This is a genomic window from Azospirillum halopraeferens DSM 3675 (assembly GCF_000429625.1).
Classification (GTDB): domain Bacteria; phylum Pseudomonadota; class Alphaproteobacteria; order Azospirillales; family Azospirillaceae; genus Azospirillum; species Azospirillum halopraeferens.
In genome coordinates, this window is the sequence record NZ_KE386928.1 from 208205 (window position 1) to 264847 (window position 56643).

Below are 56643 nucleotides of genomic sequence, written 5' to 3' on the forward strand. Positions count from 1 at the left end.
TCGCGCCCCCCGCGAGATGGGCAGCCGGCAGCGCCGATGCAAACGGGAATGCGGGCGCGCTACTGGAACGGCACCTCGGCGAAGCTGCGCAGCTTGCGCGAATGCAGGCTTTCCAGGCCGTTCTCGCGCAGCAGTTCCATGGCCAGCACGCCGATCTTCAGATGCTGGTCCACCCGCTCGCGGTAGAAATGGTCGGCCATGCCGGGCAGCTTCAGCTCGCCGTGCAGGGGCTTGTCGGAGACGCACAGCAGCGTCCCGTAGGGCACGCGGAAGCGGAAGCCGTTGGCGGCGATGGTGGCGGATTCCATGTCCAGGGCGATGGCACGGCTCTGGCTGAAGCGTTGCAGCGGCTCGCGATGGTCGCGCAGTTCCCAGTTGCGGTTGTCGATGGTGGCGACGGTGCCGGTGCGCATGATGCTCTTCAGCGTGTAGCCCGACAGGCCGGTGACACGCTCCACCGCGGTTTCCAGGGCGCGCTGCACCTCGGCCAGCGCCGGCACCGGCACCCAGGTGGGCAGGTCGGCGTCCAGAACGTGGTCGTCGCGCACGTAGCCGTGCGCCAGCACATAGTCGCCGAGCCGCTGGGTGGACCGCAGGCCGGCGCAATGGCCCAGCATGATCCAGGCGTGCGGGCGCAGCACCGCGATATGGTCGGTGATCGTCTTGGCGTTGGACGGGCCGACGCCGATGTTGACCAGGGAGATGCCGTTTCCGTCGGGCCGCGTCAGGTGGTAGGCCGGCATCTGCGGCAGACGCAGCCGGCGGGTGATCGTCACGTCCTCCGGCCGGGCATCGGGATGGAGATTGGCGTTCAGGGTGACGATGTCCGACGGCTCGACGAAGCGGTCGTAGCGGCGGCGGTCGGCGGCGACGGCGGGGTCGTCGGACGGGGCCATGATCTCGTGCGCCAGCTTCACGAACTCGTCCACGTAGAACTGGTAGTTGGTGAACAGGACGAAATTCTGGAAATGCTCCGGCGACGTGGCCGTGTAGTGCTTCAGGCGATGCAGCGAAAAATCGACGCGCGGCGCGGTGAACAGGGCCAGCGGCCGCGGCTGGTCGGCCGCCGCCTCGTAGGTGCCGTTGACGATGGTGTCGTCCATGCGCGCCAGATCCGGCAGGTCGAACAGGTCGGGCAGGCGCATCAGCCGCTCGCGCGTCAGGTCCCCCTCGACGTGCAGGCCGCCGGGAAAGGCGAAATGGATGGGAATGGCCTCCCGGCTCACCCCCACCTCGATGGGCACCCCGTGGTTCTTCAGCAGCAGGGCAAACTGCTCACGGTAATAATTGTCGAACAGGTCCGGCCGCGCCAGCGTGGTGGTGTGCACCCCCGGCCCCTCGACGAAACCGTAGGACAGCCGTGTGTCCACCGCCGCGACCGTGTCCGTGGTCAGCGTCACGTAGGGATAGCCCGCGTGCACCCGCGCGTCCGGGTCCTTGCCGCGGGCGAAGGCGGTGAAGCGGTCGCGCAGCCAGGCTGCGTTGTGGTTCCAGATCGCCTGCACCTGCGCCAGCGCCGCGTCGGCGTCGTCGAAGGTGCCCACCGGGCCCGGAGGAAGTGGACCGGCGGGGACGGCGGCGAAGGGGTCGGTCATGACGGCTCCGGAACGGTTCGGCACTGCTGAACCAACACATGGCGCGCGCGGGGCGCCGCGGGAAGGAAAAGCTGTGCCGTCGACAGGGGGGAACCGCCATGCCTATACTATAGGTTGAATACATTCGTGGTGTGTGGCGACATGGCGGACGATGTCCCTGGCCGCTTGCAGCGGCTTGAAAACGGGCAAGACAGATTGCGGGCGGACGTAACGCACCCGGAGATCGGGCAGGGGGTGCTGCGCGCCGATGTCAACCGTCTCCGGCAGGGTCAGGACTCCCTGCTCACGGCGGTGGCCCGGCTGGAAGCCGGGCAGGACGCGTTGCGCGCCGACGTATCCGAGATCAAGGCGACGCTGTCGCAGCTCATTCCGATGATGGCGCGCATCGACCAGCGCCTGTTCGACACGCGGCGCCCGGCCGAGTTCCATGAACTGCGGGGCCGTGTGAAGGAGATGAGCCGCCGCCTGCCGACCACCCTCGGCTACACCCCGCCGGGGGGCAAGGGCGCAGCGTAGGGGCTGAACGGGCCCTTACCGGGTTTCCAGCCCCATCAGGGAGCGGGCGAACTGGTCGGCGTCGAAGGGGCGCAGGTCCTCCACGCCCTCACCCACGCCAATGGCGTGGACCGGCAGCCTGAACTTCTCCGCCAGCGCCACCAGCACGCCGCCGCGGGCCGAGCCGTCCAGCTTGGTCAGGATCAGGCCGCTGACGTTGACCATGTCGCGGAAGACCTCGACCTGGCTGTGGGCGTTCTGGCCGGTGGTGGCGTCCAGCGTCAGCAGGGTGGTGTGGGGGGCGCTCTCGTCCAGCTTCTTGATGACGCGCACCACCTTCTTCAGCTCTTCCATCAGGCCGGCCTTGTTCTGCAGCCGGCCGGCGGTGTCGATCAGCAGCACGTCGACGCCGTCGCGCCGGGCGCGCTCCAGGGCATCGAAGGCGAGACCGGCGGCGTCGGCCCCGGTGTCCCTGGCGACCACGGGGCAGCCCGTGCGTTCCCCCCAGATCCTGAGCTGGCTGACCGCGGCGGCGCGGAAGGTGTCGCCGGCGGCGAGCATGACGCTCTTGCCCTCGTCGCGGAACTGGCGGGCCAGCTTGCCGATGGTGGTCGTCTTGCCCGTGCCGTTGACGCCCACCACCAGGATGACGTGGGGCCGGTGCGCCGGGTCGATGGCGAGGGGCTGCGCCACGGGGGTGAGGATCTTCGCCACCTCGCCGGCCAGGGCCCGCTTCACCTCGTCGGGCGACACCTCCTTGCCGAAGCGGGTGCGCGCCAGTTCCGCCGTCATCTTCGCGGCCGTGACCGGCCCGAGATCGGCGGTGATCAGCAGCTCCTCCAGCTCCTCCAGCGCGTCGTCGTCCAGCTTGCGCTTGGTGAAGATGCCGGTGATGCCGTCGGTCAGCCGGGACGAGGACTTGGACAGCCCCTCCTTCAGGCGCGACAGCCAGCCCTTCTTTTTCGGCTCCTCCGCCGGGGCCGGCACGGCCGCGACGGGCGGCGGGGCTTCCACCTCCTCCGGCTCTTCCGGCACCTCGGCGACGGTCCGCTCCTCGGGCTCTTCCGGTGCGTCGGCGTGCACCTCCGGCGCGATCGGTTCGGGGGCGATCGGTTCGGGGGCGGCCGGTTCGGGGGCGGGCGGGGGAACCGATTCCGTCGGCTGCGTGTGCTCCTCGTCCCGGGGCTGCTCCTCGGGCTTCTTGCGGCCGAACCAGCGCAGGATCATGAGCGCTCCGAACTCCCTGTGGCGGTGTCGAGGGGGCGGCCGGTCAGCCGCTCGCCGTCGATGCCGGTGATGCGGGTGGGAACCAGCGTGCCGGGCGCGAAGGCCCGGTCCAGGCGGATCTCGGTGAAGTGTTCGGTGCGGCCCAGGGTGTCCTTCTCCACCAGCACCGTGGCGGTGCGGCCGACCGCCGCCGCGAGATGGCGCCGCACCGCGGCCGCTCCGGCGGCGCGCAGGCGGGCGGCGCGCTCCTTGCGGAAGGGCGCGTTGTCGTTGGGCATGCGGGCCGCCGGGGTGCCGGGGCGCGGGCTGTAGGGAAAGACGTGCAGCCAGGTCAGCCCGCAGTCCTCCACCAGGCGCAGCGTGTTGGTGAACATCGCCTCGTCCTCGGTGGGGAAGCCGGCGATCAGGTCGGCGCCGAACACCATGTCGGGCCGCGCCCGCCGCACCCGCTCGCAGAAGGCCACGGCGTCGGCGCGGGAGTGGCGGCGCTTCATGCGCTTCAGGATCAGGTCGTCGCCGGCCTGGAGCGACAGGTGCAGGTGCGGCATCAGCCGCGGCTCACTCTCGATCAGGCGCCAGAGGTCGTCGTCGATCTCGATGCAGTCCAGCGACGACAGGCGCAGGCGCGCCAGCTCCGGCACGCAGGCCAGCAGGCGGCGCACCATCTGCCCCAGCGTCGGCGTGCCCGGCAGGTCGGGGCCGTAGCTGGTGATGTCCACGCCCGACAGCACCACCTCGTTGTAGCCGGCGGCGACCAGCGCCTTCACCTGGTCCACCACCGCGCCCAGCGGGACCGAGCGCGACGGACCGCGGCCGTAGGGGATGATGCAGAAGGTGCAGCGGTGGTCGCAGCCCTGCTGCACCTGGACGAAGGCGCGCGCCCGATCCTCGAAGCCGCCGATCAGGTGGCCGGCGGTTTCCTTCACCGACATGATGTCGTTGACCAGAACCCTTTCGGCCGGCGGCAGGCCCCAGCTTTCGGGCTGCAGCTTCTCCCGGTTGCCCAGCACCTGGTCGACCTCGGTCATGGCGGCGTAGCGCGCCGGGTCGATCTGAGCGGCGCAGCCGGTGACCACGATGCGGGCGTCCGGGTTCTCCCGGCGCAGCTTGCGGATGGCCTGGCGCGCCTGCCGCTCCGCCTCGGAGGTGACGGCGCAGGTGTTGACGACGATCACGTTCCCCAGCCCGGCGTTGCGCGCGTGGCTGCGCATCACCTCCGACTCGTAGGTGTTGAGCCGGCAGCCGAAGGTGACGATCTCGGGATCGCAGGGGGGAGGGGGCATGGTGCTCACGCCGTCAACCCGGCGGCCAGGCGGCCGGTGAAGCTGACGGCGACCGGGCCGCTCATCAGAACACGGCCCGGGGCGGTCCATTCGATGGTCAGGGTGCCGCCGTCCAGCACCACGTCGGCCTTGCGGCCGGTCAGGCCGCGCCGCGCCGCCGCCACCAGGGTGGCGCAGGCGCCGGTGCCGCAGGCCCGCGTCACGCCGACCCCGCGCTCCCACACGCGCATGCGGATGTGCGAGGGGCCCAGCACGGTGGCGAACTCCACGTTCGTGCGCTCGGGGAACAGGGGGTGGTGCTCCAGGCCGGGGCCGATGCGCTCCACCTCCACCGACTCGGCGTCGGGCACGAAGAAGACGCAGTGCGGGTTGCCCATGTTCACCGCCACCGGGTCGGCGACGCCGTCCTGCGCGATGGGCAGGTGCAGGGTGTCGACGGCCCGGGCCAGCGGGATCTCCGCCCACTCCAGCCGCGCCGGTCCCATGTCCACGGTCACCGCCTCGGGTCCGGCGCGCCACGCCTCCAGGGGGCCGCACGCCGTCTCGAACCGCACGTGGTCGCCGCCGGTCTCCTCCATCAGCAGCCAGCCGACGCAGCGCGCGGCGTTGCCGCACGCCTCGACCTCGCCGCCGTCGGCGTTGCGGATGCGCATCAGCGCCGCCGCACCGGGGGTGCGCGGCGGTTCCACCACGATGAACTGGTCGCAGCCGACCCCGGTCTTGCGGTCGGCCATGGCCCGCACCGCCGCCACGGAGGGGGCGAAGGGCTCCGTCCGGGCATCGATCACGACGAAGTCGTTGCCGAGCCCGTGCATCTTCAGGAATTCGCGCGTCATGACCGCCGTTATATGGCGATGCACCGTAAGGAGTCCATGGCGGCGGCACACCCGCCGTTCACGCCTCGCGGAAGACCAGGAGCTTGGAGGCGGTAAAGTTGAAGAGCATGCCGGCCAGCGAGCCGACCGCCACCGCCAGGGCGGGATGGGCGGTGAACAGGGCGCCATAGGCGATGCAGCCGGCGTATGCCGCGTAGTTGACGACACCGCCCACCGAATTGGCGGCGATGAACTTCGCCCACTGGCGGTGCAGCGGGTCCCGCCGGGCCGTGCGGAAGGTGAAGGCGCGGTTCAGCGCCCAGGTGGCGGTGGCCGCGGCGAAGAAGGACGGCACCCGCGCCGCCAGGAACCCGGCGTCGCCGTAGGCATGCAGGGCGAGGCCGTGCAGCACCGCGTACAGCACCGCCACGTCGACCGCCAGGCCGATGACGCCGACGACCCCGAAGGCGCCGAACTGGCGCGCCAGCCGTCCGGCGCGGGCGTTCGACAGGCGGGCAAGCGGCCCGGTCATCGCACGGCCCCGGCGTGGGCCGGCTCCGGCTCCCGCTCCGGCGCCGCGGTGCCGGCCGCCGGCAGCGGCGGGCGTGCCGGCGGCGTGCCGGGGGCGGGAATGGTGAGGTAGCGCAGCCGCTTCAGCTCGCGCCGGCCATGGGTCACGGTGTCGAGGATCAGGCCGCAAACCAGGCTGAGCATGCCGGTCAGCGCCAGCCCGGTCGCCAGCACCGCGGTGGGCAGGCGCGGCACCATGCCCGTCTGCAGGTAGGTGGCGATCAGCGGGGCGACGAGGCCGAGGGCGACCAGCAGCAGCAGGCCGGCGATCGAGGCAAAGAAGGGCAGAGGGCGCTCCTCCTTCACCAGGATCAGGATGGTGCGCAGGATGCGGAAGCCGTCGCGGAAGGTGCGCAGCTTGCTGGCCGAGCCGGCGGGGCGGTCCTTGTAGGGGGTCTTCACCTCGGCGATGGGCATGCGCAGCTCCAGCGCGTGCACCGTCAGCTCGGTCTCCGTCTCGAACCCCGACGCCAGGGCCGGGAAGGTCTTGACGAAGCGGCGCGAGAACACCCGGTAGCCGGACAGCATGTCCTGGATGCGGTTGCCGAAGATGTGGGCGACGATGCCCGTCAGCACCTTGTTGCCGAAACGGTGGCCGGGCCGGTAGGCCGCCACGATGTCGGTGACGCGCGCGCCGTTGACCATGTCGAGCTGGTCCTCCCACAGGCGCTGCACCATCATCGGCGCCGAGGCGGCGTGGTAGGTGTCGTCGCCGTCCACCAGCACGTACACGTCCGCCTCGATGTCGGCGAACATGCGGCGCATGACGTTGCCCTTGCCCTGCAGCGGCTCGTGGCGGACCACGGCACCGGCGGCCCGCGCCACCTCCGCCGTCCGGTCGGCCGAATTGTTGTCGTAGACGTACACCGTGGCGTCGGGCAGCGCGGCGCGGAAATCGCGCACAACCTGGCCGATCGCAGCCTCCTCGTTGTAGCAGGGGACCAGGACCGCGATGACGGGCGGGGTGGCGGGAGTCACGGTGGTGGTGACGGTCATGGCTGGGAACGCACCCTATGCGGCAACGGACTGGATATGGCAGCTAGAACAGCACAAAGCCGGCCATTATTCCACCTCGTCGATCCGGTTTGGCCGGGGTGTGCCATCGTTCTGATTGTATTGAATGCTGGGAATATGGCATAGGTTGCGGCAACCGCAGGCTGCCTTCCGTTCCCGCGCTGTCGGGGGGAATGGCCGGGGACCGGCGGTGACTCGCTCGCAGTCTTCGAGGCTCCCGGATGACTATCGTCTACCGAACGTTGATGGCGGCCGTGCTGGCGCCGGTCGGTGGCGCCCTGCTGTTCCTATGTGTGGCTCTGCCGTTCAACATCGCCACCCATGAAGCCGACCTGGCGGCGGTGCGGGACGGGCTGCGGGCTGCCGATGCGCGCCGCGCCTTCCTGGCCGACCCGCGGAGCGCCGTGCTGGGGGTGCCGTTCGACCCGGTGCGCGGTAGCGACCAGTTCACCGATTGCATCGTGCTGCTGCAGGTCCTCTACCGCCACGAGGATCGGTTGAAGGATGCGGTCGATTCCCGCATGGGCGAGTTCACCCCGGTCCCCTGCGAGCGGGTGATGCAGGCGGTGGACGGCGCGGTGTCGCCGCCGGGATCCTACTTCCGCTACTGGATGGGATCGCGCTACCTGCTCCAGGCCTTTCTGCCGGCGATGACGGTGGAGGAGGTGAGGAACCTCTATAAAACCTTGTCCTATGGGGCGGTCGCGGTGCTGGTCCTGGCGGCGTTCCGGGTGTCGCGGCCGGTCGGCCTGGCCGTTCTCCCGGTCGGCGCCGCGTTGATCGTCGGGCTCGGCCTCGACGTGTTCGGCCAGCACCTCGGCCACGCTCCGACCTATTTCGTTCCGATGGCCCTGGCGGCGCTGATGTGCGCCGTTTCCGGCTGGTTCGTCGACGTGGGGCGCCGACTCGTCGCCGTCGCCGTGATCGCCGCGTCCGTTGCCTACTTCGACATTCTCAGCGGCGGCCTGCCCTTCATGCTGGCGCTGATGCTCTTCATCACGCACCTCTGCTACGGCAGCACCCTGTCGCCGCACGGGTCCGCCCGTGCCGGGAACCCGATCCTGTCCTTCGCCGCGGTCGGCGCGGTGTTCACCGCGACCGCGATCCTGGTGGTGGTCGCGAAACTGGCGGCCATGGCGACCATCGCCGGCATGCACGACCCATTCTCGGCCTTCCTCGCGTCGCTGTCGGACCGTATGGGGACCACGGTGCTCGACTTCACGGTGACGCGTGCGATGGTGTTCGAGAAGCTGTGGGAGTTCCGCGTGTTCGCCTTCTCCGGCAGCCCGTTGCGCGCCGACCTCGTCCTGGCGGCCGGTGCCGCCGCCTGGGGACTGGCGATCGCTGCCGCGCCTCTGTGCCGGTCCCGGCGGACGGTGGCGCTGGACGTGCTGCTGCTGTTGGCAGCGGCGGCAACGGTCCCGGCATGGTACATGGCGTTCGTGAACCACACCTTCATCCACACCTGGTTCATGGTCCGGGTCGGCACGCTTCCCGTTGCCATAGGCTTCTCCGCCCTGGTGGTGGTGGCGGTCGCGATGGTAAGGCAGAGGCGTGCGGCGGCAGCGTTGGGCTGGGTCGGGGAACCGGCGTGGCGGGGCTGATCCGCTTGCAGATTACGGGCGCCGATCATCGGCGCAGGTGCGCAAGGGGGGGATATGCGATCGCTGACCCGATGGATCCGTCGGCGCGATGAGGAGGCGCCTCTCTCGGCCGGGGCGGCTGCCGCGTCGGACGCGGCGGCGGAGCCTGCGGCGCAGAGCAAGGGCGAGGGTGAGGGCGAAGACGCCCGCACCGCCACACGCGCCACCCTGACCGACGAGTGGAAGCAGCGCCAGGCCAAGGTGGACTGGATGCATGCCCCGCAGATGGCGCCCTACGTCAACGGCCTGGTGTCCGGGCGCGCCATGGAGGACGGCGGCCATTGGTCGGCGTACGCGTGCAACCTTCATGTCCGGCCGCTGTACGAACGGCGGCGCGCGTCCGGCGCGGATGGGGGCACGGGCCTGTCGATGCTCGCCGTCGGCTGCGGCACCGCTCACATCGAGCGCAGCCTGGTCGAGGCGTTCCGCTGGCCGGTCAGCCGCCTGGTGGGGCTCGAGTACGACGATGCCCTGCGCGCCGCCGCGGCGGCCTCGTTCGCGGAACTGCCCGAAGTCGATGCGACGTTCCGCCACTTCGACTTCAACGGTGACAACAGCGCCGGCGAGCGGTTCGACATCGTCTTCTGTTGCCACGCCATCCACCACGCGACCGAGGTGGAGGGGCTTCTGCGCTTCATCAATGCCAGCCTGAAGGACGACGGACTGTTCATCGGCATCGAGTACTTCGGTCCGACGCGTTTCCAGATCGAGCACGACGTGCTGCCGATCATCGAGGAGCTGTTCGCCATGCTGCCGCCGGACCTTCGGCGCGACCTGGGCGATCCCGACGGCGCGGTGGCCGAGCGCTTCAGGCCCGCCACCATCGCCGAGGTCGCCGGCTTCGACCCCTCGGAATCGGTGCGCAGTTCCGACCTGCGTACGCTGCTGTTCGCCACCTTTCCGGTGCTCGACCTCAAGCCGATGGGGGGGACGATCCTGCGCTGGCTGCTGCAGAACCGTGCCGGCAACTTCCGGGACGACGACCCCAACCACGTGGCGATCATCCGCCTGCTCCAGTTCATCGAGCGCGAATTCATCGCCTTGCGGCGCATCCGCTCCGACGACTTGTTCTTCGTCGTCGGCAAGAGCGATCGCATCTAGTCCCGGGTTCGGTCAGTCATGACGTCGAACCCGGTTTCGGCCGCGACGGCGGCCGCGGCCCGATAGGGCTGAATTGCTCTATCCGGCGCCCCCGCTGCCGGAAACCCGCTCAACCCGGCACAGGTTCAGCGGCTCCCCGAGGTTGTTGGGGATGACGCGGCAGGCGTCGGGGTCGAGGCGCAGCCCCATCAGCGCCGCCGCGCGCGCGGCACCCGGCGTGTCGGGGATGGTGCTGAGCATCAGGAAGCGTCCCTCGTGCGCCGCCACCCGCCGCTGCACGATGCCGAGGTAGGCGTTGCCCACCGAATCCGGTTGCAGGAAGTTGGACTGGATGCGCACGAAGGGAATCTGCGGCGGGAACTCCGGGATGACGTGGGACGTCGCCCAGTAGCCGGCCATCAGCACCATGGTTTCATGGGGCGCCTCGACCGGCGGCACCTCCGCCTGCACCCAGGTGCGGCTCCACGGCACGCGGCCCCAATCGGCGGGCACCGCCGTCGCCTGCGCCGTCGCCAGCAGCAGCACCGCTAGGCCCAGCCGGGCGCCGCGCCGCAGCGGCAGCCACCCCGCCGCCAGCACGATGGCGAGGGGCGCCACCATCTCCAGCGGCACCAGATAGCGGTAGATGCAGAACATCCACACCCACAGCGCGTAGGCCGCCGCGACCGCCACCAGCAGGAAACGGGCCGCCGCGGGGTCGCCGACCGGGCGCGCCCGCCGGCCCGCCAGCCGGGCGATGCCGCCGGCCAGCACCGCCAGCGGCACCAGCACAAACAGGATCACCACCCGCAGGTCGAACCACGGCACCTCGCCCGCCGCCAGCGGTTCGGCGGTGAAGATGAAGGGGAACAGCAGCCGCTCCCGCAGGCCGTCGGGGAAGAAGGAGACGTTGCGGTACGCGTCGGGGGCGGCGAAGGGTGACAGGAACAGATGGTTCATGTGAGGGAACAGGGGGTTCCCGTAATCCTGCCAGAGGTGCGCCATCCAGAAGCCGGACACCGCCGCCACGCCCGCCAGCGCCCCGATCCCGAAGACGACCGCCAGCCACAGCCGCCGCCACGGCGACCCCGGCAGCACCGGGAAGGCGAGACACAGGCCCGTGGCGTAGATCGCCATGGGCATCTTCAGCCCCATGGCGGCCCCGGCGAGCATCCCGGCGGCGGCGGCGCGCCACGCCGCCGGGCGCGCCGGTCCGCGCGTCAGTCCGGGGATGTCGGCGAGCACGATCACCAGAGCCCCCAGCACGCCGAGGCTCAGCACGTTGTCATAGAAGGTGGTGCCGATCAGGCCGAGCGCGCCGCCGCCCAGGCCCGCCATGACGCCGACGATGGCGGCCAACCCGACCCGCCCCATGTCCGGCAGCGGGCGCAGCGCCGCCAGCGCCGCCGCGAAGGCGAGCGACAGGTTGATCCCCTGCACCGTGCCGAGCAGGAAGCCGACCACGGGCGCCGGCCAGGCCGAGGCGGCCAGGAAGAACGGAACGTCCAGCAGCGGGTTGTAGAAGGTCGGCATCTGCGCCGGCAGCAGATCGAAACCGATTCGTCCGGTCAGGAAGGCGTAGGCGTTGTACCAGTGGTAGTTCCGCAGGTCCCAGTTGGCGTCCATGCCGTAGCGCAGGGTCAGCGCCCCGTAGGCGAGCGGCGCCAGCCACAGGAACAGGCGGGCCAGGAACCGGGCGCGGCGGTCGGCGGTCGGCAGGATCATGGCGAGGCGGCCGGCGGTCGGAGGGGCGAGCGACGCATTTGTGTTAAGCCAGACGAGCGATGGCCGCAAGGCCGGCGCAGCGGCGAAGCCTGTGAAACCCTTCGCTTCCGCCGGGTGGAAACGCGGTGAAGCTGCCTCTGGCGTCGACGGCGCCAGTCTGCTATTCACCGGACTCCGACCGGCGCCTTTGCCGAAATTTCGCGCGCGACAGGTAATGCGATGGATAAATTCACCGTTCTCACGGGCGTGGCGGCTCCGCTGCCGATGATCAACGTCGACACCGACATGATCATCCCCAAGCAGTTCCTGAAGACCATCAAGCGGACCGGTCTGGGCAAGCATCTGTTCGACGAGATGCGCTACACCCCCGACGGTGGCGAGGTCGAGGGCTTCGTGCTCAACAAGCCCGCCTATCGCAACGCCAGGATCCTGGTTTCCGGCGACAATTTCGGCTGCGGCTCCTCGCGTGAGCATGCGCCGTGGGCGCTGCTGGATTTCGGCATCCGCTGCGTCATCGCGCCGAGCTTCGCCGACATCTTCTACAACAATTGCTTCAAGAACGGCATCCTGCCGATCAAGCTGCCCAAGGAGCAGGTGGATCTGCTGCTGGACGACGCCGGGCGCGGGTCCAACGCGGTCATCACCGTCGACCTGGAAAAGCAGGAGATCACCGGCCCCGACGGCGGCACGATCCGCTTCGACGTGGATCCGTTCCGCAAGCACTGCCTGCTCAACGGCCTGGACGACATCGGTCTGACCCTGCAGCAGGTGTCGGCCATCGATTCCTTCGAGGCCGGCCGGCGCACGCAGCAGCCCTGGCTGGCGCTCTGATCGCAACCCGATCGCCGCGGCGCCGGTGCGCCGCACCCTGACCAGTTCCCATTTGAGACCAAGAAAGCGGAGCCCTTAAAGATGGCCGCCCCCAAGAAGATCCTCTTCCTCCCCGGCGACGGTATCGGTCCCGAGGTCATGCGGCAGGTGCGCCGCATCATCGACTGGATGGACCGCCGCCGCGGCGTGCCCTTCGATGTGACCGAAGGGCTGGTCGGCGGTGCGGCCATCGACGCCCACGGCGTGCCCCTGGCGGACGAGACGCTGGCCGAGGCCAAGGCGGCCGACGCGGTGCTGCTGGGCGCCGTCGGCGGCCCGAAGTGGGACAACGTCGCCTTCGAGATCCGGCCCGAGGCCGGCCTGCTGGCCCTGCGCAAGGAGCTGGGGCTGTTCGCCAACCTGCGCCCGGCAGTGGTCTTCGACGCGCTGATCGACGCCTCCACCCTGAAGGCGGACGTGGTGCGCGGGCTCGACCTGATGATCGTGCGCGAGCTGACCGGCGGCGTCTATTTCGGTGAGCCGCGCGGCATCGAGGAGCTGCCCAACGGCGAGCGCCGCGGCATCAACACGCAGGTCTACACCACCAGCGAGATCCGCCGCGTCGCGGCCGTCGCCTTCGAGCTGGCGCGCAAGCGCGGCAACAAGGTCCACTCCGTGGAGAAGGCGAACGTCATGGAGTCCGGCCGCCTGTGGCGCCAGGAAGTGATCAGGCTGCACGAGGAGCAGTTCTCCGACGTGCAGCTCGAGCACATGTACGCCGACAACTGCGCCATGCAGCTTCTGCGCAATCCCAAGCAGTTCGACGTGATCGTCACCGACAACCTGTTCGGCGACATCCTGTCGGACGAGGCGGCGATGATGACCGGCTCGCTGGGCATGCTGCCGTCGGCCTCGCTGGGTGCGGCGGACGCCAACGGGAACCGCAAGGCCCTGTACGAGCCGGTGCACGGCTCCGCCCCGGATATCGCCGGCAAGGACCTGGCGAACCCCATCGCCTCCATGCTGTCGTTCGCCATGGCGCTGCGCTACTCCTTCGATCTGGGCGGTGACGCCGACATGATCGAGAAGGCGGTGCAGAACGTCCTGGGCGGCGGCATGCGCACGTCCGACATCATGGCGCCGGGCATGGCCCGCTGCTCCACCACCGTGATGGGCGATTCGATCCTGCGCGAACTGGACAAGATGTCCGCCTGATCGCGGACGCCGCATCCGAAAAAAAATGGCCCCCTTCCCGACCGGGAAGGGGGCTTTTTCATAAGCCGCTTCGACGTCTGCGTCGGCGTCAATCCCCGTGCTCGGCGGCCCGTTCCGAGCCGCGGCCGCCATGGCTGGCCTGCCCGCCCTTGCGGCCGGCTTCCGCCGCCAGCGCCGGGTTCTTGGAGAAGCTGCGCGACGACGCCGGAACGCTGCGGCCGCCCTTGCGGCCCGCCTCGGCGGCGAGTTCGGGGTTCTTGGAGAAGCTTCGCTTGGCGGCGGGCACGCTCTCTCCGCCCTTGCTGGCGATTTCCCGCTGCCGCTCCCGATCCATCGACGCGAAGCCACGGTTCGACGTGCGTCCCCCGTCCTTGGAAGCCATGTCCCACCTCCACCTTTGCCACGCCTCGGAAACCGCGGGGGCGGGTGGTTGGTTCCGTTTCTGCGCGCACGTTAGAGGTGTGTGCCCGCTTCGCGTCTGCGGGATGACCCGGCGGGACCGGCCGACGGCACAGGGTGCAGGGCGGCGCGCCCGGCGTCCAGCACGGCGCGGGTGAGGCCGGCGAGGGTCGTTCCGGCGATCCGGCTGTGCTGCCAGTGGAGCGGCACGTCGAGCGTCGCCCCGGGCACCAGGGCCACCAGCCGCCCCGCGCGCAGATGGCCGGCGACGAGCACCTCGGGGTTCATGCCCCAGCCCAGCCCGGCCAGGGCGGCGTCGACGAACGCCCGGCTGGAGGGCAGCCAATGGGTGAGCGGCGGCTCCCCGATCCCGAAGCGGTCCCGCAGCCATTGCGTCTGGAGCCGGTCCTTGCGGTTGAAGGTCATGGCCGGGGCGCGGGTGATGGCCGCCGGGGTGACGCCGTCGGGGAAATGCCGGCGGACGTAGTCCGGGCTGGCGGTCGCCACATAGCGCAGCGCCCCCAGCGCGTGAACATCGCACCCCTGGACGGGCGTCCCGGAGGCGGTGACGGCCGCCAGCACCTCGCCGTTGCGCAGCCAGTCGGCGCTGTGATCCTGGTCGTCGAGAACGAGATCGAACAGCACATCGTCCGTCCGGGCCATGGCGGACACGAACCAGGTGGCGAGGCTGTCGGCGTTCACCGCGATGCGCAGCGTCACCGGCGCCGCAGCCGGACCGATGCCGGGCAGGGTCCCGCGCAGCGCGTCCTCCAGCAGGGAGACCTGCTCCACATGCTGGCACAGGCGTTGACCGGCGGCCGTGCCGGTGCAGGGCTGGCCGCGCACCACCAGGACCGTGCCCAGCCGCTCCTCCAGCAGCTTGACGCGCTGCGACACGGCCGAGGGGGTCACGTGAAGCTGCCGGGCGGCCCGTTCGAAGCTGCCGGTCCGGATGACCGCGGCCAGCGCGGAGAGGAGCGCGTAGTCGAACATGATTCAGCACTGCTTAATCAGCACAAGGATGTTTAACGCTGCTAATGCCGCATCGCGTGGTAGCACGGATCGCCGCTTCCGCGAAAGGTGCCGCCATGCTGTCCGCCTTCCTGCCGGGATTCCTCCTCGGCCTCAGCCTCATCGTCGCCATCGGTGCCCAGAATGCGTTCGTGCTGCGCCAGGGCTTGCGGGACGAGCATGTGGCGGCCGTCTGCCTGACCTGCGCCCTGTCGGACGCCGTGCTGATCCGGGCCGGCGTCAGCGGCTTCGCGCAGGCCGGTGACCGGCTGCCGTGGCTCGTGCCGGCGATGAGCTATGCCGGTGCCGCCTTCCTGGTGGTCTACGGGATCGGGCGCTTCCGGGCCGGTCTGCGGGCCGGCGGCGGCCTGGCGCCGGCCGATGCGGTGCCTGCGGGGCTGGGGCCCACGCTGCTGATGTGCCTGGCGCTGACGTGGCTCAACCCGCACGTCTACCTGGACACGCTGGTCCTGGTCGGCTCGGTGTCCACCCGCTTCGGGGAGGGGCGGGACGCCTTCGCCCTGGGCGCCATGACCGCCTCCTTCGCCTTCTTCTTCGCCCTGGGCTATGGTGCGCGCCTGCTGCGCCCGGTGTTCGCCCGCCCCGGCGCATGGCGGGTGATGGAGTTCGCCATGGCCATCGTGATGTGGGCGATCGCGGTGCGTCTGGTCGTATGAGCCGAAAGCGGGTCAGCGTCCGCCGGAGCGGCGGGGCAGGGCGGCCGGGCGCAAGGCCCCGCCGACGGAGCGGACGGGCAGCGTTGCCTCCTGCCGGCGCTTGTCGAACTGCTCGAAGATGCGCAGCAGGTGACCGGCCGTGTCCTCGCCGTAGCGGACGTCGATTCGGGCGCGGCCCAGCTCGCTCGCCAGGTCTTCGCGCAGGTGGCCGAACATGGCTTCGAACAGCGCGTCGAAGTGCGCGTCGGTGAAGGTGAAGCGTTGATCGCGCAGGGTCTCGGTCATGCGGCGCACGAAGGACTGGCGTTGGAAATGGAACTGCTTGAAGCGCAGCAGCACCCGCACGAACACCGCCCCGGCCACCGCCGGCAAGGTGATGTGGCGGCGGATGCGCTCCCACACTTCGGCGTCGCGGCCGCTGCCGATCTGGCGGAAGACGGCGACGGCGTCGGCGTTCATTGCCTCCCATTCCTTCTCGTAGAACAGACCGGCCAGCGTGGCTTGCAGCCCCGGGACGGCGACACGGGGGAACAGCGCGCCGGTGAGGGGATCGACCTCCTCCGGCACGGTGCCGGGCACCGTGGAGAAGATCAGGCGGGTGACGAAGTCGCGCCGCCGCCCCTCGTCCGCGGGATCGGCAACGGGTGTGGCGTGGGGTGCGCCACGCTCGGTGCAGGTGCGGCAGGTGCGGGCGAACAGGGGCAGGGCCCGCGGCCACTGCTCCATCAGGGCGCCGAAGGCGCGCCCCAGCTCCTCGCGGGTCACCACGCCCCGGGCGTTGAGCTGTGGGGCCATCGCCTCATGGATCGTGCGCACGAGGGTGCCGGCGACATCGTGATGGCGGACGAACGGCGGGGTGTCGGAGATCTCGGCCATGGCGCGCCCCTTCGGTCGATGGTCCCGTACGGCGCCGCACCGCCGCTCAACCGCAATCGATATGCTTTCATCTCAAATTGCGTATTTTTGTCGGCGTTGCGGGCCCGGACTCCGGAAGTGTGCCAACGCCGCCGCCGTGCCGCTGTGACCGCCGTCACAGGTCGACCGATTTCGGCCAAAAAAAAGCCGCAGCCCGGAAGGGCCGCGGCAATTGAGTCTTGGGAGGAAACGCCCGGCACGCTTGCCGTCGTCGAAAAGAAGGTAAGGTCGCTTGACCGAATCCGGTAGTACCAATTCGACATATGTGCGGTGCGGTAGCCGCATATGCGAGTGTGTGAGGATCACACAGCCCCGCCCGGCACGCGCGTCCTATTCCCCCAGCTTTTCGCGCACCAGCGCCTTCGTCTCCTCGATGCCGTACAGTTCGATGAAGGACCCCATGCGCGGACCGGTGGTCTGGCCCAGCAGCACCTCGTAGAGGGCGCCGAACCAGGCGCGCAGCTCGGTGAAGCCGTGGCGCTTGCCGACCTCGAACACCTCGTTCTGGATGGCGGCGGCGTCGGCCCCGGCGGGCAGCGCGTCCAGGACCGCCAGCAGCTCGGTCAGTGCGGCGCGCTCCTGCTCCGTGGGGGCGCGGAAGCGCTTGGTCGGCTTCACGAAGTCCTGATAGTAGCGGACGGCGTAGCCGGCCAGAGTGTCCAGGAAGGGGCTGTTGGCGGGCGTGGCGTCGGGTGCGTAGCGGGAGATGAAGCCCCACATCACCTCCTTCGTCCCGGCGTTGGCGGCCCCCGCCAGGTTCAGCAGCAGGCCGAAGCTGAGGTCGGCGCGCACGGCCGGCGGGCTGCCCGCGTGGATGTGCCAGGACGGGTTCTCCAGTTGCTTCGCCGTCTCCTCCGCCGGGAACCTGGAGGTGAAGGCGATGTACTCGTCCACCGCTCGCGGGATCACGTCGAAGAACAGCCGTTTGGCGGTCTTCGGCTTCTGGAACATGTAGAGCGCCAGGCTCTCCGGCGGGGCGTAGGACAGCCATTCCTCGACGGTCAGGCCATTGCCCTTGGACTTCGATATCTTCTGTCCGCGGTCGTCGAGGAACAGTTCGTAATTGAACCCGTCGGGCGGGGTGCCGCCGAGGATGCGCACGATCTTGCCGGCCAGCTCGACCGAGGGGATCAGGTCCTTGCCCGACATCTCGTAGTCGACGCCCAGCGCGTACCAGCGCATGCCCCAGTCGGGCTTCCATTGCAGCTTGACCGCGCCGCCGGTCACCGGCGTCTCCACCTTGCGGCCGTCCTCGTCCTCGAACACGATGGTGCCGGCATCCGGATCGCGTTCCAGGATCGGCACCTGGAGCACCCGGCCGGTGGACGGCGAGACCGGCAGGAAGGGGCTGTAGGTCTGCTGCCGCTCCTCCCCCAGGGTCGGCAGCATCACCGCCATGATCTCGTCGTAGTGCCGCAGCACCTTCAGCAGCGCGTCGTCGAAGCGGCCGGAGGTGTACCAGTCGGTGGAGGACTGGAACTCGTACTCGAAGCCGAAGCCGTCCAGGAAGGCGCGCAGGCGCGCGTTGTTGTGGGCGCCGAAGCTGTCGTGCGTGCCGAAGGGATCGGGCACGCGGGTCAGGGGCTTGCCCAGGTGCTGCGCCACCATCTCGCGGTTGGGGATGTTGTCGGGCACCTTGCGCAGCCCGTCCATGTCGTCGGAGAAGCAGAACAGGCGCGTCGGCAGGTCGCTCATGGCCCGGAAGGCGTGGCGGACCATGGTGGTGCGCACCACCTCGCCGAAGGTGCCGATGTGCGGCAGGCCCGACGGGCCGTAGCCGGTTTCGAACAGGACATAGCCTTTGGCGGGCGGCGTCCCGGCGAAGCGCGCCACCAGTTTGCGCGCCTCCTCGAACGGCCAAGCCTTCGCCTGCAACGCCAGTTCCCGCTCGCTCGTCATCACCCGCCGTCCTTTTCCGTTCCACTTGTCGCCCGGACGCGCGACCCTAGGACCGTTGCGCGTCAAGGTCAATTCCGGAGGGCCGGCGGGGATGGGCGAAGCGTGGCGGCGGGTGTGGCGCGGCGGGGCGACTCCACGCCTGCGCGCGGCGGCGGCGGTGCTGGCGCTGGCCGCCGGCGTCGCCCTGGTGGCGGCCTTCGAGTCGCTGGTGACGGACCGGTCGACCGCCTATCTCGGTGTGCTCCAGGAACGGGCACTGGCCACCTTCGCCGCCGCCCGCGGCCTCAACGCCGCCCTGTCGGTGCTGGCTTCCACCAACGTGTCCATCGTGGTGGCGCAGATCGGGCCGGGCCAGGTGCTGGACCCCCTGGACGATCTGGTGGAGCAGTTCTCCGCCGTGATGCTGGCCGCGGTGGCCGCCATCAGCATCGAGCGGCTGGCCCTCCAGATCGTCGGCGATCTGCCCGCGTCGCTGCTGCTGGGGGTGCCGCTTGCCGGGGTGGCGGCGGTGCGCCTGTGGAGCGGCAGCCTGGCGGGTCCCGCCGGGCGCGGCCTGCTGGCCGTCCTGGTGCTGGCCGCCGCCGTCAAGGTGGTGGTGCCGCTGGCGCTGCTGGCGGTGGAGGCGGTGTCGGACGGCTACCTGCGCGACCGCTACGCCGTGGCGCAGGAGCGCATCGCCCTGTTCGCCGCCAGCGAACCCGCGCCGGAAGCCCTGCGCGAGGGCGGCGGGCTGTTGCAGGCGCTGCCCGGCCGCGACGACGTGGACGGCTGGGTGCAGCGCATCTGGCGCGACAGCCGGGGCATCCTGGAATCCATCATCAGCCTGATCGCCATCTTCCTGGTGGAAACGGTGCTGCTGCCCCTGGGGGTGGTGTGGCTGCTGCTGCGCGCCGTCTCCGCCCTGCTGCGTTGGGTGCTGCGGCCGGGCGGCGGGGCGCTATGACCAAGGGGACCCTTGCCGGCCGCACCGCTCTCGGCGACTGTGGCGCGCCGCAGCGAACCGGGGACGCGCACGCCATGGGCTGGATCTATCTGTCGGTCGCCATCGTGTTCGAGGTGACCGGCACCGTCTTCCTGAAGATGTCCGACGGCATGAGCCGGCTGGGACCGGCGCTGGTGGTGCTGGCGTGCTACAGCGTCTCTTTCACCCTGCTGGCGCTCACCCTGAAGACGCTGGAGGTGGGCATCGCCTACGCCATCTGGTCGGCGGTGGGCACCGCCGCCATCGCCGTGCTGGGCATCCTGGTGTTCGGCGAATCGGTCAGCGCCGCCAAGGTCGCCGGCCTGGTGCTGATCGTCGCTGGCGTGGTCAGCCTGAACCTGGCCGACCGGGCGCTGTAGGGGCGCCGTCCGGCCATACGCAGTCGTCCAGGCGGTCGCGGGCGACGATGGCCATGCGCTGGCGGATGACGCCCGAGCGCCGGGAGACGTAGGGGCCGGGCTGCGACGCCGACCACGACCGCGGGCTGGGCAGCACCACTGCCAGCAGCGCCGCCTCGCGGTCGCCGAGTTCCGCCGCCGGCTTGCCGAAATGGGCGCGCGCCGCGGCTTCGGCGCCGTAGATGCCGTCGCCCCATTCGGCCACGTTCAGATAGACCTCCAGAATGCGCGCCTTGGGCCACAGGGTCTCGATCAGCAGGGTGAACCACGCCTCCGCCCCCTTGCGCAGCCAGGTGCGGTCCGGCCACAGGAAGACGTTCTTGGCGGTCTGCATGGAGATGGTGGAGGCGCCGCGCAGCCCGCCGCCCTCCCGGTTGCCGGCCAGTGCGGCCCGGATGGCCGGCACGTCGAACCCGCCGTGGCGGCAGAACCGGCTGTCCTCCGACGCGATGACCGCGCGCACCAGGTGCGGCGACACCGCGTCCAGCGGCACCGGGGTGTGGTCGATGCCGGCGCCGGCGGCGGCGCGCAGCAGCATCAGCGCGGTCACCGGCGGCGGCACCACCCGGTACAGCATCACCCAGCCGATGCTGACGGCCACCAGGGCCAGCACCAGCGCCGCCAGCGTGCGGCGCGCCCGCCTCAGCCACTCCCTCACCCGGTGCCCTCCCGTGCCGTCTCCCGCGGCGGTGTTCCCCGCGGCGCCCTTCGTCGTGCTCGCTTTGCGGTGCGGGCGTTTCCTATACTCGCCGCCATGAACATGGCACCCGTTCCCGCCGGCCTGCGAGCCCTTGCCGACGCGCCCGCCCTGGTGGCGGGCCCCCGGCATGTGGTGTGGCTCAGCGCCGATGGCGAGGTGGAAACCCTGGCACCCGGCCAGGCGGCCCTGCGGGTGCGGCGGACGCCCCCCATCCTCTGCCACACCCGCGCCGTCGCCCGCCGCCTGGGGCTGTCGGAGCCGTTCCCGGCGCTCGACGTGCTGGAGCTGTTCGCCTTCGTGCAGCCCGCCTGCTTCTGCGTGCCCACCCCGCGCGGCCTGGCCGAGGCGCTGGACCTCCCCCTGCCCGAGGGGGCGGAGGGGGAGGCGGTGGCGCTTCAGCGCGCGGTGCGCCGCCTGCTGGGCGGCTTGGCGACGCCCGGCCGCGCCGATGCTGCCGAGGCGGTGTCCCTGGCGTGGGAGATGGGGCGCGCCGGCTGGCTCTGGGCGCCGTCGGTGCTGGCCGCCCTGGGCCGTCCCGACGGGCCGGAGCGGGGCCGGTCGCTGGGCGGCTTCAAGGTATGGACCCGGCTGAAGGAATGGCAGGAGGGGCCGCCGGAGCCGCCGCCCCGCCAGGCGCCGGTCGAGCCGGAGGAGGCGCGCCGGCGGCTGGCCGAGATGCTGGAGGCGCCGGTCCCCGGCAAGCGGGCGGAGCCGCGACCCCAGCAGGCCGACTACGCCAGCGCCGTCGCCGCCGCCTTCGCGCCGCGCCCGGCGCCGGAGACGCCCAACGTGGTGCTGGCGGAGGCCGGCACCGGCGTCGGCAAGACCCTGGGCTATCTGGCGCCGTCCACCGTGTGGGCGCAGAAGAACGGCGGCACCGTGTGGATTTCCACCTACACCCGCAACCTTCAGCACCAGATCGACGCCGAGCTGGACCGCCTCTTCCCCGATCCCGCGGACAAGGCGCGCCGCGTCGTCGTGCGCAAGGGGCGGGAGAACTACCTGTGCCTGCTGAACCTGGAGGACGCGGTGCGCGGCCTGTTCGGCTCGCCGCACGCCGCCGTGACGGTCGGGCTGATGGTGCGCTGGGCGGGCGCCACCCGCGACGGCGACCTCACCGGCGGCGACTTCCCCGGCTGGCTGGTCGACCTGCTGGGCCGTCAGCACACGCTGGGCCTCGCCGACCGGCGGGGGGAGTGCATCTATTCCTCCTGCGACCACTACTCCCGCTGCTTCATCGAGAAGAGCATCCGCCGCGCCCGCCGGGCGGAGGTGGTGATCGCCAACCACGCCCTGGTGATGGTGCAGGCGGCGCTGGGCGGCGGTGACGAGATGGCGCTGCCCACCCGCTATGTCTTCGACGAGGGGCACCACGTCTTCGACGCCGCCGACAACGCCTTCTGCGGCCATCTGTCGGGCCGCGAGGCGCAGGAACTGCGGCGCTGGCTGGTGGGCGCCGAAGGCGAGGGCGGGCGCAGCCGGGCGCGCGGCCTGAAGCGCCGGCTGGAAGACCTGGTGGCCGGCGACGCCGAGGCCGAAGCCCTGCTCGACGCCGTGCTGGAGCGCGCCCGCGCCCTGCCGGGCGACGGCTGGGCGGCGCGGCTGGCCGCCGACAACCCGCAGGGGCCGGCGGAACGCTTCCTGGTGATGGCGCGGCGCCAGGTGCAGGCCCGCGCCCCCGGTCAGGACGGCCCCTACAGCCTGGAGGCCGACAAGGACCAGCCCGTGGACGGGCTGCCGGAGGCGGCGGAGGCCCTGGAGGCGGCGCTCGCCCGCCTGTCGGAGCCGCTGGACGCGCTGGCCCGCCGCCTGGCCAAGCGGCTGGAGGACGAGGCGGCCGAACTGGACCCCGACCAGCGCCGCCGCATCGACGCCCTGTCGCGCAGCCTGCAGCGGCGCGGCGTGATGACGGTGGAGGGTTGGCGGGCCATGCTGCACGCCCTGAAGGCCGAGACGCCGCCCGACTTCGTCGACTGGTTCGCGCTGGAGCGCCAGGACGGGCGCGACGTGGACGTCGGGCTCTACCGCCACTGGGTCGATCCCACCGTGCCGTTCGCCGCGGCGCTGGGACCGCAGGCGCACGGCATGGTCGTCACCTCGGCGACGCTGACCGACGGCACCGGCGACGTGGCGCTGGATTGGCGGGCGGCGGAGGACCGCAGCGGCGCCAGCCACCTGCCGCTCCCCGCCCTGCGCGCCCGCGTGCCGTCGCCCTTCGACTACCCCGCCCGCACCCGCGTGCTGGTGGTCACCGACGTGCGCAAGGACGACCTGGGGCAGGTGGCGGCGGCCTATCGCGAGCTGTTCCTGGCCGCCCGCGGCGGCGGCCTCGGCCTGTTCACCGCTATCAGCCGGCTGCGCGCCGTCTACGACCGCATCGTCGCCCCGCTGGACCAGGCCGGTCTGCCGCTTTACGCCCAGCACGTGGACCCGCTGGACGTTGCCACGCTGATCGACATCTTCCGCGGCGAGGAGCACGCCTGCCTGCTGGGGACCGACGCGGTGCGCGACGGCGTGGACGTGCCCGGCCGCAGCCTGCGCCTGATCGTCTTCGACCGCGTGCCCTGGCCGCGCCCCGACATCCTGCACCGCGCCCGGCGCGATGCCTTCGGCCGGCGCCGTTACGAGGACATGATCGCGCGGCTGCGCCTGAAGCAGGCGTTCGGCCGTCTGGTGCGGCGCGCCGACGACGTCGGCGTCTTCGTCCTGCTGGACCCGATGATGCCGTCGCGCCTGTTCGGGGCGTTCCCCGAAGGCGTCACGGTGCGCCGGGTCGGGCTGAAGGACGCGATACGGGAGACGGGTGCCTTTCTCGGCTGAGCGGGATCGCCGGTATCAATGCAGCCGCCGGGGTGGCGTGTCCGGCGGGCGGGGGCGGTCCACCCGGGCCTGCGGCGCCAGGGGGCCGGATTGATGATGGGCCAGGCGCCAGGCGCCGTCCTCGCGCACGAACAGGTTGCTCGCCATCAGCACCGATTCCGCCAGCACCTCCTCGCAGATCACCAGGCCGCTGTCGGTGTAGAGCTGCACCGCCGCGTGGCGCGGCCGGATCAGGGTGGGGACGGGGTTGGCCAGCAGGTCCCGCCAGCTCTGCATCACCGCGTCGCGGCCGCGCAGGGGCATCCAGCCGGGATGCAGGCAGGTCACCGGCAGGTGCCGCGCCCACAGCGCGTCCATGGCGGCGTAGTTGCGGTCGGCAAAGGCACGGTAGAACGCCTGGTTGAGCGTCAGCAGGGTGTCGGTGTCGTTCATCGCCGGGACATCCCCCCTATATTCAGGCGCCATCGCGGTACAGCAGCCGGCGCAGCAGGGCGGCGGCGGCGATTCCGATCAGCGTGCCGACGGTGTTGGCCGCGACGTCCCCCACCGAGCCGCTGCGCCCCGGCACCATCGCTTGCGCCACTTCCAGGGCGGCGCCGAAGGGAATCATCGTCAGGGCCGCCAGCAGCGCCGTCCGCCGGCGCGCGAACCCCAGGGCCGGCAGGACCGACAGGCCGGCAAAGGCGACGACGTGCAGCAGCTTGTCCGCATGATACTCGCCCCCCGGCGGCGCCGTGCCGGCGGGGAGCGCCAGCGCCGCCACCCCGGCGATGCCGGCCAGCCACAGGACGATGAGGCGGCGGTCGCCCGCCGGTGCCGGTGCCGGGATCGCCGGGTGCGCATCGTTTGTCGTCACGTGATCCGCTCTCCCGGCCACCATCGCTGTCCCGCCGACCGTAATTCACCACGGGAATCCCGCTCAAGGCGATTCCGCGCGGCGTGCACCCCGGCATCTCGGATTCGCGGCGGAGCGGACCGCTCCAAACCTTTCCTTAATCACCATCGCGCTTCAATGGCGCCCGCCGTTGCTGGGAGGGGGCTGCGATGCGCCGGATACTGATGCCGATTCTGATGGCCGCCGGCCTGGCCGTCATGGCCGGGGCGGGGACTGCCGCGGCGCGCGACCCGGCGGGTGTGCAGCCGCAGCCGGCGGCGTGGGGCCGCCTGGCCGCGCCGTCGCAGGGGCCGGCGCAGGCCATCGGCGGCTACGCCGCGGGCTGCCTGGCCGGCGGGGTCCCGCTGGCGGGCGAGGGGACCGGCTATCAGATCATCCGCATGAGCCGGAACCGCTATTACGGCCATCCCTCGCTGATCGCCTATCTGGAGGATTTCGGGCGCAAGGTGGCGGCGGCCGGGCTGGGCACGGCGCTGATCGCCGACATGACCCAGCCGCGCGGCGGCCCGATGCGGTACGGCCATGCCAGCCACCAGAGCGGCCTCGACGCCGACATCTGGCTGCGCCTGGATCTGCCGGCCCTGGGGCGCAAGGAGCGCGAATCGCTGCACGAGGTCCGCTACGTCGACTACGCGCGGATGAGCGTCACGCCCGCCTGGTCGGAGCGCCAGGCCCGCATGGTGCGCATCGCCGCATCCGACCGGCGGGTCGACCGCATCTTCGTGAACCCGGCCATCAAGAAGGACCTGTGCGCCCGCCCCTGGCCGGACCGCGCCTGGCTGGGCAAGGTGCGGCCGTGGCACGGCCACGACGGGCACATGCACATCCGCCTCGTCTGCCCGCCGGGCAGCTCGCAGTGCGTGCCACAGAAGGCGCTGCCCGAGGGCGACGGCTGCGACGAGGATCTTGCCTGGTGGCTGGAGCGCGCCGTGCCCGCCCGGGAGATCCCGCCGGAAAAGGCCGTGCCACCCAACCCGAAGTTGCCACCCTCCTGCACTGCGGTGTTCGGCGCCAAAGGCATTTCCGTTGCGCAAGCAAAGCCGGCCGGCAATTATGACAACAATTAAACGTTGGCGCCGGTAATCCTTCGGGATTACCCTGGCCGATAAGAATACGGCAGCGCGCGGGCGGGTGCGTATGACGGCGGATGACAGGAAGGGTTCCGGGGATGGCGGGGGCGTCAGTCTCAAGACGCGCCTCTACGCCTGGTGGGAAGGTTACGACCTTTCCGCCCTCAAGCGGCGACAGGGGGACGATGGCCGCGACCACGCCGGTCAGGCACCGCCGGCGTCCGGCAAGGCCGCCGCCGCGGGCATGAACCGCTGGGGCAAGCCCCTGTGGTCGGCCACCCGGATCGAGGTGGCGGAGCGTCTGTGGGGCACCGGTTTCACCACGCCCGGCGGCAACGATCACGTGCCCTACCTGGTCAAGCCCCTGGGGCTGAATCCGGCGATGAGCGTGCTGGACCTGTCCGCCGGTCTCGGCGGCACCAGCCGCGCCATGGCCAGCAAGTACGGCTGCTGGGTCACCGGCCTGGAAAGCACGGCCCTGCTGGCCAAGGAGGGCATGGAGCGGTCCTTCCGCGAAGGGCTGGAGAAGAAGGCGGTCATCGAAGCCTACGACCCGGAACACTTCAGCTATTCCAAACGCGTCGACGCCATCCTGTACAAGGAGGGGCTGTTCTCGGTGCAGGATAAGGAGCAGCTCTTCGACGGCATGGAGATGGCGCTGAAGCCGCGGGGCCATCTGCTGCTGACCGACTACATCCTGGCCGGTGACACCAAGCGCGACGTCATCGAAGGGTGGGCCGACAAGGAACCGCTGGAGCCCAACCTGTGGTCGCTGGAGCGCATGCAGAACGCCTTCGCTCAGCGCAACCTCGACCTGCGCATCGCCGAGGACATGACCGACACCCACCGCCATCTGATCCTGGTGGCCTTACAGGCGTTTGCCGGCTATCTGGAACAGTATGCCCTGACCCACGAGACCAAGGTCGCCGTGATGGACGAGATCGAGCTGTGGGTGCGCCGGGTCGCCGCGCTCGACGCCGGTCTGCGCTGCTACCGTTTCTACGCCATCAAGCCGGCGGAGTAGGGCGGCGGGGGCCGGAAACCGGGCGCGCAGCCCGTTGACACCCGCGGGGCACCGCACTATGGTGCGCGCCCTGTACCAAGCCGCCGACCGTACCAGGAAGACCAGTCATGAAGATCGTCAACTCGCTGAAGTCGATGAAGACGCGTCACAAGGCCTGCCGCGTGATCCGCCGCAAGGGCCGCGTCTACGTCATCAACAAGCAGAACCCCCGTTTCAAGGCCCGCCAGGGCTGATACCGGCGGGCGGCCGGCCCCGCCGGCCGCGTCTGCACAAGGACGACCAACGACGAACCGCGCCGGCCCTCCGGCGCGGTTCGTCGTTTTGGCGATCCGGCCGGGCCGCGGGGATGTGCGCCGCGTCCACCGCCTTGTGCCGGCTGATAAGTGGTGATACCACTTATCCATGAAGCGGAAGGCAGGAGTGGGGAGCAGCCGTCATGAAGATGCCGGAGCCGGACGGCCGCATCATCGCCAACCGTCGGGCCATCGTCGAGCGCCTGCGCGCCATCGTGCCCGGCGAGGGAGTCATCGTCGACGAGGAGGAGCTGCGCGCCTACGAGTGCGACGGCCTCACCGCCTACCGCCAGCCGCCGCTGGTGGTGGTGCTGCCGTCCACCACCGACCAGGTCAGCCGCGTCCTGACTGCGTGCCGGGAGATGGGCGTCAAGGTGGTGCCGCGCGGTGCCGGCACCGGGCTGTCGGGCGGGGCGCTGCCGCTGGCCGACGGCGTGCTGCTGGGCATGGGCAAGTTCAACCGCGTGCTGGAGGTGGATTACGACAACCGTTGCGCCGTGGTGCAGCCGGGCGTCACCAACCTCGGCATCTCCAACGCGGTGGCGGAGCGCGGCTTCTATTACGCTCCCGATCCGTCCAGCCAGATCGCCTGCACCATCGGCGGCAACGTCGCGGAGAACTCCGGCGGTGTCCACTGCCTGAAGTACGGGCTGACCACCAACAATCTGCTGGGCATCGAGATGGTGCTGATGGACGGCACCGTGGTGCGTCTGGGCGGCAAGCACCTGGATGCCGGCGGCTACGATCTGATGGGGGTGGTCACCGGATCCGAAGGGCTGCTGGGCGTGGTCACCGAGGTGACGGTGCGCATCCTGCGCAAGCCCGCCACCGCCCGCGCCGTGCTGATCGGCTTCCCGTCCAACGAGAGTGCGGGCGACTGCGTGGCCGCCATCATCGCCGCCGGCATCATCCCCGGCGGCATGGAGATGATGGACAAGCCGGCCATCCACGCCGCCGAAGCCTTCGTCCACGCGGGCTACCCGCTGGATGTGGAGGCGCTGCTGATCGTCGAGCTGGACGGCCCGGCCGCCGAGGTGGATCACCTGATCGAGCGGGTGAGCGACATCGCCCGCACCAGGGGGTCGCTCACCCTGCGCGTCTCCACCACCGAGGAGGAGCGCCTGTCCTTCTGGGCCGGGCGCAAGGCCGCCTTCCCGGCGGTGGGGCGGATCAGCCCCGACTACCTGTGCATGGACGGCACCATCCCGCGCAAGGCGCTGCCCCTGGTGCTGAGCCGTATGCAGGACCTGGCGGAGAAGCACCGCCTGCGCGTCGCCAACGTCTTCCACGCCGGCGACGGCAACCTGCACCCGCTCATCCTCTACGATGCCAACAAGCCGGGCGAGTTGCAGGCGGCGGAGGACTTCGGGGCCGACATCCTGCGCCTGTGCGTGGAAGTCGGCGGCGTCCTGACCGGCGAGCACGGGGTGGGCGTGGAAAAGCGCGACCTGATGGGCCACCAGTTCACCGAGGTGGACCTGAAGCAGCAGCAGCGCCTGAAATGCGCCTTCGATCCCGACGGCCTGCTGAACCCCGGCAAGGTGTTCCCGGAGTTGCACCGCTGCGCCGAACTGGGCCGGCTGCACGTTTCCGGCGGCAAGCTGCCGTTCCCCGACATCCCCCGATTCTGACGGCCGGCGACCCATGGCGATCTCCACCCTGCGCCCCGACACCCCCGCCCAGCTTGCCGATGCCGTGCGCTGGGCCCTGTCCAACGAGGAGCCCCTGGAGGTGCGCGGCCGGGGCAGCCGGCGCGGCCTCGGCCGGCCGGTGCAGGCGGCCCATGTGCTGGACCTGGCCGGCCTGTCCGGCGTCGTGGCCTACGAGCCGGAGGAGCTGATCCTCACCGTCCGCGGCGGCACGCCCCTGGCCGAGGTGCTGCCCCTGCTGGCCGACCGCAACCAGCACCTCGCCTTCGAGCCGCCGGACCTCGGGCCGCTGCTGGGCCTGCCGGCCGGCGGCGGCACCGTGGGCGGGCTGCTGGCCTGCGGCCTGGCGGGGCCGCGGCGCATCGCGGCGGGTTCGGCCCGCGACCACCTGCTGGGGGTCGAGGGCGTGTCGGGGCGCGGCGAGCTGTACCGCAGCGGCGCCAAGGTGGTGAAGAACGTCACCGGCTACGATCTGCCCAAGCTGATGGCCGGCTCCATGGGCACGTTGACGGCGATGACGGAGCTGACCGTCAAGGTGCTGCCGGCGCCCGAGGACACGCGCACCCTTCTCCTGGCCGGGCTGGACGAGCAGGCAGGGGTGCAGGCGCTGACCCGCGCCCTGCAGAGCCCGCACGACGTCTCCGGTGCCGCCCACCTGCCCGAGGCGGTGGCCGAGGGCTCCGCCGTCGCCGCGGTGGCGGGCCTGCGCGCTGCCGTCACCGCCGTGCGGCTGGAAGGCTTCGGGCCCTCCGTCGCCGCGCGCGCCGCCGCGCTGACGGCGGAGCTGGGCGCCGACCGGGTGCTGGAGCGCGAGGAGTCGCTGGCCCTGTGGCGGGAGATCCGCGACGTCCGCTGCTTCGCCGAATCGGCCGAACACCATGTGTGGAAGCTGTCGGTGCCGCCGGCCGCCGGTCCGGCGGTGGCCGAGGACATCATGGTCCGGCTGGGCGACGGCCGGTTCTATATGGACTGGGGGGGCGGCCTGATCTGGCTGTCGGTCCCGCCCTCGGCCGACCCGGCGGCGATCCGCGCGGCGGTGACGCTCACCGGCGGCCACGCCACGCTGGTGCGCGCGCCCGACGCGGTGCGCGCCGCCGTCGACGTCTTCCAGCCGCAGCCGGCTCCGCTCGCCGCACTCGCCGCGCGGGTCAAGGAGAGCTTCGATCCCAAACGCGTCCTGAATCCCGGCCGCATCTACGCCGGGGTGTGAGGCCCTCAGACCCATGCAGACGACCTTTACTCTCGAACAGCTCGCCCGCGCTGACATCAAGGAAGCCGAACGCATCCTGCGCGCCTGCGTGCACTGCGGCTTCTGCACCGCGACCTGCCCGACCTATGTCGTGCTGGGCGACGAGCTGGACAGCCCGCGCGGCCGCATCTACCAGATCAAGTCGATGCTGGAGAAGGGCGGGATCCCGTCGGAGACGACGGTCCGCCACATCGACCGCTGCCTGTCGTGCCTGTCGTGCATGACCACCTGCCCGTCGGGCGTGGACTACATGCACCTGGTCGACAACGCCCGCACCCGGATCGAGCACACCTACACGCGGCCCGTCGCCGACCGCGGGCTGCGCGCGCTGCTCGCCCGCGTGCTGCCCAACCCGCGGCTGTTCCGCCTGGCGCTGCTGGGGGCGGCACTGGCCCGCCCCTTCGCCGAGCTGATGCCCCGCCGTTTGCGCGCCATGCTGGAGCTGATGCCCGGCCGCGGCGTTCCGGGGCCCAGCCCGGTGGACCGGCCGCAGACCCATGCGGCGCGCGGGCCGCGCACGCGGCGCGTCGCCATGCTGGTGGGCTGTGCCCAGCAGGTGCTGGCGCCCGGCATCAACGAGGCGACGGTGCGCCTGCTGACCCGCCACGGGGTCGAGGTGGTGATCGCGAAGGGGGCGGACTGCTGCGGTGCGCTGACCCACCACATGGGACGCGAGGATCTGTCGCATGCGGCGGCGAAGAAGACGATCGACGCCTGGGTGCGCGAGATGGACGGGGCCGGGCTGGACGCCGTCGTCATAAACGCGTCGGGCTGCGGCACCACGATCAAGGACTACGCCCACATGTTCCGGGACGATCCGGAGTATGCGGCCAGGGCCGCCCGCGTCGCCGGGCTGGCGAAGGACGTGACGGAGTTCCTGGCCGATCTCGGCCTGATGGCGCCGGCGGTGGCGACCGGCCAGGCGATCGCCTATCACTCCGCCTGTTCCATGCAGCACGGGCAGAAGATCAAGGCGCCGCCCCGCGACCTGCTGCGCGCCGCAGGATTCTCGGTGCGCGAGATCCCCGAGGCGCACCTGTGCTGCGGTTCGGCCGGCACCTACAACATGCTGCAGCCCGAACTGGCGCGGGAGCTGCGCGACCGCAAGGTCCGCAACATCGCCGCGACCGCCCCCGATGCGGTGGCGGCGGGCAACCTGGGCTGCATCACCCAGATCGGCAGCGGCACCGCGATTCCCGTGGTCCACACCGTCGAACTGCTGGACTGGGCCACCGGCGGCCCGCTGCCCGAGGCGCTGCACGGCCATCCCGCCTTTGCGTCGCGTGCCGGTTCGGCGGTGCCGGCTGTTGCCCCCTGACGGCTTCGGCCGTTGCGGGGATCGCGGCGCGGGAGAACCATTTGCGACGGTCGCGCGGCCTGCTACACCTATCCGATGGACCTCCGGACCGATCAGATGGAAAGCGACCGCGCGGCGATGGACATGGAGCGGCAGAGTGGCGGCTACGGGATAACCCATCGGCTGTCGGCCTGGGCGGTGCACATCTTCACCGGCAGCGGCGTGGTGCTGGGGCTCCTGGCGCTGCTCGCCATCGTCGAGGGCAACCCCCGCATGGTCTTCCTGTGGCTGGGGATCGCCCTGGTGGTTGACGGCGTCGACGGCACCTTCGCCCGGCGGGCGAAGGTGAAGGACGTGCTACCGGCCATCGACGGGTCGGCGCTCGACCTGGTGATCGACTACATGACCTACGTGGTGGTGCCGGCGGTCTTCCTTTATTGGTTCGGCCTGCTGCCGCCGCACATGGGGCTGGTCGGGGCGGGGTGGATTCTGCTCACCTCGCTCTATTGCTTCGCCAACACGGGCATGAAGAGTTCCGACAACTACTTCGTCGGATTCCCCGCGATCTGGAACGTGGTGGCGCTGTATCTCTGGCTGCTCGACCTGGACCCGTGGTTCAACGTCGCGGTCATCGCCGTGCTCGGCCTGCTGACCTTCACGCCGGTGAAGTTCCTGCATCCCTTCCGGGTGCGCACGCTGATGACCCTGAACATCGTGGTCGTCTCCGCCTGGCTGGTGTCGGGCGCCTGGCTGGTCGTCACCTATCCCGAACGCCCCGGCCTCGTCTTCGGGGTGTGGCTGGCCACCTCCGCCTATTACGCCGTGATGTGCCTGTGGCGCACGGTGCGCGGGCCGGGGTGAGTCAGGGGCGGCGCATCTCGCGTAGTGCTGCGCGGCACCGAGAACCGCCTGGACATCTCCGCGGTCGAGCGTTGGCCACGGCTCCAATGTTTCGTCGAGGCTGAGGCCGTCGGCAAGGTTCCCGAAAAGCGTGGATACGGGAATGCGGGTGCCTCGGACGCACGGTATCCCGCCCATGAACTCGGGATACCGAATGATGATGCCTCGGATGCCGTCGCGCGTGTCCGGTCGTGCCTTTCCATCCGGGGGAAACCGGCTCCGCACCGATACTCCATCAGGCGGAGCCGTCCGGCAAGCGTCAGGTCGGCGCTCGCGCCGCGGTCAGGCGGCCGGAACGATGATGGACGTGATCATCGTCCGGCCGCATCAGAACCACTCCTCCGCCATGGCCGTCACGGTGTGGCGGGCGGTGACGACCGCCGGCAGCAGGCCGCGGGTCCGGGGCAGGCACTGTTCGGCGTAGAAGCGGGCGGTCACCAGCTTGGCCTGCGCGAACGCGGCGTCGGCGCCGGAGCGGCGCAGGGCGTCGAGCGCCGCGGCCGCCGCGCGCGCCATCATCCAGCCGCCGGCCACGGTGCCCCACAGGCGCAGGTACGGCGTCGCGGCCGCGGCGGCGGCGACGGCGTCACCCTCGCCCTGCGTCCGCACCATCCACTCCGTCGCCTCCTCCAGGGCGTCGATGCCCTCGGCCAGGTGGCGGCGGATGGCGGCGGCGTCGTCGCCGGGCAGGGCTTCCAGCGCCGCCACGGTGTCGCGCATCTCCGCCAGGAAGGCCCGGGCCGCGGCGCCGCCGTCGCGGCCGACCTTGCGGAAGGCCAGGTCGTTGGCCTGGATGCCGTTGGTGCCCTCGTAGATCGGCAGGATGCGGGCGTCGCGGTAATGCTGGGCCGCCCCGGTCTCTTCGATGAAGCCCATGCCGCCGTGCACCTGCACGCCCAGGGACGCCACCTCGACGCCGATGTCGGTGGACCACGCCTTGACGACGGGGGTGACCAGGTCGATGCGCGCCTGCGCCGCGGCGCGGGCGGCGGCGTCCGGGTGGTGGCGGGCGGTGTCGAGCTGCGTGCCGGCGTAGAGCGCCAGCGCCCGGCTCGCCTCCGCCGCGGCGCGCATCTCCAGCAGCATGCGGCGCACGTCGGGGTGGCGGATGATGGGGGCCGGGCCGCCCTTCGCGTCGCCCGGCGCCCTGGACTGGACGCGCGTGCGGGCGTAGTCGCGCGCCTGCTGGTAGGCGCGCTCGGCAATGGCCACGCCTTGCAGACCGACGCCGAGGCGGGCGTTGTTCATCATGGTGAACATGTACTCCAGCCCGCGGTTCTCCTCACCCACCAGATAGCCGATGGCGCCGCCGTCGTCGCCGAAGGCCATGACGGCGGTGGGGCTGGCCATGATGCCCAGCTTGTGCTCCAGGCTGGCGCAGCGCACGTCGTTGCGGTCGCCCGGCGTGCCGTCGGGATTGACCAGGATCTTGGGCACCACGAACAGCGAGATCCCCTTCACCCCCGCCGGCGCGTCGGGCAGGCGGGCCAGCACCAGATGGATGATGTTGCCGGTCAGGTCATGGTCGCCGTAGGTGATGAAGATCTTCTGGCCGGTGATGCGGTAGCTGCCGTCCCCGGCGCGCACCGCGCGGGTGCGCACGGCCGCCAGGTCGGAGCCGGCCTGCGGCTCGGTCAGGTTCATGGTGCCGGTCCATTCCCCCGACACCAGGCGGGGCAGGTAGAGCGCCTTCTGCTCGGCGCTGCCGTGCTCGCTCAAAAGGTCCACGGCACCCTGGGTCAGCAGCGGGCACAGGCCGAAGGACAGGTTGGCGCCCTGCCACATCTCCTGCACCGCGAACTGGACGGTCCACGGCAGGCCCTGGCCGCCGTGCTCCGGCTCGAAGGGCAGGGAGGTCCAGCCGGCCTCGACGAACTGCCGGTACGCGTCGGCCCAGCCTTCGGGGGTGCGCACCACCCCGTTCTCCAGCACCGAACCCCGGCGGTCGCCCACCCGGTTCAGCGGCGCCAGCACGCCGGCGGCGAACTTCCCCGCCTCCTCCAGCACCGCGTCCACCAGGTCGGGGGTCGCACCGTCGCAGCCGGGCAGGGCGGCGACGCGGTCGAGGCCGACCACATGGTGCAGCAGGAAACGCAGGTCGGCGACGGGGGCGGTGTAGGGAATCATGGCGTTCGGTTCTCCCGGGTCCGGAATCGGCGGCGCTGGCCTGTGGTTTATGAGTCTACAGCTTACGTGAACGTCACCATACCGCAGCGCATGGCGTCTGGCGAGCCCGCCGTGTGGCCCGTCGCTTGGCATGGCCGTTGCTAGAATATGGGCGAACACAGTCGGGGAACCATCCGCCATGACCGTCGCCGCCCTTGCCCGTTCCGCAGAACCCTTGGTCCAGCAGGCCCGGGCCCCGCGCGGGCCGGCCGACGTCGAAGCGGCGGTGCGCAACGCCGCCAAACGGACCGGGGTCGATTTTGCCTATCTGATGGAAAAAGCTGCCGTCGAGAGCGGGTTCCGCACCGACGTGAAGGCGGCGACCTCCAGCGCCACCGGCCTCTACCAGTTCATCGACCAGACCTGGCTGACCACCATGCGCGACAACGGGGCCAAGCACGGCCTCGCCCGCTACGCCAACGCCATCGAGACGCGCAGCGACGGCCGCGCCGTGGTGTCGGACCCGGAGATGCGCCGCACCATCCTCGACCTGCGCAAGGACCCGGAGATCTCCGCCCTGATGGCCGGCGAGTTCACCCGCGGCAACATGGAGCACCTGCAGGCCAACGTCGGCGGCACCATCGGCTCGACCGAGCTGTACATGGCCCATTTCCTGGGGGCGGGCGGTGCCGCGCGCTTCCTCAACGCCATGAAGGAAGCCCCCATGCGCCAGGCGCGGGAGCTGTTTCCCGAGGCGGCGTCGGCCAACAAGGCGGTGTTCTACGACCGCGAGACCGGCCAGCCCAAGACCCTGAAGGCGATCTACGACCGCTTCGCCAAGCGTTTCGACGAGACCGGCGGGCCGCTCGTCTCCGCCTCCGCCAACGCCACCGAACGGGTGCGCCGCGGCGACATGCCCGACGGCTTCACCACACAGGTCCCCTCGGGGGCCTCGCGGACGCCGGGCGCCAACCCGCTGTCGATCTACCAGGTCCTCGCCCTCAACGCGCTGGAAACCCCGGACGAGGCCGACGACAAGCACAAGCGCAACCCCGACTCCCCCCGGCGCATGCGCGACGATCCGGTCCGCACCGCCCAGACCTACGAGACCGGTCTGGGGCTGGGGCTGACGGCGATGTGATCCGGGAGGGGCGTCAGTCACCCTCCGCATACGGCTTCGCCATCGCCACATGGTCGGCGTAGCCGCCGTCGATCCGGGCGAAGCGGCGGGCCACCGCCTCCTGCATGAAGCCGTGGCGGGCGTAGAGGGCGCGGGCCCGCGTGTTGTGGGCGAGCACCCACAGGGACAGGCGGGTGCAGCCGCCCGCCCGTGCCCGCGCCTCGACCGCGGCGAGCAGGCGCCCGGCGACGCCGCGGCCCCACCAGGGACGGCGGACGGCCAGCGTCAGCGACCAGTCGTGGGCGGTGCGGGCGTGCGGCGCCCCCCACACCGACGCCAGCCCGATGATGGCGGAGCCCTGCACGGCGACCAGCGTCGCCGCGCGCGCCGACACCGCCTGACCCGCGAGGAAGCGGCCGGCGGCGGCGGTGTCGGTCAGCCCCTCGGCGGCGGTGCGCAGCAGGAAGCGGGTCTCCGTCCGCACCGCGCGGTCGCAGGCGCCGTAGGCCGCAGCGTCGGCCGGCCGGGCCTCGCGCACCTCCACCGCCCCCGGCGGGGCCGGCGGAACGGGGTCCGGGGCCGGCGGCGCCACCTCCGGCACCGGGGCGTCGTCGGGCAGGAACAGCATGCCCAGCAGCACCTCGTCACAGGGCCGGCCGGCGATGCGCAGGGCGCCGCGCAGCACCCCCTCATCAACGAAGCCGAGGCGGCGGTAGAGGCGCAGGGCGCCCGCGTTGGGCGCGGCGGCGGTCAGCTCCAGCCGGTGCAGGCCGCGGGCGGCGGCCCACGCCTGCACGGCGGTGAACAGGCCGCTGCCGAGGCCGCGGCCGCGGGCGTCGGCGCGCACCGCCAGCGCCAGGGTCGCCACGCCGCGGGTGCAGGCCAGCCGGCCGCCAGTGGCGGCGAGATAGCCGGCGGGGGCGCCGTCGACCTCCGCCACGAACACCGCGCTGTTGCCGGTGGCGCGGAACGCCGCCAGATCGTCGGCCGGGTGGCGCGACGCGGCCCAGACCGGACGCTCGCCGGGGCTGCGCAGCAGGTAGGGGGCCTCGGCGTCGATGGCCGCCGCGAGGGCCCGCAGGGTGGGCGCGTCGGCGGGCATCGCCTCGCGGATCATCGGGTGCCCCGGCCGGTGGCCAGGGCGCGGAAGGCGCGCAGCGCATCGCCCTCGTGGATCACCCCGACCGGGCGCAGCGACGCGGGGTCGGCCACCACCGGCAGGGCCGGGGCGTGGGTCTCGTCGAAGCGGCGCAGCGCGGTGCGCAGATCGTCGCCGGGGGTGAGCGGCGGCAGGCGCCGCAGCAGGGCGGCGGCCCGCGGCCCGTCCCCGGCGTCCTCCGGCGCCGCCAGCGCCCGGGCCACGTCCTCGGCAAGGAGGATGCCGGCCAGCCGGCCGTCCTCCGGCGTCGCCGCCAGCAGCGTGCCGCAGCCCGAGCGGCACAGGGCCGCCGCCAGATCGGCACGGCCGGCGCCGGGCGCCACCACCGGCGCGTCTCCCGCCATCAGGTCGCGCACCCGCACCGAGGCGAGCGGCGCCAGCTCCGCCCCATCGGTCACGTCGATGCCGCGCAGGGCGAGCTGGCGGGTGAACAGGGAATGGCCGAACAGGACGCGCACCAGGGCCGCCGACACCACCGTTCCCACCATGGCGGCCAGGGTGGCCGGGTAGTTGCCGGTCAGCTCGAAGATGATGAGGATGGTGGAGATGGGCGCCCCCATGACCGGCCCGGCCACCGCCCCCATCCCCACCATGACGTACAGCCCCACGGTCGAGGCGCCCTCGCCCAGCACCGCCGCCGCACCGGCGCCGAAGACGCCGCCCGCCATGGCGCCGACGAACAGGGCGGGGCTGAACACGCCGCCGCCGAACCCGGCGCCGAAGGACAGCCACACCGCCGCCAGCTTGGCCAGCAGCAGCGCCGCGAAGCCCGCCGTGGCGTAGCCGCCGCGCAGGGCCGTGTCGGTGGCCTCGTAGCCCACCCCCAGCACCTCCGGCCAGGCCAGGGCGAGGGCGCCCAGCAGCAGGCCGGCCAGGGCCGGGTGCAGCCAGCGCGGCACCCCCAGCCGCCGCCCCGCCGCCACGAATCCCTGCTGCGCCGCCAGCATGCCGCGCATCATCACCACCGCCACCAGGGCCGCCGCCGCGCCCAGCAGGACGAAGGACGGGAACTCCGCCACCGGCGGCGTGTCCAGCACCGGCAGGACGAAGGCGGGGTAGTCGCCGTACACGGCGCGCCCCAGAGCAGTGCCGACCACGGCGGCCAGCACCACCGGCGCGAAGGCGGACAGCACATAGTTGCCGGTCACCACCTCCAGGGCGAACAGCACCCCGGCGATGGGGGCGTTGAACGAGGCGGCCACCGCCGACGCCACGCCGCAGCCCAGCAGCGTGCGCATCAGCGCCGGCGACAGGCGGAATGACCGCGCCGTCCACGAGGAGATGGCCGCACCCAGGTGGACCACCGGCCCTTCACGCCCCAGGGAGGAGCCGACCCCCAGCGACAGGGCGTTGACCGTCGCCGCGGCAAGGCCGGTGCGCAGGCTCATCCGCCCGCCGCGCACCGCCGCGGCCTCGATCACGTCGGCCACCGCCTGCGGGCGGCCTTCCGGCAACCAGGCGCGGGCCAGCAGCCCGACCAGCAACCCGCCCAGCGCGGGCGCCGCCAGCAGGTGCCACGGCGACAGGGCCGCCGCGACGTGGGCGAACCGCTCGTCCGCCGAGCCGTAGAACAGGGACTGGACCAGGCCGATGCCCAGGCGGAACAGGACGGCGGCGACGCCGGCCAGCGTTCCCACGGCCAGCGCCAGCACGACCAGTACGATCCGGTCGTTGCGCACGATCCGCCGCAGGCGGATCATCAGGCGCGGGAGAAGGGTGCGTCGCACGGGCGGGATTCAGGGGCAGGGGGCGGACCGCGGTCATTAGACCCGCTGCACCGGCGCCAAGGAAGCCCGTTGTTGGCCGGGCGGGCCCCGGCTATGGTCGCCCCCCGCAGATCCGGGAACAGGGGAGGCGCCCATGCCCGCCGTCACCGTCCGTCCGGCCACCGTGGACGACGCCGAGACCATCCACCGCTTCGTGCGCGAACTGGCCGCCTTCGAGCGCGAGCCCGACGCCGTCAAGGCCAGCGTCGACGACTTCCGCCGCGACGGCTGGGGCCCGTCCCCGGTGTTCGAGGCGCTGATCGCCGAGCTGGACGGCGCCCCCGCGGGATTCGCCCTGACCTTCCGCAACTATTCCACCTGGGAGGGCCGCCACGGGATCTTCGTGGAGGATCTGTACGTCAGCCCCGAGGCCCGCCGCTACGGCGTCGGCCGCCACCTGCTGGCCGCCATCGCCCGCCGTGCGGTCGAGCAGGGCTGCCGGCGCGTCGACCTCAACGTCCTGGACTGGAACCCGGCGCGTGCCTTCTACGACCGCATCGGCTTCCGCCACCTGGACGACTGGCGCCCCTACCGTCTGGAGGGCGCGGCGCTGGCGGCGCTGGCCGAAGATGCCCTTGGCCGCACCCCTGCCGCTTGACGCCGCCCACCGCGCCCCATAGGCTTCGCGCAATCCGCTCAAGGAGTTGAGCAGGGTAGGCAAAGGGAACGGGCGAAAACGCCCCGGGGCGGGGGCCGCTGCGGGCAGCGGCCCTCAACCACGTCCGGCAGGGAGAGCGCACGGCATGGCGAAACCCGGATTCCTGAAGTTCGACACGCTGAGCCTGCACGGCGGGCAGCGGCCCGACCCGGCGACCGGGGCGCGGGCGGTGCCGATCTACCAGACCACCTCCTTCGTCTTCGACGACACCGACCACGCCGCCGCCCTGTTCGGGATGGAGCGGCCGGGGCACGTCTACAGCCGCATCTCCAACCCCACGGTGGCGGTGCTGGAGGAGCGGCTGGCCATGCTGGAAGGCGGGGTCGGCGCGGTGTGCACCGCCAGCGGCCAGGCGGCCCTGACGCTGGCCATCCTCACGCTGATGGGGAGCGGCGCGCACATCGTGGCGTCCGCCTCGCTCTACGGCGGCAGCCGCAACCTGCTGGCCCACACGCTGCCGCGTTTGGGGATCGAGACCAGTTTCGTCGACCCGCGCGACATCAAGGGATTCGCCGCCGCCATCCGGCCGGAGACGCGGCTGCTGTTCGGCGAGGTCGTCGGCAACCCCGGCCTGGAGGTGCTGGACATCCCCGGCCTCGCCGCCGTGGCGCACGGCGCCGGGCTGCCGCTGATGGTGGATGCCACCTTCGTCACCCCCTACCTGTGCCGGCCGCTGGAGCACGGCGCCGACATCGTCATGCACTCCGCCACCAAGTGGCTGGGCGGCCACGGGGTGGCGATCGGCGGTGCGCTGATCGACGGCGGCACCTTCGACTGGGAGGCGTCCGGCAAGTTCCCCACCCTGACCGAGCCGTGCGCCGGCTGCCACGGCATCGACTTTGCCGACGAATACGGCCTCGCCGCCTTCGTCATGCGGGCCCGCGCCGAGGGGCTGCGGGACTTCGGCGCCTGCATGAGCCCGGCCACCGCCTTCCACATCCTGCAAGGGGTGGAGACGCTGCCCCTGCGCATGAAGGGGCACATCCACAACACCCGCCGCGTCGTCGGCTTCCTGGAATCGGAGATGGCGGGGGAGAACGGCGCGGTCGCCTGGCTGTCCTATCCGGAGCTGGCGGACCACCCGGACCATCCGCTGGCGGCCCGGCTGCTGCCGCGCGGCGCCGGCGCTGTGGTGTCGTTCGGCATCCGCCCGCCGCCCGGCGGCGACGGACGCACCACCGGACGGCGCTTCATCGAATCGCTCCGGCTGTTCTCGCATCTGGCCAATGTGGGCGACGGCAAGTCCCTGGTGATCCACCCGGCCAGCACCACCCACGCGCAGTTGGACGCCGACGCGCTGGCGGCGGCGGGGATCGCCGACGACATGATCCGCCTGTCCATCGGGCTGGAGGATTCCGACGATCTGATCGACGACCTGCGCCAGGCGCTGCGCGCCGCCACCAAGGGATGAGCCGGCCATGGAGCTGATGGTTCAGGGTGAGAGTGTCCATGCCCACACCGGCGGCCGCCCCTTCGATCCCGCCGGCCCGGTGGTGGTGCTGATCCACGGCGCCGGCTTCGACCATACGGTGTGGGCCATGCAGAGCCGCCGGTTGGCCGGTCGGGGCTGCGCGGTGCTGGCGGTGGACCTGCCGGGGCACGGCGGGTCCGGCGGGGCGCCCGTATCGGGGATCGACGCGCTGGCCGACTGGACCGCGGCGCTGCTCGACGCGGCGGGCGTCGAGCGGGCCTTTCTGGCCGGCCACTCCATGGGCGCCCTGGTGGCGCTGGAGGCGGCGGCCCGCCGCCCCGACCGTGCCGCCGGTGTCGCCCTGCTGGGTGCCGCGGAGCGGATGCCCGTCCACCCCGACCTGCTGGCGGCGGCGCTGGCCGACGACCCGCTGGCCGGCGACCTGGTGGCGGGATGGGGCAGCGGCCCGCGCGCCATGGTGGGCGGCGGCCCGGTGCCGGGGCTGGCGCTGCTGCCCCTGGCCCGCCGGTTGCTGGCGCGCGCCCGGCCGGGCGTGCTGGGCGTCGACCTGGCGGCATGCAACGCCTACGCCGGCGGGGCCGCGGCGGCGGCGGCGCTGACCTGCCCGGCGCTGCTCCTGCTGGGGGCGCTGGACCGTATGACGCCGCCCAAAGCGGGGCGGGCACTGGCGGCGCAGGTGCGCGACTCTGACGTCCTGGTGCTGCCCGACACCGGCCATATGCTGATGCTGGAATCTCCGGAGCCCGTCGCCGCCGCCCTCGCCACGTTCGTTACCGGCTGACGGGCGCCTCCCCATCGAGTCGGATCGGGAGAGGCGGCCGGAATTGGGTGGTTGGTTACCGTCCCGACATCACGGGTTAACATTCGCCCTGCTTAGTAAGCATCACGAACGATCGCCGATGAGCGGCGGTCCGGGGCAAGGGGGGCGGGACGTGCGGATCGGCGAACGGGGCCTGCACACGCTGCTGGGATGCGCGACGGACCTGCTGGCGGTCCTGTCGGCCGACGGCCGGTTCTCCTTTGCGGCCGGGGCCGGCGCGGGCCTGTTCGGACTGGACCCGGACGACCTGCCCGACCATCCGCTGGCCGAACGCACCCACCCCGACGATCGCGACCGCGTGCGGACTCTGACCGCCCGGTGGGCCGCACTGGCGCCGGGGGACGCGGCGACGGCGGTTTTCCGCCTGCGCGACGGGTCCGGGACCTGGCGCCCGGTGGAGGCCACCGGCTGCAACCGGCTCGATGATCCGGAGATCGCCGGCATCGCCCTCACCATCCGTGACGCCAGCGCCCATACGGTGCACCCGCTGCCGACGGCCCGCGACGCCGGGGAGCGCAGACGGATCGAACGCGAGCTGACCGCCGCCAGGGACGCCGCCCGGGCGGCCGACCGCGCCAAGTCGGCGTTCCTCGCCACCATGAGCCACGAACTGCGCACCCCCCTGAACGCCGTCATCGGGTTCGCCCAGGTGATCGAGATGCGCCTGCCGGGCACCGACGCGATCGAACGCTATGTGGAGTATGCCACCGCCATTCGACGCTCGGGCGAACACCTGCTGGGCATCATCGACGACGTCCTGGACCTCGCCATGGTGGAAGCCGGTGCGATCGAACTGGCGGAGGATGCCGTGCACCCGGTGGACCTGATGGCGCAGGCGCTGGACATGATCGCCATGCAGGCGGGGGAGCGCGGGGTGGCGCTGGTGCCGGAACCGGAGCCCGGTCTGCCGCCGGTGCGCGGCGACGCGCGGCGTCTGCGGCAGATCATGCTGAACCTGCTGAACAACGCGGTGGCATACACCGGGGCCGGCGGCCGGGTGACGGCGGGGGTGCGCCGCGCCGGCGACGGGGGCGTGGAGCTGTGGGTGGAGGACACCGGCTCCGGCATGTCCGCGGATGGGATGTCCGATGCGCTGCTGTCCCCGTTCGCAACGACGAACCGGTCACTGACCTGCAGCCACGGCGGCATCGGCATCGGTCTGCCGCTGGCCGCACGCCTGGCCGGCTGGCACGGCGGTCACCTGACCATCGACAGCAGACCGGGTCCGGGGACCACGGTGAGGGTGCATCTGCCGGCGGAGCGGGTGCTGGCGACCGACGTGAAGGGCGTTGCGGTGGTCGCCTGACAACGAACGGACACGGCGCCCCCGCAAGGGGGGGCGCCGTCGCGACGAGCGGGCGGTCAGGCGACCCGGCGCGGCAGTTCGGGCGCGCCGGAGCGGGTGCCGGACGCGCTCTCGATGGTGATGGTGCGGGGCTTCATGGCCTCGGGGATCTCGCGCACGAGTTCGATGTGCAGAAGGCCATTCTCCATCGAGGCACCGCTCACCTTGATGAAGTCGGCGAGCTGGAAGCGCCGCTCGAATGCGCGGCCGGCAATACCCCGGTAGAGGAATTGGCCACCCTCCGGCTCCTTCTTAGTTTTTCCGGAGACCGTCAGCGCGTTCTGTTGCGCGGTGATCTCGATGTCCTCCGGACCGAAGCCGGCGACGGCCATGGTGATCCGGTAGGCGTCCTCGCCCAGCTTCTCGATGTTGTAGGGCGGGTACGAGGCGGACGCCTCGTCGGCGTTCAGCGCGTGCTCCATCAGACGGGTCAGACGGTCGAAACCGACGGTGGAACGGAACAGCGGCGAAAGGTCGTAGCTACGCATGACATATCCTCCTGGAGAGCGATATCGCGGCCGGTCACCACGGCAATCGTCGGCACCGGCCCCGGGACTGCCGGAAGGCCCCATACGGGCACCTTCCGGCGACCGGAGAGATAGGCGAGCCCCTGGGCCGTTCAAGAGGGGCGCCGGCGGCGTCGACTCATGGTTTCTTAATCAGTTGCGGCCACGCTTCGGGCAGGGCCGCACGGCCGCAGGAGGGTAAGGCCGTGGACGGACATCCCACCTTCTTCAACGGTCCCTACGACGAGACGATGTCGCTCCTGGTCGAGGCCAGGAACTACATCGCCTACCACGAGGCGATCGACCAGCGCGGCCGCCCCCCGCACGTGCGCCTCCAGGTCAGCTACGAGGCGATGCGCGTCACCAGCCGCCTCACCCAGGTGATGGCCTGGCTCCTCGCCCAGAAGGCGGTGCATGCCGGCGAGATGACGCAGGAACAGGCGTCGGAGGGCTATGGCCTGTCCGGCGGCGACATCTGCACCGACCCTTCCGGTCCCGACAACGAGGACCTGCCGGCCGGTCTGCGCAGCCTGCTGGAGCGCAGCCACCGCCTCTACATGCGCGTTGCCCGCCTGGACGACCAATTCCGCGCCAGCGTCAGCGAAGCCGTGGGCTGATTCGGCCGGACAACGATCATTCCCGATATTTTCCGGCCGTGAAACCCGGCAGATCAATGCCTTTGCATTGATCGAGAGGGCGATACAGACGGCATCATTCAGATGCCGTCTGCATGACGTCATTGCTTTCCGACGAAAACACCTTCGCCGGGCGTGAGCTCCGCGAAGGTGTGAGGATTCATGTCATTGTTGCCGCTCGCCCTCTCCCTTGACGGATAGCCGGGGAGAGGTGGCGTACCGGTATCCAAATCCTCCCCCGCCCGGAGGGGCGGGGGAGGGGGGTGGATCAGCTTATGAACCAGGTGTCGGCGACGTCGCGGGCGGCGATGCCGGTGAGCGTCACCGTGTCACCGCTGTTGAACGTCACCACCGCCCCCGCGGTGCCGTCGGCGACGGTCCAGGTCAGGCCGCCCACCACCTGCATGCGGTCGCCCTCGGCCGCGTTGAAGTCGCCGATGACGTCGTTCCCGCCGCCGGCCGCGAAGACGAAGGTGTCGGACCCGGCGCCGCCGAACAGGGTGTCGTTGCCCAGGTTGCCGGCCAGCACGTCGTTGCCGAGGTTGCCGTACAGCACGTCGTCGCCCTGGCCGCCGAACATCGTGTCCTCGCCCTGGCCGCCGAACAGGGTGTCGGCGCCGATCTGGCCGTAGAGCACGTCCGACGCCAGTTGCCCGTAGAGCACGTCGTCGCCCTGGCCACCGAACAGGCTGTCGCTGTCCTGGCCGCCGAACAGGCTGTCGTTGCCCTGGTTGCCGTAGAGGGCGTCGGCACCCTGATTGCCGTACAGCGCGTCGTCGCCGAGGCCCCCGAAGATCACGTCGTTGCCGAAATCTCCGTAGAGGATGTCGGGCTCGTCGCCGCCGTTGATCAGGTCGTCGCCGATGGTCCCGACGATGGTGCGAGCGCTGTCGTCCTCCTCGACCACATCGGTGTCGCCACCGCCGCCACCGCCACCGCCACCGCCACCGCCACCGCCACCGCCACCGGTATCGCCACCGCCACCGCCACCGCCACCGGTATCGCCGCCGCCGGTATCGTCACCGCCACCGGTGTCGCCGCCGCCGCCGGTGTCGTCACCGCCACCGGTATCGCCGCCGCCGCCGGTGTCGTCACCGCCACCGCCACCGCCACCGCCACCGCCACCGCCACCGCCACCGGTATCGCCACCGCCGGTATCGTCACCGCCACCGGTGTCGCCGCCGCCTCCCGTATCGTCACCACCGCCGGTGTCGTCGCCACCGCCGGTGTCGTCGCCACCGCCGGTGTCATCTCCGCCACCGGTGTCATCGCTCTCTTCCGTGTACTGGACGGTGATGCCGCCGATGACCTTGCCGGTGAGGTCCACATCGGCCGCCGAGCCGACGATGCGCAGCACGTCGCCGGCGCTGCCGGAGATGCTCTCCAGGGCGGCGACCTGGGCGGCGGTGAAGGTCACCTCGTGGGGGCCGGGACCGGTCAGTTCCACCCGTTCCACCGACACCAGGGTCATGCCCTCGAAGTCGATGGCCTCCGCGGTGGTGACCTCGATGGTGTCGGTGCCGTCGCCGCCGTCGAACAGCATCGAGGCGTTGACGTCGTCCGCGTCGACCACGACGAAGCGGTCGTTGCCGCCCTCGCCGAACATCTGGTCGGCCTGGCCCGCCGCCCGGTCGCGAATGGTGTTGAAGCCCAGCAGGTTGCCGTCGGCGTCGCGGTCGAAGCCGTAGGCGCCATAGAACACATCGTCACCGTCGCCGCCGTACATGGTGTCGGCGCCCTGGTCGCCGGCCAGGGTGTCGTTCCCGGCGCCGCCGTAGAGCAGGTCGGCACCGCCGTCGCCTTCGACCAGATCGTCGCCGTCGCCGCCGTAGAGGACGTCGGCGCCGCCGCGCCCAGCCAGATAGTCGTTGCCCTCGTCACCGTAGACGGTGTCGTCGCCGCCGCCGCCTTCCAGCGTGTCGTTGCCGCCGCCGCCGTAGAGCAGGTCGTTGCCCTCGTGGCCCCACACGATGTTGTTGCCGGCGTTGCCGTAGAAGGTGTCGGAGCCGTTGCCGAGAACGATCACCTCGACGTTGCTGGCGAAGGTGTCGCCATAGGCGTCACCGGTGCTGTTGAGCGGATTGTTCATGTCGACCACGATCGGGGTGGTCCCCACCGATTCGTAGGACACGAAATCGAACCCGGCGCCGCCGTCGAAATGGTCGGCTCCCTCTCCGCCGACCAGCGTGTCGCGGCCGGCCCCGCCCATCAGGGTGTCGTTGCCGGCGCCGCCGACCAGGGAATCGTCACCGCCCAGACCCTGGATCAGGTCGTCCTCGTCGTCGCCGATCAGCGTGTCGGGCCCTTCGGTTGCGGTCCCCGTGACGGCCAGCAGGTGCGGCCAGGCTTCGTGACCGGCGAAGGGAGCCGCGGTGCGCACGCGGCCCACCGTGGCGTCCAGCGCCCAGGTGCCACCGAGCGCCGTGTGGCCCACGGGGTGCGAGGCGGCCGCCACGGCCGAGCCGGTGGCGAAGGACAGGCGCTTCACGAACGCGGCGCCGGCGGCCCCTTCGGCGACGCGGCAGGCGTGGATGAGGATCTCGGTTCGCGGCGCCCCCGGCCAGTGGCGGTCGAGCAGGGACGCGGCGTCGATCGGATGGCTGCCGATGTGGATGCGCCCCGGTTCGCCGTGGCCCAGCAGGTGAATGGCGGCCGGCCGCTCGGCCAGCGCCGACGCCAGGACGGTGTGAACATCCTCGTCCCGGCCGACGGGCACGACGCGGACGTCGTCGCGCAGCCGCTCCAGCAGGAAGCCGAGGTCGTGGAGTCCGGAATCCGCGATCAGGATCTCTTTCACGGTGTGTGCACCCTTTCTTGGTCGGACCGATCCTGCGGGACGCAGGGATGGGACGGCGGCCGGTGGAGCCGGCCGGTGCCGCGCGATCAGCCGACGGATGGCGGTTCTGAGATGAAATCAAATGTGAACGCCATCGCTGAAATCGTAAGATCCAAAAGCGGATGATCATCCGACAAGACGTCGTTGGAGTTGAGGGAGATCCAAATGGGTGATCCCGCGGTTTCTTCCGGAGCCGGCGCATCAACAGCGATACATCAGGCCGTCTTTTGTCGTATCATTGATGATGAAGCCGATTTGGCGTGCCCGTACTGACTAGTTCCGGCGCGCCGCCGGTTGGAACGGGGTGCCTCCGCCGGTTTATCCGCGGCACCGCCCGGTGCGCGGCGGCGCGATCACGGCGCGCTCCAAGGCGGTGTATTCCTTTTGCGTCCGCTGCCGCGGAATCCGGCGCGTTCCGCCCGATTCCCGCGGGTGCTCCCGCGCCCGGCGCGCCGGCCGCCTTATCCTTTCGCATTGCTTGGATGTGGCTGAGGAACCTTTGGAGGGGGGCGGGGTTCCATTGCGTGACGGGTCGGGAGACCTGTCCTACCCGCAATTCCGGCGAAGGTGTGGTGCGCCGATGAACCAATGGATGCTTTGGAGCCGCTTTGCCGCGATCAACCTGTTCGGTGCGGCCGGCGTGGCTCTCGCGTGGATCAATGGCTGGATCGACCATGTGCTCGAGGCCGATACGAGCCGTATCAGCGTCGTCATTCTGATCCTGTTCCTGATCGGTCTGGCCGCCACGGCGTGGCGCATCGAGAAGGTGACGACCGAACTGGACAACATCGAGCGGGGTCGGGGCGGGCGTCTCGATGCCTACCGCCGCTCCATCGCCGCGGCCGGCGGCCCCAACGCCACCCGCGCGCTGGAACTGCGCCTGTTCGGCCGCATCGTGTTCATCCGGCACATCGCCAATTCGCTGGTGATGCTGGGCCTGATCGGCACCGTCGTCGGTTTCGTGATGGCGCTGGACGGCGTGGACGCATCATCGGCGTCCAACACCGAGGCCATCGGCAGCATGGTGGGGACGATGATCCACGGCCTGGGCGTGGCGCTCTACACCACGCTGGTCGGATCGATCCTCAACATCTGGCTGTCCGCCAATTACCAGGTGCTGGCGACCGGCACCGCCAACCTGGCGGCCACCCTGATCGACGCCGGCGCCGGCAGCGCCGAGGGTGACGGCTCCGAGCCGGCGCGTCCGCGGTCGCCGGCGCCGGGCCTGTCGTCGGTCGGCCCTCCATCCGGTGAGACCGCCCATGTTTGACCCCTGGAACGAGGCCGACGACACCGGAACGGTGTTCCGGGACATGATCACGCTGGCACTGGCCGGGTTCATCTGCATGCTGCTGCTGTTGCTGCCGCACGTGAACCCGCCGGCGCAGGAGGGAACCGGGGTCGCCGACTCCGAGCCGCCCGGCAACGTCATCGTCGAGGCACGCTGGGACGACAAGCTGCGCACCGACGTTGACCTGTGGGTGCAGGCGCCGGGCGACGTGCCCGTCGGCTACTCCAACAAATCGGGACTGATCTTCAACCTGTTGCGCGACGATCTCGGCAGCTATGCCGACCCGACCGAGGTGAACTTCGAAACCTCGTTTTCCCGGGGGATTCCGCCGGGCGAGTACACGGTGAACATTCACCTGTTTCGGAACCTTGACAACGTCTATCCCATTTATGTTCGTGTGGTCGCCCGGGTGAAGGCGGAACATGAATCCGGAGCGGCAACGATCGCCGCCACGCGCGTGCGGTTGGACCACGAAGGGCAAGAAGTGACAGCCTTCCGGTTCACGCTGACCGAAAAAGGCGAACTGGTTCCAGGGAGCCTCCACGCCCTCTTCAAACCTTTGCGTTCGGCGAGGAACTGACCCGTCATGGAAACTTTGACCATCCTGTTTGCCTTCGTCGCGATCGTCACCCTGCTGCTCGTGCTGGCCGCGCTGCGCTGGACGCGCAACGGCCGCGCCCGTGCCGTGATCGTCGCCCTGTTCGCCCTGATGCTTCCCGCCGCCTACGCCGCCCCGGCCACCCTGCTGGGCAAGGCGAAGCCGGTCACCCTGGAATGGGTCGGCTCGCACGTGAAGGAAGCATCGGTCCTGAGCGCCACCCTGATCGAGGGCGAGGCCATTTATCTCACCCTCATGTGGGACGCGGCCCCCAATCTCTACCGCCTGCCGTGGGACCGCAACATGGCCGAGCAGCTCCAGAACGCCCTGCAGGAGGCCCAGCGCAACGGAACCAACCCCATGATGCGCCTGCCGTTCGAGCGCTCGTGGGACGATCAGGAGCCGCGCTTCTACGCCATGCCGCAGCCCCGGATGCCGGACAAGCCCTACCGGGACCAGGGGCCGGGCATCGAGTTCACGCACCCCGGCCAAGCCACCTGACCGGCCGGCAAGGGGCGTGGATGCGGCCGGAACGGGGGTGGACGCCGCCACCCCCGTCCTCTACGGTCGCCGCCGACGCGCCAGCCACCGGGAGGATTCCATGCCGTCGTTCGACATCGTGTCCAAGACCGACATCCACGAAGTGGACAACGCGCTTGCCGGCGTTCGCCGCGAGGTGGACCAGCGGTTCGACTTCAAGGGGTCGCATTGCACGCTGGAGCGCACCGACAACACCATCGCCATCGCCGCGGACGACGAGCCCAAGCTCAACCAGCTTCACGAACTGCTGAAGGTCCACGTTACCCGGCGCAAGGTGGACGCCAATTTCCTGGATTTCTCGGCCAAGGTGGAAAAGGCGGCGGGCAGCACCGTGCGCCACACCGTCACCGTGCGCGAAGGCATCGCCCAGGACTTGGCCAAGCAGATCGTCAAGTCGATCAAGGACGCCAAGCTGAAGGTCCAGGTGGCCATCCAGGGCGACGAGCTGCGCGTCAGCGGCAAAAAGCGCGACGATCTCCAGGCCGCCATCCAGCACGTCCGCGGCATGTCCCTGGAACAGCCTCTCCAATACGTCAATTTCCGCGATTGAACAACGTAACCGGGCAGAATTTGCCGGGTGTGCGGCAGATTCTGCCGGGTCCTTCTTGCCGTGCGGAGGGCGTGAGCGTCGCTTTGCGCGGTTTTCGGGCGGCATTTTCCTTGCATGAGGCTGCGGGCCGATCCTGTGCGCCCGATGGGTTTCCGCCATGACCGCCATGCCCGACACCGACTCCATCCGCCAGCTTCAGGTCCGCCTGGAGCAGATGCAGAGCCGGCGCGCCGACTCCGTGCCGCGGGAGGTGGCGGACTTCGCCGGTCGCTTCGCCGCGATGCTGGAGGCGCTCAACGGTCCTGCGGGTACGCCCGGCGGACCGGGGGCGATGGCCGGTGCCGCCGGTCCCGGCGCGGCCCACGGCGCCGCCCCGGCCATGGCGACGCTGATCGTCCAGGGCGGCTTCGACTCCGTCGCCGGTGGCGACGCCACCTCGGCCCCGGCGCCGGTGGCTTCCCGGTCCGAGGCGACGCCCAGGGACATGCTGCTGGGGGGCAACGGACCGGTGGACGCCCGCTGGATGGCGATGCTGCTGGCGGACGATTGATACGGCCGGAAAGCCCGCTGTTCTATTCGGCGGCGGTGGCCGTGTCGGCAACGGTCAGCAGCGGCCGGGTGCCGGCCGGGCCGGCGGGCGCGCCCAGCAGCAGGGGACGGTCCGTGGCGGGCGGTTCGTAGACGGCCGGCAGCGTCACCACGATGCGGGTGCCCGTGCCGGGGGTGCTGGACACCTCAATGTCGCCGCCGAGCATGGCACAGTAGTGGCCGACCAGCGTCAGCCCGAGCCCGGCGCCGGGAATCTTGCCACCCTTGTGGAGCCGGCTGCTGCCCTGGACGAATGCCTGGAACAGACGCCCCGTCTGGGCCGGCGGGAAGCCGATGCCGGAGTCCGTCACCGTGAACCGCACCCAATCGGCTCCGTCGCGGCCGATCCGTTCCGCATCCAGGGTCACGCTGCCGCCGCGGGTGAACTTGCAGGCGTTGTCCAGCAGGTTCAACAGGATCTGGCGCACCTTGGTGAAGTCACTGGACATCCCGCCCGGTGTCTGCCCGGTCGTGGTGGTCAGGGTGTTGCCGTTCAGATCGGCCAGGGACAGGCTGCGCTCGCGCACCTCGGCGACGAGGCGGGCGACGTCGAAATCCTGGACGCAGACGTCCATGGCGCCGGCTTCGATCCGGGCGTAGTCGAGGATGCCGTCGATCAGCGCCACGAGCTGCTCACCCGACCATTGGATGGCCTCCACCTCGTTGGCCAGTTCCCCGACGCCCAGGCGGTGCAGTTCGCTCATCAGCGTTTGGCTGGCGTCGACGATGGTGTTCAGCGGCCGGTGCAGCTCCTGCCCCATGTTGACCAGGAAATCCGTCTTGGCGGCGCTGTCGGCCTCGGCCCGCTCCTTTTCCGCCAGCAGGCGGGATTGCAGCTCTTCCGCTTCGCGCTTGACGCGCTCCAGGGCCACGGTGTTGGCGCGCAGCAACTCCACGGAGCGGGCCATGGCCCCCAGCTCCGTCGTCTCGGCCAGCACGGGCAGCGTGTTGACCGTGTCCCGCCCGGCGGCCAGATCGGCCATGGCCGTGCTCATGATCCGCACCGGCCGGGTGACGCTGCGCGCGACGAACCAGGTCATCACCAGCCCCAGGGCCAGCACGCCGCCGCCCACCCACAGTGCGGCACCCGCATAGCCGCCCATCTCCGCGGCGAGGCCGCTGCGCAACGCCGACGCCGATGCCGCGGCGCGGCTGCGCACCTCGGCGATGCGGTCGAGGACCAGGGCGGCGTTGGGTGCCAGGGCGCGGTCGCGCAGGGCGTCCTCCTCCCCCAGCATCTCGGCGATACGGTCCAGCATGGCGTCGGCGCTGTCCAGCATGCCCGACACTTCGAAGATGAGCTGGCGGGTGCCGGGCACCCAGAGATAGCGGTTCATCTCCGCCAGGCGGCCGCGCGCCGCGTCCAGTTCGCTGCGCATGCGCTCCGCGTCGTCGGGCGAGCGGCGGTCCACATAGCGCACCGCATGGTCCTGCATCAGCAGGACGGCAATGGCCGCGTCGCCGGCGAGGGTAGCGGAATCGACGCCGCCGGCGTCCTTCAGCCGGCCCAGATGCTCCCGCATCTGGGCGACGAGCGGTTCCAGGGTCTCCAGGGCCAGGCGGTCGCGGTCGCCGCGCAGCTCCGCCAGCCCGGCAAAGCCGGTCCAGTATCCCTCCAGCCCGTTGCGCGCCTCCGCCACCGCCCGCGCGTCGGCGGGTGCGGTGACCAGGCGGGCGAGGGCGTCGAGTCGCTCCTGCACGGCGTCGCGTTGGGCGGCGGCGTTCGTGAAGCCGTCGGCCGTGGGGGCGGCCAGATGATCGTGCACGGCGGCCGTCAGTTCGCGCATGGCGATGCCGGCGTCGACGGCGGCCCGTTCGGCATCGGCGGCGGCCGAATAGCCCTCCACCTCCCGTGTCATGCCGGTGAGAGCCGCGAGCCCGATCAGCGCGAGCACCGCCACCAGGGCAAACGACACCGCGAATCCCGTGGCAATGCGCATTGCCACGGTCATTTCGCCGAGCCTGGGCAGGGGGCCGAACCGTTTCACGCCAACTCCGTACTCTCGCCGACCGGCATCCGGTCCGCCCGATGCGTCCGCATCCGGACCGATCGGTGCGGCGGCGGGATTGTACAGGCATGGGCAGCGGGCGGGAACAGACAAGTCGCGGTCGCGGCGATCCCCTGCGGCTGTTCAACGCACTGCCAGGAGCCGGTCCAGCCGCTCCTTGAGGGAGGCCCGGGCGGGCGGCTTGACGACGAAGCCGTTGACCCCCAACGCCATGGCTTTCTTCACGATTTCCGATTCGGCGTGGTTGGTCAGGAAGATCACCGGCGTGCCGGCGCAGGCGCCGTGCGGGTCGGACCGCAGGCTGGCCAGGAACTGCAGGCCGCCGACCGGCCGCATGTCGATGTCACAGATGATCACGTCGGGGGCGGTGCGGGCGCACTCTTGCAGGCCGGTTTCGCCGTCGGTCGCCTCGGCCACCGACCGGAATCCGATCTGCATGAGGATCTGCACGATCGTGCGGCGGACGAACGGCTGGTCCTCGATGACGAGGATGCGATGGCGCGCGTAATCGTCCGGTGTCCGGTCCATGGGGTGGGTCCTCCGCGACGGCGCGTCGCCCCGGTCATTCCAGGCGCCCAGACATATCAAGGTTATTGCCGGACGGGCAACCGCGGCGTCCCGCGGCCGGGCGATGGACGGGTCCGCAGCCCGGCGCGGATCGCCGCACCGACGCGGCGGAAGGCGCCGGGCAGGGCCGCGGCGTGGCGGCGTGCCGCGGCGAGGTCGCCGCCCGCCGCCGCGGTTTCGATGCGCGAGCACAGCGCCGCCAGCTCCGCCGCGCCGGCGGTGCGCGCCGCCCCGGCTGCACTGTGGGCGGCGCGGCGGCCCTCGGCGGCGTCGCCGCGCTCCAGCTCGGCGGTCACCGTCTCCACCAGCGGAGCCGTGGTGTCGAGGAAGAAGTCCAGCAGGTCGCGCGCCGCCTCGACGCTGCCGAAGGTGGCAACCACATGATCCAGGTCCAGGACGGCGGGCCGGGCGGAGTCCGGCCCTGCGGTGACGGTGAACGGCGGGGCCGGCGGGATCGCGGCGCCGGCATCCGTGGGGCGGCGCAGAGGCAGGGCGCCGGGCAGCCAGCGGGCGATGCAGCGCGACAGGCTTTGCAGGTCCACCGGCTTCGACAGGTAATCGTCCATGCCCGCGGCGAAACAGCGCTCCGCCTCCCCGGTCAGGGCGTTGGCGGTCAGCGCCACGATGGGCAGGTGGCCGCCGCCGTCCCGTTCGCGCCGGCGCACCCGCCGGGCCAGTTCGTAGCCGTCCACCTCGGGCATGAAGCAATCGGTCAGCAGCAAGCCGTGGTGACGGCTTTGCAGGGCATGCCATGCCTCGCGGCCGTTGCCGGCGACCTCGCAGGCGAAGCCGAGCTGTTCGAGCTGCATGCGCACCACCACCCGGTTGGTCGGGTTGTCCTCGGCCACCAGGATCAGCGCCCCCGCGGCCAGCGCCTCTTCGGGCGGCGGCGGGCGGACGGCGCCGAGCACCCCGGCGGCGGCCACTCCGCACGGGGAATCGGGGGCGGCCCGTCCGGCCGCGCGTGCCACCGCCGCCCACAGGGCGTCGCGCCGCACCGGCTTGCGCAGAACCTCAGCCGCCCCGGCGGCACGGGCCGCGGCGGCCGCGGCCGCTCCGTCATCAGTGGTGACCACGATCAGGGCGGTGCCATCCGGCACCGGCAATCCGGCGCCCGCCGCCCCCCGGCCGGCATCGTGGTCCAGCACGACCGCATCGAAGGGGCGGCCCCCGGGGCGCGGGGCGGCAAGGGCCGCCGCCGCCGCGTCGGCGTCGGCGGCCGTCGTCACCCGGGCGCCGGCGGTGGCCAGCGCCTCGGCGAACGCCTCGCGCACCGGTGGGGTGTCATCGACCACCAGCACGTCCAGCCCGTCCAGGTCGACGGCGCCGGCGGCGGTGCCGGTCGCGACGGGCGCCAGCGGCACCTCGAACCAGAAGGTGGAGCCCGCGCCGGGGGTGGCCGTGACGCCGATGGTGCCCCCCATCAGCTCCACCAGCCGGTGGCAGATGGACAGGCCGAGGCCGCTGCCGCCGAAGCGGCGGGTGGTCGAGGCGTCGGCCTGGGTGAAGGGCTGGAACAGGCGGGCCTGCTGCTCGGCGCTGAGGCCGATGCCGCTGTCGCTCACCTCGAAGCGCACGCGATCGTCGTCCGCCCCGGTGCCGATGCCGGGCCGGGCGGTCACGGTGACGAAGCCGCGCTCGGTGAACTTGATGGCGTTGCCCACCAGGTTCAGCAGGATCTGGCGCAGCCGGACCGGATCGCCCATGCGCCGGTCCCGGCCGTCCAGCGACACCCGCGTGGCAAGGTCGAGGCGCCGTTCGCGCGACCGCGCGGCCATCAGGTCGGCCACCCCTTCCACGATGTCGGGCACCGAGACGGGGACCGCTTCCAGGCCCAGATGGCCGGCCTCGATCTTGGAGAAGTCGAGGATGTCGTCGATGATGGTCAGCAGGGCCGAGGCGGAATCCCGCATCACCGCCAGGATGGTGCGCTGTTCCCCGTCCAGCGGCGTGCGGTCCAGCACCTCCAGCATGCCCAGCACGCCGTTCATCGGGGTGCGGATCTCGTGGCTCATGGTGGCGAGGAAGGTGGATTTGGCGCGCGCCGCCGTTTCCGCCTGTTCCTTGGCCTGGCGCAGCGCCTCTTCGGCGCGGTTGCGCTCGGTGACGTCCTGGGCGATCCCCTCCACGCCGATCACCCGGCCGGCGTCGTCGTGCACGGGGATCTCCGCCACCTGCATGCGCCGCACGCCGCCGTCGCTGTGGAGATAATCGGTTTCGAACACCACCTGGCCGCCGGGACACCCCTGCATGCCCTGCGGTCGACCGGCCGGCAGGTAGGGGGCGGGGCGCCCGATCACCGCGTCGCGGGCATAGCCCAGCACGTCGGTCACCGACGGGCTGACATACTGGACGCGGCCGTCCGGGTCGTGGGCGTAGATGACGTGGGACTTCAGGTTCTCCACCAGGCGGCGGTAGCGCCGTTCGCTGTCGCGCAGCGTCGCCTCGGCGCGTTTGCGCTCGCTGATGTCCAGCATGACGCCGACGAAGCGGACCGGGCGGCCGGTGGCGTCGCGCTTGACCCGGCCGAAATCCTCCACCCACACCCAGCCGCCGTCCCGGTGGCGCAGCCGGTAGGTCGCCGTGTAATGGTCGGTGTTGCCGGCGAGGTAGACGGCCGCGGCGGCGCGCACACCCGGCGCATCGTCCGGATGGAGCAGCGATTCCCAGGTTCCGGGTCCGGGAGTGAAGGTGCGGGGATCGCTGCCCAGCAACCGGTGGTATTCGTCCGACCACCAGACCCGGCCGTCCACCAGGTTCTCGTCCCACACCGCCGCACGGGTGGCCAGCACCGCCAGGTCGAGGCGCTCGCGGCTCTCCCGCAGTTCCGCGGCGGCCCGCCGCCGTTCGGAGATGTCGGCGTAGGTGAAGATGTAGCCGCCGTCGGGCGTCGGGCCGCCGCGCGCCGCCAGCGTGGTGGTGCCGGCCAGCACGATCTCGCGGTCCAGGGGCTCGCCGCGCCGGACGCAGTTGGTGATGAGGGTGATGGAGTCCTCCGCCGTGCCGGCCGGCATGTCGCCGCACGCCGCCTTGAAGCGCAGCAGGTCGGGCAGGGCCGGGCGGTCGGCCAGAAGGGAATCGGGGAAGGCCCACAGGTCGCGGAAGCCGCGGTTGAACTGCATCAGGCGCAAGGAACGATCGAACATGGCCACGCCCGCGGGCATGGCGTCGAACAGGGCCTGGAGCCGGGCGTTGCGGGCGGCCGCCGCCTCTTCGGCCTCCACCCGGGGGGTCACGTCGGCGGCGGTGATCTGAACCGCCGGCTCGCCCATCCAGTCGATGGTGCGGGTCGCCACATCGACCCAGATGCACGTGCCGTCGCGCCGCCTCAATCGGCCGCGACGCGAGCCGCCGCCGCCGTCGGCGTCGGCCTCGGCCGACAACGGTCCGCGGTAGAGGGCATGGTCCGCCTCCTCCGGCGGGACCAGCGAGTCGAACAGCGACAGGTTGAGGAGTTCGCGCGGGTCGTCGTAGCCCGCCATCGCGGCGAAGGCGCGGTTGACGAACAGGGCGCGCCCGTCGCGCCGGATCAGGATGCCCTGGACCGATCCTTCGATCAGGTCGCGGAAGCGCGCCTCGCTCTCGCGCATGGCCCGCAGGGCGCGGGTGCGGTCGGTGATGTCGGTGAGGGTGATGACCCAGCCGCCCTCGGCGCGCGGCGAGCAGCGCAGCTCCAGGTCGCGTCCCTCCACCGTGTGATAGATCTGTGAGTACGGCTCGTGCCGGTGCACGAAGGACAGGCGCTCCTCCACGAAGGTCGCCGGGTCCGCCCCGGGGAAGAAGCCGTTTTCCAGCCCGTAGCGCAGCAGCTTGTCCATCCGCCCGCGGGCGGTGATCTCCTCGGCGGACAGGTTCCAGTATTCGCAGTAGCGCTGGTTGAACACGCGGATCTGCAGGTCCTCGTCCATCATTATGATGGCGCTGGGCATTGCCTCGAAGGCGGCGCGCAGTTGCAGCGCCGTCTCCGCCGCCTCGGCCTCGGCGCGCACGCGCTCGCTCACGTCGACCACCGTGGTCTGCACCGCCGGGGCGCCCATCCAGTCCACCATGCGGTCGATGGACTCCACCCACACGGTGGAGCCGTCCCGGCGCAGGCTGCGCACGCGGGTGATGCCGCCGTCGCCGCGGCCGTGGAGCACCCGGAAATAGCGCTGCCAGGACCGTGCCCGCTCCTCCGGCGCCACGAGGCTGCGCAGACTTCCCGACGCCATCACCGCCTCGGCATCGGTGAACCCGAAGACGCGGGCGAAGGCGTCGTTGGCGAACAGGGGGCGGAAGCCGCGGTGCACGAGGATGCCCTGGATCGACCCCTCGATCAGGCCGCGGAAGCGCCGCTCGCTGCCGGCCAGGTCCCCTTCGCGGCGGCGGATCTCGGTGACGAAGTAGTCCGCGGCGCGGGCCATCCCGCCGATCTCGTCGCGGCCGCCGTCGGCGATGTGGGCGGGCCGGCCCTCCATCAGGTCCTGC

At 71.3% G+C, this 56643-nt stretch carries 49 protein-coding genes and 1 pseudogene (1 of these 50 running past the window's edge); 27 read left to right on the forward strand and 23 right to left on the reverse strand.

Going from position 1 to position 56643, the window contains the following annotated elements; translation table 11 throughout:
* Nucleotides 1–59: 59 nt before the first annotated feature.
* Nucleotides 60–1595 (reverse strand): AMP nucleosidase, encoded by a 1536-nt coding sequence (locus G472_RS0128435; RefSeq protein ID WP_029011104.1) that lies wholly within the window; start codon nt 1593–1595, stop codon nt 60–62.
* A gap of 234 nt (nt 1596–1829) precedes the next feature.
* Here G472_RS0128435 and G472_RS0128440 point away from each other — a divergent pair, with 234 nt between their 5' ends.
* Complete coding sequence (locus G472_RS0128440) at nt 1830–2111, forward strand: hypothetical protein (RefSeq protein WP_029011105.1); 282 nt, start codon at nt 1830–1832, stop codon at nt 2109–2111.
* A gap of 15 nt (nt 2112–2126) precedes the next feature.
* Here G472_RS0128440 and ftsY read toward each other — a convergent pair whose 3' ends face one another.
* The 5 genes from ftsY to G472_RS36210 are packed head-to-tail and all read right to left on the reverse strand — an operon-like array spanning nt 2127 to nt 6981.
* Nucleotides 2127–3317, reverse strand: coding sequence for a signal recognition particle-docking protein FtsY (gene ftsY, locus G472_RS0128445; RefSeq protein WP_084536965.1), 1191 nt, complete (start codon nt 3315–3317; stop codon nt 2127–2129).
* Nucleotides 3314–4600 (reverse strand): tRNA (N(6)-L-threonylcarbamoyladenosine(37)-C(2))-methylthiotransferase MtaB, encoded by a 1287-nt coding sequence (gene mtaB, locus G472_RS0128450; RefSeq protein WP_035694092.1) that lies wholly within the window; start codon nt 4598–4600, stop codon nt 3314–3316. Before mtaB ends, ftsY begins: the two co-directional genes overlap by 4 nt.
* A 5-nt stretch (nt 4601–4605) precedes the next feature.
* On the reverse strand, nt 4606–5436 hold the full coding sequence (gene dapF / locus G472_RS0128455) for a diaminopimelate epimerase (protein WP_029011108.1): 831 nt from the start codon (nt 5434–5436) through the stop codon (nt 4606–4608).
* A gap of 58 nt (nt 5437–5494) precedes the next feature.
* Nucleotides 5495–5947, reverse strand: coding sequence for a GtrA family protein (locus G472_RS0128460; RefSeq protein WP_051341491.1), 453 nt, complete (start codon nt 5945–5947; stop codon nt 5495–5497).
* Entirely contained in the window at nt 5944–6981 is a 1038-nt protein-coding gene (locus G472_RS36210) for a glycosyltransferase family 2 protein (protein ID WP_051341495.1), read from the reverse strand. Before G472_RS36210 ends, G472_RS0128460 begins: the two co-directional genes overlap by 4 nt.
* Nucleotides 6982–7220: 239 nt before the next feature.
* On the opposite strand from G472_RS36210, the gene G472_RS0128470 reads away from it, so the two are divergent.
* Both G472_RS0128470 and G472_RS37710 read left to right on the forward strand, forming a co-directional pair.
* Entirely contained in the window at nt 7221–8603 is a 1383-nt protein-coding gene (locus G472_RS0128470; RefSeq protein WP_156927288.1) for a hypothetical protein, read from the forward strand.
* 54 nt (nt 8604–8657) lie between these two features.
* Nucleotides 8658–9743 (forward strand): class I SAM-dependent methyltransferase, encoded by a 1086-nt coding sequence (locus G472_RS37710; RefSeq protein ID WP_029011111.1) that lies wholly within the window; start codon nt 8658–8660, stop codon nt 9741–9743.
* A 78-nt stretch (nt 9744–9821) separates the two neighbouring features.
* Here the strand turns inward: G472_RS37710 and G472_RS0128480 are convergent, their stop codons facing one another.
* Nucleotides 9822–11447, reverse strand: a complete 1626-nt coding sequence (locus G472_RS0128480) for a hypothetical protein (RefSeq protein ID WP_245593613.1) — start codon at nt 11445–11447, stop codon at nt 9822–9824.
* A gap of 219 nt (nt 11448–11666) precedes the next feature.
* On the opposite strand from G472_RS0128480, the gene leuD reads away from it, so the two are divergent.
* Nucleotides 11667–12278, forward strand: coding sequence for a 3-isopropylmalate dehydratase small subunit (leuD, locus tag G472_RS0128485; protein ID WP_029011113.1), 612 nt, complete (start codon nt 11667–11669; stop codon nt 12276–12278).
* An 81-nt stretch (nt 12279–12359) separates the two neighbouring features.
* Complete coding sequence (leuB, locus tag G472_RS0128490; RefSeq protein ID WP_029011114.1) at nt 12360–13472, forward strand: 3-isopropylmalate dehydrogenase; 1113 nt, start codon at nt 12360–12362, stop codon at nt 13470–13472.
* 88 nt (nt 13473–13560) lie between these two features.
* On the opposite strand, the gene G472_RS0128495 is transcribed toward leuB, so the two are convergent.
* Nucleotides 13561–13854, reverse strand: coding sequence for a con-10 family general stress protein (locus tag G472_RS0128495; protein WP_029011115.1), 294 nt, complete (start codon nt 13852–13854; stop codon nt 13561–13563).
* Between the two features lie 71 nt (nt 13855–13925).
* Nucleotides 13926–14864 (reverse strand): LysR family transcriptional regulator ArgP, encoded by a 939-nt coding sequence (locus tag G472_RS36220; RefSeq protein ID WP_051341497.1) that lies wholly within the window; start codon nt 14862–14864, stop codon nt 13926–13928.
* A gap of 95 nt (nt 14865–14959) precedes the next feature.
* Between G472_RS36220 and G472_RS0128505 the strand changes: the two genes are divergently transcribed.
* Entirely contained in the window at nt 14960–15559 is a 600-nt protein-coding gene (locus G472_RS0128505) for a LysE/ArgO family amino acid transporter (protein WP_029011116.1), read from the forward strand.
* 12 nt (nt 15560–15571) lie between these two features.
* Here the strand turns inward: G472_RS0128505 and G472_RS36225 are convergent, their stop codons facing one another.
* The gene (locus G472_RS36225) at nt 15572–16435 is read right to left on the reverse strand and encodes a hypothetical protein (RefSeq protein ID WP_051341498.1); all 864 of its coding nucleotides are present in this window, start codon (nt 16433–16435) and stop codon (nt 15572–15574) included.
* A gap of 369 nt (nt 16436–16804) precedes the next feature.
* Nucleotides 16805–18373 (reverse strand): lysine--tRNA ligase, encoded by a 1569-nt coding sequence (locus G472_RS0128515; protein WP_029011117.1) that lies wholly within the window; start codon nt 18371–18373, stop codon nt 16805–16807.
* Nucleotides 18374–18464: 91 nt separating this feature from the next.
* On the opposite strand from G472_RS0128515, the gene G472_RS39905 reads away from it, so the two are divergent.
* Nucleotides 18465–19316, forward strand: coding sequence for a hypothetical protein (locus tag G472_RS39905; RefSeq protein WP_029011118.1), 852 nt, complete (start codon nt 18465–18467; stop codon nt 19314–19316).
* Entirely contained in the window at nt 19313–19714 is a 402-nt protein-coding gene (locus G472_RS0128525; RefSeq protein ID WP_342667969.1) for a DMT family transporter, read from the forward strand. The genes G472_RS39905 and G472_RS0128525 overlap by 4 nt, the downstream gene beginning before the upstream one ends.
* Here the strand turns inward: G472_RS0128525 and mtgA are convergent.
* The gene (mtgA, locus tag G472_RS36230; protein ID WP_051341500.1) at nt 19683–20411 is read right to left on the reverse strand and encodes a monofunctional biosynthetic peptidoglycan transglycosylase; all 729 of its coding nucleotides are present in this window, start codon (nt 20409–20411) and stop codon (nt 19683–19685) included. The genes G472_RS0128525 and mtgA overlap by 32 nt on opposite strands.
* Nucleotides 20412–20507: 96 nt before the next feature.
* Here mtgA and G472_RS0128535 point away from each other — a divergent pair, with 96 nt between their 5' ends.
* Complete coding sequence (locus tag G472_RS0128535; RefSeq protein ID WP_035694022.1) at nt 20508–23273, forward strand: ATP-dependent DNA helicase; 2766 nt, start codon at nt 20508–20510, stop codon at nt 23271–23273.
* Between the two features lie 15 nt (nt 23274–23288).
* On the opposite strand, the gene G472_RS36235 is transcribed toward G472_RS0128535, so the two are convergent.
* Together G472_RS36235 and G472_RS0128545 are read right to left on the reverse strand one after the other, a co-directional pair.
* Nucleotides 23289–23705, reverse strand: coding sequence for a nuclear transport factor 2 family protein (locus G472_RS36235; protein ID WP_035694023.1), 417 nt, complete (start codon nt 23703–23705; stop codon nt 23289–23291).
* 22 nt (nt 23706–23727) lie between these two features.
* Nucleotides 23728–24129, reverse strand: coding sequence for a VanZ family protein (locus tag G472_RS0128545; protein ID WP_169732863.1), 402 nt, complete (start codon nt 24127–24129; stop codon nt 23728–23730).
* A gap of 188 nt (nt 24130–24317) precedes the next feature.
* Between G472_RS0128545 and mepA the strand changes: the two genes are divergently transcribed.
* The 7 genes from mepA (at nt 24318) to pcsA (ending at nt 31611) form a co-directional block, all read left to right on the forward strand.
* The gene (gene mepA / locus G472_RS36240; protein ID WP_051341503.1) at nt 24318–25235 is read left to right on the forward strand and encodes a penicillin-insensitive murein endopeptidase; all 918 of its coding nucleotides are present in this window, start codon (nt 24318–24320) and stop codon (nt 25233–25235) included.
* Between the two features lie 70 nt (nt 25236–25305).
* Nucleotides 25306–26262, forward strand: coding sequence for a methyltransferase domain-containing protein (locus G472_RS0128555; protein WP_051341505.1), 957 nt, complete (start codon nt 25306–25308; stop codon nt 26260–26262).
* 107 nt (nt 26263–26369) lie between these two features.
* Entirely contained in the window at nt 26370–26495 is a 126-nt protein-coding gene (gene ykgO, locus G472_RS0128560; RefSeq protein WP_012973122.1) for a type B 50S ribosomal protein L36, read from the forward strand.
* A 203-nt stretch (nt 26496–26698) separates the two neighbouring features.
* Nucleotides 26699–28186, forward strand: coding sequence for an FAD-linked oxidase C-terminal domain-containing protein (locus G472_RS0128565; protein WP_029011123.1), 1488 nt, complete (start codon nt 26699–26701; stop codon nt 28184–28186).
* A gap of 13 nt (nt 28187–28199) precedes the next feature.
* Nucleotides 28200–29414: a glycolate oxidase subunit GlcE gene (gene glcE / locus G472_RS0128570; RefSeq protein WP_029011124.1), complete on the forward strand. Its 1215-nt coding sequence runs from the start codon at nt 28200–28202 to the stop codon at nt 29412–29414.
* A 13-nt stretch (nt 29415–29427) separates the two neighbouring features.
* Entirely contained in the window at nt 29428–30771 is a 1344-nt protein-coding gene (gene glcF / locus G472_RS0128575) for a glycolate oxidase subunit GlcF (RefSeq protein WP_029011125.1), read from the forward strand.
* Nucleotides 30772–30867: 96 nt separating this feature from the next.
* The gene (pcsA, locus tag G472_RS39225; protein WP_245593614.1) at nt 30868–31611 is read left to right on the forward strand and encodes a phosphatidylcholine synthase; all 744 of its coding nucleotides are present in this window, start codon (nt 30868–30870) and stop codon (nt 31609–31611) included.
* Between the two features lie 51 nt (nt 31612–31662).
* Here pcsA and G472_RS40855 read toward each other — a convergent pair.
* Together G472_RS40855 and G472_RS0128585 are read right to left on the reverse strand one after the other, a co-directional pair.
* A pseudogene (locus G472_RS40855) lies at nt 31663–31875 on the reverse strand (DUF433 domain-containing protein); the annotation flags it as partial.
* A gap of 102 nt (nt 31876–31977) precedes the next feature.
* Nucleotides 31978–33777 (reverse strand): acyl-CoA dehydrogenase, encoded by a 1800-nt coding sequence (locus tag G472_RS0128585; RefSeq protein ID WP_029011127.1) that lies wholly within the window; start codon nt 33775–33777, stop codon nt 31978–31980.
* A gap of 178 nt (nt 33778–33955) precedes the next feature.
* Here G472_RS0128585 and G472_RS36245 point away from each other — a divergent pair, with 178 nt between their 5' ends.
* Complete coding sequence (locus G472_RS36245; RefSeq protein ID WP_051341507.1) at nt 33956–34897, forward strand: lysozyme family protein; 942 nt, start codon at nt 33956–33958, stop codon at nt 34895–34897.
* A 13-nt stretch (nt 34898–34910) separates the two neighbouring features.
* On the opposite strand, the gene G472_RS37715 is transcribed toward G472_RS36245, so the two are convergent.
* Nucleotides 34911–35993, reverse strand: a complete 1083-nt coding sequence (locus G472_RS37715) for a GNAT family N-acetyltransferase (protein ID WP_084536966.1) — start codon at nt 35991–35993, stop codon at nt 34911–34913.
* Nucleotides 35990–37762: a chloride channel protein gene (locus G472_RS0128600; RefSeq protein ID WP_029011128.1), complete on the reverse strand. Its 1773-nt coding sequence runs from the start codon at nt 37760–37762 to the stop codon at nt 35990–35992. The genes G472_RS37715 and G472_RS0128600 overlap by 4 nt, the downstream gene beginning before the upstream one ends.
* A 133-nt stretch (nt 37763–37895) precedes the next feature.
* On the opposite strand from G472_RS0128600, the gene G472_RS0128605 reads away from it, so the two are divergent.
* From G472_RS0128605 to G472_RS37720, 4 genes are all read left to right on the forward strand, one after another.
* Complete coding sequence (locus tag G472_RS0128605; RefSeq protein ID WP_029011129.1) at nt 37896–38399, forward strand: GNAT family N-acetyltransferase; 504 nt, start codon at nt 37896–37898, stop codon at nt 38397–38399.
* A 145-nt stretch (nt 38400–38544) separates the two neighbouring features.
* Complete coding sequence (locus tag G472_RS0128610; RefSeq protein WP_029011130.1) at nt 38545–39870, forward strand: O-acetylhomoserine aminocarboxypropyltransferase; 1326 nt, start codon at nt 38545–38547, stop codon at nt 39868–39870.
* A 7-nt stretch (nt 39871–39877) separates the two neighbouring features.
* A complete protein-coding gene (locus tag G472_RS0128615; protein WP_029011131.1) occupies nt 39878–40672 on the forward strand; it encodes an alpha/beta fold hydrolase in 795 nt (264 codons plus the stop codon).
* Nucleotides 40673–40790: 118 nt separating this feature from the next.
* On the forward strand, nt 40791–42017 hold the full coding sequence (locus tag G472_RS37720; protein WP_051341510.1) for a sensor histidine kinase: 1227 nt from the start codon (nt 40791–40793) through the stop codon (nt 42015–42017).
* A 56-nt stretch (nt 42018–42073) separates the two neighbouring features.
* On the opposite strand, the gene G472_RS0128625 is transcribed toward G472_RS37720, so the two are convergent.
* Nucleotides 42074–42544 (reverse strand): Hsp20 family protein, encoded by a 471-nt coding sequence (locus tag G472_RS0128625; protein WP_029011132.1) that lies wholly within the window; start codon nt 42542–42544, stop codon nt 42074–42076.
* A 224-nt stretch (nt 42545–42768) separates the two neighbouring features.
* On the opposite strand from G472_RS0128625, the gene G472_RS0128630 reads away from it, so the two are divergent.
* Entirely contained in the window at nt 42769–43179 is a 411-nt protein-coding gene (locus G472_RS0128630; protein ID WP_029011133.1) for a DUF1465 family protein, read from the forward strand.
* Between the two features lie 286 nt (nt 43180–43465).
* Here G472_RS0128630 and G472_RS39910 read toward each other — a convergent pair whose 3' ends face one another.
* A complete protein-coding gene (locus G472_RS39910; protein WP_029011134.1) occupies nt 43466–45994 on the reverse strand; it encodes a DUF4347 domain-containing protein in 2529 nt (842 codons plus the stop codon).
* 619 nt (nt 45995–46613) lie between these two features.
* Here G472_RS39910 and G472_RS0128640 point away from each other — a divergent pair.
* From G472_RS0128640 to G472_RS0128660, 5 genes are all read left to right on the forward strand, one after another.
* Complete coding sequence (locus G472_RS0128640) at nt 46614–47303, forward strand: MotA/TolQ/ExbB proton channel family protein (RefSeq protein WP_029011135.1); 690 nt, start codon at nt 46614–46616, stop codon at nt 47301–47303.
* Nucleotides 47296–47904: a hypothetical protein gene (locus G472_RS0128645; protein ID WP_029011136.1), complete on the forward strand. Its 609-nt coding sequence runs from the start codon at nt 47296–47298 to the stop codon at nt 47902–47904. Before G472_RS0128640 ends, G472_RS0128645 begins: the two co-directional genes overlap by 8 nt.
* A 6-nt stretch (nt 47905–47910) precedes the next feature.
* Nucleotides 47911–48423, forward strand: a complete 513-nt coding sequence (locus G472_RS0128650) for a hypothetical protein (protein ID WP_029011137.1) — start codon at nt 47911–47913, stop codon at nt 48421–48423.
* Nucleotides 48424–48523: 100 nt separating this feature from the next.
* Entirely contained in the window at nt 48524–49012 is a 489-nt protein-coding gene (locus G472_RS0128655; protein ID WP_029011138.1) for a YajQ family cyclic di-GMP-binding protein, read from the forward strand.
* 157 nt (nt 49013–49169) lie between these two features.
* The gene (locus G472_RS0128660; RefSeq protein ID WP_029011139.1) at nt 49170–49562 is read left to right on the forward strand and encodes a hypothetical protein; all 393 of its coding nucleotides are present in this window, start codon (nt 49170–49172) and stop codon (nt 49560–49562) included.
* 22 nt (nt 49563–49584) lie between these two features.
* Here G472_RS0128660 and G472_RS36265 read toward each other — a convergent pair whose 3' ends face one another.
* From G472_RS36265 to G472_RS37730, 3 genes are all read right to left on the reverse strand, one after another.
* Nucleotides 49585–51552 (reverse strand): sensor histidine kinase, encoded by a 1968-nt coding sequence (locus G472_RS36265; protein WP_084536973.1) that lies wholly within the window; start codon nt 51550–51552, stop codon nt 49585–49587.
* Between the two features lie 180 nt (nt 51553–51732).
* Nucleotides 51733–52137 (reverse strand): response regulator, encoded by a 405-nt coding sequence (locus G472_RS0128670; protein WP_029011140.1) that lies wholly within the window; start codon nt 52135–52137, stop codon nt 51733–51735.
* A 62-nt stretch (nt 52138–52199) separates the two neighbouring features.
* Nucleotides 52200–56643, reverse strand: partial view of a PAS domain S-box protein gene (locus G472_RS37730; RefSeq protein ID WP_051341514.1) — the 3' portion only. The gene runs 1073 nt beyond the window's last position; the window shows 4444 of its 5517 coding nt (coding positions 1074–5517); its start codon lies beyond the right edge, outside the window; the stop codon is at nt 52200–52202.

Bases quoted from the DNA above. Each gene is read 5' to 3' on its own strand.
- G472_RS0128495 (WP_029011115.1), bottom strand. From the start codon at position 13,854: ATGGCTTCCAAGGACGGGGGACGCACGTCGAACCGTGGCTTCGCGTCG.
- glcF (WP_029011125.1), top strand. From the start codon at position 29,428: ATGCAGACGACCTTTACTCTCGAACAGCTCGCCCGCGCTGACATCAAG.
- mepA (WP_051341503.1), top strand. From the start codon at position 24,318: ATGCGCCGGATACTGATGCCGATTCTGATGGCCGCCGGCCTGGCCGTC.
- G472_RS0128435 (WP_029011104.1), bottom strand. From the start codon at position 1,595: ATGACCGACCCCTTCGCCGCCGTCCCCGCCGGTCCACTTCCTCCGGGC.
- leuB (WP_029011114.1), top strand. From the start codon at position 12,360: ATGGCCGCCCCCAAGAAGATCCTCTTCCTCCCCGGCGACGGTATCGGT.
- G472_RS0128480 (WP_245593613.1), bottom strand. From the start codon at position 11,447: ATGATCCTGCCGACCGCCGACCGCCGCGCCCGGTTCCTGGCCCGCCTG.
- G472_RS36235 (WP_035694023.1), bottom strand. From the start codon at position 23,705: ATGAACGACACCGACACCCTGCTGACGCTCAACCAGGCGTTCTACCGT.
- G472_RS0128670 (WP_029011140.1), bottom strand. From the start codon at position 52,137: ATGGACCGGACACCGGACGATTACGCGCGCCATCGCATCCTCGTCATC.
- G472_RS0128505 (WP_029011116.1), top strand. From the start codon at position 14,960: ATGCTGTCCGCCTTCCTGCCGGGATTCCTCCTCGGCCTCAGCCTCATC.
- G472_RS0128515 (WP_029011117.1), bottom strand. From the start codon at position 18,373: ATGACGAGCGAGCGGGAACTGGCGTTGCAGGCGAAGGCTTGGCCGTTC.
- mtaB (WP_035694092.1), bottom strand. From the start codon at position 4,600: ATGCCCCCTCCCCCCTGCGATCCCGAGATCGTCACCTTCGGCTGCCGG.
- G472_RS0128535 (WP_035694022.1), top strand. From the start codon at position 20,508: ATGAACATGGCACCCGTTCCCGCCGGCCTGCGAGCCCTTGCCGACGCG.
- G472_RS36245 (WP_051341507.1), top strand. From the start codon at position 33,956: ATGACCGTCGCCGCCCTTGCCCGTTCCGCAGAACCCTTGGTCCAGCAG.
- G472_RS0128660 (WP_029011139.1), top strand. From the start codon at position 49,170: ATGACCGCCATGCCCGACACCGACTCCATCCGCCAGCTTCAGGTCCGC.
- G472_RS0128640 (WP_029011135.1), top strand. From the start codon at position 46,614: ATGAACCAATGGATGCTTTGGAGCCGCTTTGCCGCGATCAACCTGTTC.
- leuD (WP_029011113.1), top strand. From the start codon at position 11,667: ATGGATAAATTCACCGTTCTCACGGGCGTGGCGGCTCCGCTGCCGATG.
- G472_RS36210 (WP_051341495.1), bottom strand. From the start codon at position 6,981: ATGACCGTCACCACCACCGTGACTCCCGCCACCCCGCCCGTCATCGCG.
- G472_RS36220 (WP_051341497.1), bottom strand. From the start codon at position 14,864: ATGTTCGACTACGCGCTCCTCTCCGCGCTGGCCGCGGTCATCCGGACC.
- G472_RS0128610 (WP_029011130.1), top strand. From the start codon at position 38,545: ATGGCGAAACCCGGATTCCTGAAGTTCGACACGCTGAGCCTGCACGGC.
- G472_RS0128585 (WP_029011127.1), bottom strand. From the start codon at position 33,777: ATGATTCCCTACACCGCCCCCGTCGCCGACCTGCGTTTCCTGCTGCAC.
- ykgO (WP_012973122.1), top strand. From the start codon at position 26,370: ATGAAGATCGTCAACTCGCTGAAGTCGATGAAGACGCGTCACAAGGCC.
- G472_RS0128605 (WP_029011129.1), top strand. From the start codon at position 37,896: ATGCCCGCCGTCACCGTCCGTCCGGCCACCGTGGACGACGCCGAGACC.
- G472_RS0128460 (WP_051341491.1), bottom strand. From the start codon at position 5,947: ATGACCGGGCCGCTTGCCCGCCTGTCGAACGCCCGCGCCGGACGGCTG.
- G472_RS37710 (WP_029011111.1), top strand. From the start codon at position 8,658: ATGCGATCGCTGACCCGATGGATCCGTCGGCGCGATGAGGAGGCGCCT.
- G472_RS37720 (WP_051341510.1), top strand. From the start codon at position 40,791: ATGAGCGGCGGTCCGGGGCAAGGGGGGCGGGACGTGCGGATCGGCGAA.
- G472_RS0128555 (WP_051341505.1), top strand. From the start codon at position 25,306: ATGACGGCGGATGACAGGAAGGGTTCCGGGGATGGCGGGGGCGTCAGT.
- G472_RS0128645 (WP_029011136.1), top strand. From the start codon at position 47,296: ATGTTTGACCCCTGGAACGAGGCCGACGACACCGGAACGGTGTTCCGG.
- G472_RS39905 (WP_029011118.1), top strand. From the start codon at position 18,465: ATGGGCGAAGCGTGGCGGCGGGTGTGGCGCGGCGGGGCGACTCCACGC.
- dapF (WP_029011108.1), bottom strand. From the start codon at position 5,436: ATGACGCGCGAATTCCTGAAGATGCACGGGCTCGGCAACGACTTCGTC.
- G472_RS0128650 (WP_029011137.1), top strand. From the start codon at position 47,911: ATGGAAACTTTGACCATCCTGTTTGCCTTCGTCGCGATCGTCACCCTG.
- G472_RS0128615 (WP_029011131.1), top strand. From the start codon at position 39,878: ATGGAGCTGATGGTTCAGGGTGAGAGTGTCCATGCCCACACCGGCGGC.
- ftsY (WP_084536965.1), bottom strand. From the start codon at position 3,317: ATGATCCTGCGCTGGTTCGGCCGCAAGAAGCCCGAGGAGCAGCCCCGG.
- G472_RS0128625 (WP_029011132.1), bottom strand. From the start codon at position 42,544: ATGCGTAGCTACGACCTTTCGCCGCTGTTCCGTTCCACCGTCGGTTTC.
- G472_RS0128470 (WP_156927288.1), top strand. From the start codon at position 7,221: ATGACTATCGTCTACCGAACGTTGATGGCGGCCGTGCTGGCGCCGGTC.
- G472_RS37715 (WP_084536966.1), bottom strand. From the start codon at position 35,993: ATGATCCGCGAGGCGATGCCCGCCGACGCGCCCACCCTGCGGGCCCTC.
- G472_RS0128525 (WP_342667969.1), top strand. From the start codon at position 19,313: ATGACCAAGGGGACCCTTGCCGGCCGCACCGCTCTCGGCGACTGTGGC.
- pcsA (WP_245593614.1), top strand. From the start codon at position 30,868: ATGGAAAGCGACCGCGCGGCGATGGACATGGAGCGGCAGAGTGGCGGC.
- G472_RS0128565 (WP_029011123.1), top strand. From the start codon at position 26,699: ATGAAGATGCCGGAGCCGGACGGCCGCATCATCGCCAACCGTCGGGCC.
- G472_RS0128655 (WP_029011138.1), top strand. From the start codon at position 48,524: ATGCCGTCGTTCGACATCGTGTCCAAGACCGACATCCACGAAGTGGAC.
- G472_RS36225 (WP_051341498.1), bottom strand. From the start codon at position 16,435: ATGGCCGAGATCTCCGACACCCCGCCGTTCGTCCGCCATCACGATGTC.
- G472_RS36265 (WP_084536973.1), bottom strand. From the start codon at position 51,552: ATGACCGTGGCAATGCGCATTGCCACGGGATTCGCGGTGTCGTTTGCC.
- glcE (WP_029011124.1), top strand. From the start codon at position 28,200: ATGGCGATCTCCACCCTGCGCCCCGACACCCCCGCCCAGCTTGCCGAT.